Raw genomic sequence first — 57671 nt, forward strand, 5'->3', positions numbered from 1 at the left:
GTGCAAAAGCTAGGGTTCAACTGGGATGAGGTACACGAGGTAGCCGAAGAGATGGAGCACCTTCAGTCGCCACTACTCATTCGTCGCCTCGATGAGTTTCTGGAATTCCCCCAGTTCGACCCACATGGTGACCCTATTCCAAGTGAAGATGGCGCCATGCGCCGCCCCAAAAATCGCCTGCTCGCTGACCTCAATCCCGGTGACTGCGGAACGTTGGTAGCGGTTCGCAACACCTCCCAGCCTTTTCTTCAGTATCTCGATAAGGCCGGCCTGAACCTAGGTACTCGTATTGAAGTACTAGATAAAGCACTCTTCGATAATTCTTTGGAAATCAATGTTGATCAACAACGAAAAACATTGATTTCGGCGGAGGTTAGCCGGAATCTTTTCGTGGCTTAGCGCTTGCACTTCGTTGTCATCTTGAGCTTGCGAAGGACCTTATCACGCCAGAACATTTCGCGTCTGCAAACGTGACAGGGTTCTTTGCAAGCATAGGATGACAGCGCAACTATTTCGGTCAAGCGCTGCCCTGTTGTTCTCTTTTTCTGTTTAACAGTTAGTTCTGTGTCTCGCAGTTTTGCGGGTTAAATGCCAGGTACCGCTTGTGGCTGCTCTCTTACCTCCTGTTCTTTCCGATACCATCGTAGCACTCTCGACGCCGCCAGGCGCGGGTGCCATTGCGCTTGTGCGCCTCTCGGGTCCGAATGCCATTGCCCTTACCGACGAGGTATTTTCCGGTAAGCGTTTGCGCGACCAGCCCGGCAACACCTTGCACTACGGCACCATCCGCGACGGAGAGCGGATCTTGGATGAGGTAGTCGTTTCGCTTTTCCGAGCGCCGCACTCCTACACCCGTGAGGATGTAGTGGAAATCAGCTGCCACGGCTCCGACTACATTGTGCAGCAACTGCTGAGCTTGCTCATACGACGTGGCGCCCGCTTGGCCGAGGCTGGCGAGTTCACGAAGCGAGCCTTCCTACACGGCGCTTTCGACCTAGCCCAGGCCGAAGCCGTGGCCGATCTGATTGCCTCCAACTCAGCCTTATCGCACCAGGTGGCGATGCAGCAGATGCGCGGGGGCTTCTCGCAGGAACTACGCGCCTTGCGGGCCCAGATGGTGAAGTTTGCCGCCTTACTGGAGCTCGAGCTAGACTTCGGTGAGGAAGATGTGGAGTTTGCCGACCGCACGGGCCTCGTGGCGCTCCTGCAAGAAGTACAAGCCTTGGTTCGGCGGCTTCTGCGCTCCTTCGAGCTAGGCAACGTCATCAAGAACGGCGTGACTACTGTTATTGCGGGCAAGCCGAACGCGGGCAAATCGACTTTGCTCAATGCCCTGCTCCATGAAGAGCGCGCCATTGTATCGGCGGTTGCCGGCACCACCCGCGACCTGATTGAGGACGAAGTCAGCATCGACGGAATTCGCTTCCGGTTCGTCGATACTGCCGGCCTGCGCGAAACGACCGATGTGGTAGAATCCATCGGTGTAGAGCGTACCCGCAAGCGTGTTCAGCAGGCAGCTTTGCTGTTATATCTGGTTGATATCGCTACTAGTACACCCGAGGAGGTTAAAGCGGAGCTAGAAGCATTGAATCCGGATCAACAGATTCCAACCCTGATCGTTGGTAACAAACTCGACCTAGCTTCAGAAGCGCAAGTCGAGGCCTTCCGCCGTCTGCCTGACGTGGTGATGGTGGCAGCAGCCCGCGGAGAAGGCCTAGAGGATTTGCAGGAAGCGTTGCTAGCCCGTGTCCGCGGGGAAGGGCTAGACCAGACCGGCGCCACGACCATCGTCACCAACCTGCGCCACGTCCGCAGCCTGGAAGCGACGAACGCAGCGCTAGACGCTGTGCTCATAGGCTTGAACGCTGGCACTGGCACTGAGCTACTAGCCGCTGACCTGCGTCAAGCCCTCGCTTCGCTGGGTGAAATCACCGGCGAAATTTCCTCTGATGATCTGCTCACTAGCATCTTCACGCAATTCTGTATCGGGAAGTAAACATGCCGTTAGCTGGTGCAGCTTTCTAGACCCTAGGCCGCGCAAGCACAACAGTAAGCAGCAAGACGCGTAGAGCAGAGTAGATCGTTTTACTTCTACTCCCACCTACCTTATGAAAACCCTCCTACTGCTCCTCTGTGTTGCCGGAGCGACCCTAGCTTCCTGTTCGCAGGAGAAGTCTTCTACCCCTCTGGAGCAGGCGGCTGACCTGCCTGCTGGCACCACCGTAAAAGGTGCCGATGGCAGTAAGATCAAGAAGCAAGCCGACGGCGACATCAAGTACAAAGACGCTGACGGCAACGTCGTTAAGAAGGACGCTGACGATGGTACCGTGAAGGCCAAGTCGGCCGACTAAAGCTAGGCAACGCTAACAGCTAGCTTTCATACGTCAACGGTGCTGCTCATAGCGGTTGGGCAGCACCGTACTGCGTAGCTCCTCCACCTCTGATGCGGTCAGCGCTGGGGCTTTTGCCACCCAGATAGCTTCCTGCAACTGCTCATCGGTGCGAACACCGAGCACCCCCGAAGCCACTACCGGCGACGCCAGCACAAAGCGCACAGCTACTTCTGCTGCCGTCCGGCCGGCGCCTGCTACCTCCTTGATGGCAGTGGCTGCTTTGGCTACTTGTTCGGGCGTATGCCCTAGATACTCCTTAGCCGGCTTACCTAGCAAAAGCCCCTGCGCGTAGCTCCCGCGAGCTAACACGCTAATCTGGTGTTCCTGCAACAAACCTAGGCTGCTTTCCTCTGGTCGGCGGTCGAGCAGGCTGTATTGCATCATCACGCTCACAATGTTGGAGCGCTGCACGTACTCACGAATCACATTTGGCCGGATAGACGAAATGCCGTAGTAGCGAATTTTGCCTTCCTGCACCAGTTGCTCGAAGGCTTCAATCGTCTCGCCGATAGGATCATCGAGTGTGCCGCCGTGCAGCTGATACAGGTCTATGTAGTCGGTTTGCAGACGTTGCAGGCTTTTGTCGACGGCTTGCAGAATGTAGCGCTTGCTCGGGTTCCAATCCCAACCGCTACCATCGGGCCGCCCTTGATTCCCAACTTTGGTCGCTAGGATAACTTGGTCGCGCCGGTCACGGAATGCTTTACCTACCGTCTCCTCGTTCGCTCCTTGTTGGTACAGGTCAGCCGTGTCGAAGTAGTTGATGCCATTGTCTAACGCCTGGTGGAGCAGCCGAGCATTGGCAGAGTGGTCTTCACCCAACGACATGCAGCCGAAGCTGATTTCGCTAACGTGCAGATCGGACTTTCCGAGTTGGTTGTACTTCATTCGTTATTAGCTAACAAGTAATCCTCGGTGTACTCGCCCCATCCGCTATAGGTTGTGCTACCTAGGTAGTGCGGACGTTGTAGGCAGCTAGGTGAACGTCAGTCATTCTACTAGAAAGTTCGCACGGCAACCAGTCCGACGCTTAGGGCGCCGGACCGGCAGGCGTAAGTTGTGCTGAAACCCTCCGACCGTATTTTTTCTCTCCCAAGGCAGCCTACTTCAGCAGTAAGTGTCAATACTTGCGTAAGGGTGCTAAAACGTTTCCAAAAGTCTCACAGGCAGATGGAAGTTTCTCTTGTGCTCTGCTGCCTTCAGCGTTAAGATTACCCCTATCTTGCCGCTTAGCTAGCGTATATAGCTTAAACAACACACTTGCTCAGCTTGTAGTATAGTATTCAAATCGTCTTTGACTTTTGGCCTTGCGGCTAATTCTTTAGTTTCGCCTCATCACCACCTCCAACTATCCCCTATGGCAGAGTCTGCTGAAATTATCCTGGACGGAAAGACCTACTCCTTTCCGGTCACAGAAGGCACTGAGCACGAGAAGGCAATCGACATTGCCAAACTGCGTGACCAGTCCGGCTACGTAACCCTCGACTCGGGCTACAAGAACACGGGCGCTACGAAGAGTGCCATCACATTTCTCGATGGTGAGGAAGGGATTCTACGCTACCGGGGCTACCCCATCGAGCAACTAGCGGAGAAGTCAAGCTTCCTAGAAGTAGCGTACCTGCTGATCTACGGCGCTCTGCCCACCCAAACGGAGCTGGATACCTTCAGCCATAACATCACCATGCATAGCCTCGTGCACGAGGACATGCGCAAGATCTTCGACGGTTTCCCGAGCAGCACCCACCCCATGGCTATCCTCTCTAGCCTGGTTTGCGCGCTAACGGGCTTCTATCCTAAGAGCATCGACCCGGTTCAGAGCAAGGAAGAAATCGACCTGAACATCTACCGTCTGATGGCTAAAATCTCGACGATTGCCGCCTGGACGTACAAGAACCAAATGGGTCATCCGCTGAACTATCCGCGCAACGACCTCGACTACTGCTCGAACTTCCTGTACATGATGTTCAGCTTCCCCACGGAGCAATACAAAGTGAACCCGGTGGTGGCCCGTGCCCTGAACAAGCTGCTCATCCTGCACGCCGATCATGAGCAAAACTGCTCGACTTCGACGGTACGTTTGGTGGGCTCGTCGAATGCTAGCCTCTACGGCTCTGTATCGGCTGGTATCAATGCGCTGTGGGGCCCGCTGCACGGCGGTGCTAACCAAGAGGTGATTGAGATGCTAGAAGCCATTCAGCGCGACGGTGGCGACACCCAGAAATTCGTTGACAAAGCCAAAGACAAGAACGACCCGTTCCGCCTCATGGGCTTTGGTCACCGCGTGTACAAAAACTTTGACCCGCGCGCCAAGATCATTAAGGTAACGGCCGACGAAGTACTAAAGGAGCTCGGGGTAAACGACCCGCTGCTGACCATCGCGCAGGAGCTAGAGCAAGCTGCCCTCACCGACCCATATTTCGTTGAGCGCAAGCTGTATCCGAACGTTGACTTCTACTCGGGCATTATCTACAAAGCCCTAGGTATTCCGACGCAGATGTTTACCGTGCTCTTCGCCATGGGCCGCCTCCCCGGCTGGATTTCCCAGTGGAAAGAGATGCGTGAGAACAAAGAGCCTATCGGCCGTCCACGTCAGATCTACACCGGCGCCACCGAGCGCGACTACGTGGAAATTGGCAACCGCTAATCTCAGTATGGTACTACCACAAAAAAAGCCCGCTAGCAGCGGGCTTTTTTTGTGAACCTATCCTTCCCTAGCCTAGTGGATAGAAAGTGCCGTCATCGTGGATTTAGCCTGGTTATAGGCCGTCATCTGGTTAGGCCACAGGATAGCGGCCATATCCCATTCGTAGTGCATTTGAACCTCAGCCATACGCTCATCTAGTACGGCTGGGTCACTGGCGTACTGCGTTTTCAACTCCGCAACTGCCGTAAGCATTTGCAGGTTGAGCTTTCGCACTTTTACGTACTGTCCTTCGCTCAGCTTTACTTTGCTGGCAATTTGCCGGGTCATGGTTGTGGCACGGGAGGTCGGGTTGTCGTTGCCCTGTCCTGCTTGGGTAGCAAGCGGAGCACTCAGGCTCAATAGAAGCCCTAGGGCGCAGTAGCTTTTTTTCATGGTGGTGGAAGTTTTGAGTGGAGTTGAAAAAAAGTGGAGACAAGTTGTGCGGCGGTACTAGCGCCTCCGAAGATTTAGCTGCTCGGAAGGCAACCAGATTTGCATTGCACAGTTAAATATATAATAAGTTAAGTATAATTAAAAGCTTTATTACTATTTTTTCATGTCTGGATTTTATTCAATTGCTGAGCTTCCCTTCTGCCAACTAATTTCAGGGCGCTTTCACTAGGCATGTATTCTATAGTAAGTGGCCTTTTCGTTTTAACCTAACCAAGAAAACCAGCTTCCTTCTGGCTTCTCTAGGCAGAGGAAAGCTGGCCGGTAATAGGAGCTATTTTGTGGGATTGAACAGTGCCGTCATGCTGCTGCGCGCCTGCTGGTATAAGGCGAGTTGCGCGGGGTGCATTAGTTCTAGCAGGGCTGCATTGTAGCGGGTTTGTGCAGAAGCCAAATGATGATCCAGCATAGCTTGATCGGCAGCATACTCGTTTTTTATGCCTTCTACTTCATTTAGCATCTGTTCATTAAGCTGCTTTACTTTTACATACTGCCCTTCTTCCAAGTTTACCTTAGCGGCTAGTGCGCGGGCCATGCTTGTAGCACGGGCATGAATAGAAGGCGGATTGTCGGATGAAGAGCGGGCGAAGTTCCCTCCTGCATTTTGCAGGGTAAATACGGTGATAGCCAGGAGACAAAGTTTTAGCATAATTGTAAGCGTTCGAGTGAAAGGTTAGAATCAATGTAGCGAGTGAATATGAGTACTTACCTACCCTTAGGTTTAGCACACGTTCTTTGCTAAACGCTATTGACTAGGCACTGACAAATGTATGAATTCATATTAAACAATAATTTTATTTTTTATAACTATTCTAATGCAAAGCTTTTATCAAATTCATTGATCAGTCTCATTATCAGACTTGTCATAGTTCAATAAAAAAGGAATACTATAAATAAAAAAAGCCCCGACGATTTGTATCGTCAGGACTTTCAGAATCTAGAGTAACCAGATCGGCTACAGAATTCGCAATTCGATGCGCCTGTTTTGCTGACGGTGCAAGTCTGAATCGTTTGGGGTTAGCGGCTTAGTTTCGCCATAACCTTTGAAACGCAACCTAGCTTCGGGAATGCCCTGCTTCACGAGGTAAGTGTACACGGAACGGGCCCGGTTCTGCGACAACGCCATGTTGTCGGCGTCGGCCCCTATATCGTCGGTATGACCCGATATTTCCACCTGAATCTCCCGGTACTGCTGCATAAACTGAATCAGTCGGTTTAGCTCCGTCTGCGACTTCGGTTTCAACTCATACTGGTTCGTCTCAAAGAACAGGTTGTTCAGCACAATGCTGCGACCAGCACGCACGGGTTCTAGGTAGATGTCGAGCGTAAGCGGGTCAAAGTTCTTTTTGTCGGTATAGTCGAAGCTCAAACTCTTCATCAAGTACTTGTCCGCGGCGGCGTACATAGCGTACTGCCGGCCTTCATTGAGCACAACAGTGTAGTCACCTACTTCGGGGTCAGACGTCACGAACTGCGTCAGCTCATCGGTGTTCAGGTCGTAGAGCTGCACATCAGCCTTGATGGGCTTTTTTGTGATGGCATCGAATACGCGACCTTGCGTGTACGTGCTGGTTTCGCGCGCTTGCACAGGCTTGGGCACCTCAAAGCCAAACAGCTCCACCGGCCGGTCGCGGTCCGATTTAGTACCGGGCTCATTGGCCCGCGAGCGAGAGCAGAAACCGCGTTTGTTATCAGAAGTAATGAAGAGCGACGCTTCGTTTTCAAACGTGTTGAGCGGATACCCTAGGTTTAGTGGCACGCTCCACTTGTTGCCGCGTTCTAGCTCACACCGGTACACATCCAGTCCCCCCATTCCTACCAGACCATCTGTGACGTAATAGAGTGTAGTGCCACTAGCGTGGATAAAGGGTGCCATGTCTTTGCCCGGAGTATTTACGGGGGCGCCCAAATTGCGCGCCACACTCCAGGTACCGTCAGGCTGTAGCATCGTCATGTAAATGTCTTCCTGCCCTAGCCCGCCACGCCGGTCGGAGGTAAAGTACAACGTCCGGCCGTCGGCCGACAGCGTAGGCTGCGAGTCCCACGCCGGCGAGTTCACATTGCGCCCTAAGTTCTGGGGCTTACTCCAGTTATTGCCGGTTCGGCGCGAGATATACAGATCACAGGTACCAAGCGAACCAGGCCGGTCGCACGACACAAACACCAGCGTTTTACCATCCCCCGAGATGGTAGCGGCACCTTCGTTGTAAGCCGTGTTGATGATTGGTGAGATGGAAACCGGCGCCCCAAACCCTCCGTCCTTTTCCTGCCGGCTGATGTACAAGTCCTCGCCGTTGTCAACTTTCAGCCGGCCCGTAAACAGCAAGAAGCGGTTGTCCGCCGTCAGAGCCGGAAAGTACTGATAACGAAAGTTATTAAGTGGTTCACCTAAACGAGTAGGTGTAATACCTATTGGGTTAGCCATTGCCTTGATGGCAAACTCACAGTTCAGCAACTGCCGTTGGGCACGAGCCTGATTGCGCAACACCTTGGGCGCCACCTTGAGGTACTTCTTGTAGCTATCAGCGGCGGTCGAGTAGTCGCCAAACGACATAGCTAGCTCACCCAGCGTGTAGTAGTCCGTGGCGCGCGCCGGGTCGAGCGTTGCTTTCGCCAGCCCATCGCGGTACGCTTGGAAGGCCGCCTGGTTTTCGCCCATCGCCTTTAGCAAAGAACCCTTCTTGATGAACGGCTCCGGCAACGACGGAAATTTTTGATTGAGCTGCGTGAGCGTCTCAATGGCTTTCGGAAAGTCACGGGCAGTAGCTTGCTCTTGCGCTTTCTCCCACAAGTTGTTCGCCTTTGTATTTGTCGACGCGAGTTTGGCTTGCGACTGAGCTAACGTGGGTGAGAGAACCGCTAAGGACAACAGCAGGGAAGCAGAAAACAAACGGCGCATGAGGAAGCTAAAGACCTACGGAATGTCGAGAAATTTGTGCGTTTGCAAGGAAACTTGCCACTGGGGGTGCTCCTTCACATAATCGACAATGAGCGGCATCATGGCGGTGGCTTTGCTCCACTCGGGCTGCAAGTATAGGCGGGTATGCTCGCCTACCTGCGCCGCATGCTGTTCAGCCCAGGTAAAGTCGCTTTTGTTGAAGACGATGATCTTCAACTCGTTCGCCTGTCTGAGCACTTCGGGCAGGGGCGCCTTGAATTTCTTCGGCGATACGCAGATCCAATCCCACTGTCCTGAAAGCGGGTAGGCACCGGAGGTTTCGATCCACGTTTGGCAGCCGGCTTCTTTGAGCGCACCGGTCAATGCGGTAAGATCGTGCATGAGGGGTTCACCGCCGGTAATCACGACGTTACGGCCGGGGTGAGCGGTGACGGCGGCTACCATATCGGTAATAGCCACGCGCGGGTGCTGGTCAGCGTCCCACGACTCTTTCACGTCGCACCACACGCAGCCTACATCGCAGCCACCTAGGCGCAGAAAGTAGGCCGCCCGGCCGGTATTGTATCCCTCGCCCTGAATCGTGTAGAACTGCTCCATGAGGGGCAGGGCCACGGCCGTCGTGGGCTCAACTGACGGCGCAAGTATGGAAAGTGAGTGTAGCAAAGCAAAAAACTAATAGAGCCAACTATTCGAGATACAACAACCGGACCGCAAAAAAAGTCCGCCGTTAGCTGATAGTTAGACCTTAAAAGTACTAGAACGGCCGGAATCTTCGCTGTTTCCGGCCGTTCTATTCGCTTCTACTTCGGATAAACTTCCCCTTTGGCAGCCTTCAACGTGTTGCGCAGCAGCATGGCAATGGTCATGGGACCAACGCCACCGGGCACGGGCGTGATGTAGCTAGCCTTCGGCGCCACCTCCGCAAAGTTGACGTCGCCTTTCAGCACGAAGCCCGACTTGCGGTTGGCGTCTTCTACCCGCGTTGTGCCTACATCAATAACCACGGCACCGGGCCGTACCATATCAGCTGTCACGAACTCCGGCTTGCCGAGGGCAGCTACTACGATGTCCGCTTGCTGCACGATACTAGCTAGGTCCTTCGTGCGCGAGTGACATAAAGTAACGGTGCAGTTACCAGGTTCTAAGTTCTTCGCAAGCAGAATGCTAACAGGTGTACCCACAATGTTACTGCGACCAATTACCACGCAATGCTTGCCGCTCGTTTTGATGTTGTAGCGAGCCAGCAGCTCCACGATGCCCGAAGGCGTAGCCGGCAGCAATGCTGGCAAGCCCGCCACCATCCGACCTAGGTTCATCGGGTGGAAACCGTCGACGTCTTTCTCCGGCCGAATGGCTTCAATCACCTTGTCGGGGTTGATGTGCTTAGGCAAAGGCAGCTGCACGATGAAGCCATCTATTTCCGGATCTTGGTTCAGCTCCTCCACTTTCGCTAGCAGCTCTGCCTCCGTGATATCGTCTTCGTAGCGGAGCAACGTGGAGCCAAAGCCAACTCGCTCGCAGGCTAGCACTTTGTTGCGCACGTACGTTTCGGAGCCTCCATCGTGGCCCACGAGGATGGCTGCTAGGTGCGGCACTTTCTGGCCAGCGGCTTTCAGCGCCTCAACTTCAGCGGCAATTTCAATTTTGATATCCTCAGCAGTTTTCTTGCCGTCGATAAGCTGGTAAGTGGTTGTTTGCTCGGAGGCAGTGGTCATGCGTGTTCCTTTATGCGTGATCTGGTTCTTGTTTGTGCTTGTCTTCATAAGCAGCAATGGCGGTAGCACCTGCTGCCAGAATGGCTTTTTCCATGGCGGGCCAATCGTCCCTCCACCGGAATTTACGCTCTTGTCCTTTGCGGATCTTCTCTAGCTGTGCTTCGTTCGTACAGTTCTTGGTGAGGCTCTCAGACATGGTTTTGAAGTTATCATAGCACGCCGTGTCAAGAAGTGTATGAGGTGAAAAAAGAGGTTATAATGAGCGCAAAAAAAACGCGCCCGGCTAGGGCGCGTTTTGAGTTAATCGATTTTTAGTACGGCGAGGAAAGCTTCTTGCGGGATTTCCACGGAGCCCACTTGGCGCATCCGCTTCTTACCTTCTTTCTGCTTTTCGAGCAGTTTGCGCTTCCGCGAGATGTCGCCGCCGTAGCACTTGGCAATTACGTTTTTGCGTAGGGCCTTCACGGTTTCGCGGGCGATGATCTTTTGCCCGATACTGGCCTGAATGGCGATTTCAAACATCTGACGGGGTAGCAGCTCGCGCAGCTTTTCGCACAGGCGACGGCCCCAATCGTAGCTCTTAGAACGGTGTACGATGGCCGACAACGCATCGACCTTCTCACCATTCAGCATGATATCAAGCTTCACCATGTCCGACTGACGGAAGCCGATCAGCTCGTAGTCAAGGGAAGCGTAGCCGCGGCTGATGGTCTTCAGCTTATCAAAGAAGTCGAATACGATTTCTGACAGTGGCAGTTCAAAGTTCAGTTCCACCCGCTCAGAGGTCAGGTAGCTCTGGCCTTTGATGATGCCACGCTTATCCATACACAGCGTGATGATGGCGCCTACGTACTCGGAAGCCGTGATGATCTGGGCCTTGATGAAGGGCTCCTCGATGTATTTCATGTTGTTCGGCTCCGGCATTTCCGACGGGGCGTTTACAATCATGAGCTGATCTTTGGTGCCAACAGCGTGGAACTGCACAGACGGCACCGTAGTAATCACCGTCATGTTGAACTCCCGCTCAAGGCGCTCCTGCACGATTTCCATGTGCAGCATACCGAGGAAGCCACAACGGAAGCCAAAACCTAGGGCCGCCGAGGTCTCGGGTTCCCACACTAGGGCTGCGTCGTTGAGCTGAAGCTTTTCCATGCTGGCGCGCAGCTCTTCGTACTCGCTGGTTTCTACAGGGTAGATACCGGCGAATACCATTGGCTTCACGTCCTCGAAGCCGTGAATAGCTTCTTTCGTGGGATTGGCGACGTTCGTAATCGTGTCACCAACTTTTACCTCGCGAGCTTCCTTAATACCGGAAATAAGGTAGCCCACATTGCCAGCCAACATTTCGGGGCGGGGCTCCTGATTCAGACCTAGGATGCCGATTTCGTCGGCGCCGTACTCCTTACCGGTCGCCATGAAGCGGAGCTTATCGCCCTTGCGCATGGTGCCGTTTTTGATACGGAACAGTACCTCGATACCACGGTACGAGTTGAAAACGGAGTCGAAGATGAGGGCTTGCAGCGGCGCATTTGGGTCACCTACTGGCGCCGGAATTCGCTCACAGATAGCATTTAGAATGTTCTCAATCCCGATACCTGCTTTACCCGAAGCATGGATAATTTCCTCCCGGTCGCAGCCGATTAGGTCCACGATTTCGTCGGACACCTCCTCAGGCATGGAGTGCGGTAGGTCAATTTTGTTGAGAACCGGGATGATGGTCAGATCGGAGCCGATGGCTAGGTAGAGGTTCGATATCGTCTGAGCCTCAATACCTTGGGAAGAGTCTACGATGAGCAGGGCGCCTTCGCAAGCGGCGATGCTGCGGCTTACTTCGTAGCTAAAGTCGACGTGGCCGGGCGTATCAATCAGGTTGAGCGTGTACTGCTCGCCCTTGTACTGATACTGCATCTGGATGGCGTGGCTCTTGATGGTAATGCCCCGCTCCCGCTCCAGGTCCATGTTGTCGAGCAGTTGAGCTTGCATATCGCGCTTGGCCACGGTGCTGGTAAATTCCAGCAGACGGTCGGCCAGGGTGCTCTTGCCGTGGTCGATGTGTGCAATGATGCAGAAATTGCGGATGTTCTTCACTAGAGGCGGTTTTTTCCAACCGCGAAGTTAATCAAATCAGCCGGGAAAAGCTAGGTCGACAGGCTGTAGTATGTCGGAGCGCACTACAATTCGCATACACCGAAGCAAGGTTGCAGGTCTGCGGCACGTTGTCCGTCGGTCCGCCGTAGTAGCGTCCGACCAGTGTTGTTATGGCCGGGCAAATAGTAGTCGCTCTGTGGGCTTGTGCTGTCAACAACCGGTCGGACGCCTAATGTGTCGGACCGGCAGACGTCTGTTGTGCAACGCTAGGCGTGGCTGAGCTTGTGCTACTAGTCACTCATATTTTCCGGGGATTCTGTTCAATAGCTCGGCAGCGGGCTAGCATTTTCCGTTAAGCCTTCCAAACGGATTATTTTTATGAAGCAAGCTACCCCGCTGGAAGACTATGGCCTGATCGGCAACTTACATACTGTGGCACTGGTCTCGAAAGCCGGTTCGCTAGACTACTTGCCCTTCACTCGCTTCGACTCCCCCACTATTTTCGCGGCCCTGCTGGATGTCGATAAGGGCGGGTCGTGGAGCCTGCAGCCTGTGGGCGACGAAGTACGCAGCAAACAGCTCTACCTGCCTGATACCGGCGTACTGATCACCCGGTTTTTTACGGGTGATGGCATTGCTGAGCTTACGGACTTTATGCCCATTAAGCGCCACGAGCAGAACTGTGCCGTGGTACGTAGCCTCCGTATCGTGAAGGGCACCATGGAGTTTAAGATGCGGTGCGCTCCTCGCTTCGACTATGCGCGCACCAAGCATACCATTCAGGCGCAAGGAGATGGCAGCTTGCTCTTCCGCAGTTGCGGCCCCGACGGCTTTCAATTTCGATTGCTCGGCAATCAGCCCTTCGATACAACTGAGGCGGGTGATGCTACCGGCAGTTGGCAGCTCCAAGCAGGTGATACCGTTAGCTTTGTGATAGAAGCGACTCCCGTAGACGACCCTAGCTTCATTGCCCGCGAACTAGTTCACTACACAGAAGCTGCTTTTCACGACACGCTCAACTTTTGGCGCGATTGGGTGGAGAGCAGCACTTACACGGGACGCTGGCGCGAAATGATGCTGCGCTCGGCGATTACACTAAAACTGCTCACCTCGCTCGAATATGGCTCTACTGTAGCAGCGGCTACGTTTAGCTTACCTGAAAACATTGGCGGCGACCGGAACTGGGATTACCGCTTCACGTGGATTCGGGATGCGGCTTTTACCATGTATGCCTTTCTGCGCCTAGGTTTTACGCGGGAATCAAAAGACTTCTTGCGCTGGATTATGGATCGGTGTGAGCAGCTTACTGAAGCGGGCGATTTGCAGCTGATGTACGCCGTAGATGGCACCTCCGACTTGCCCGAACTGGAGCTAGGCCACCTCAGCGGCTACCGCAATTCGAAGCCGGTGCGCATCGGCAACGGAGCCGCACAGCAGTTCCAGTTGGATATCTACGGAGAGTTGCTCGATACGATTTACCTCTATAATAAGTACGGAGGCCGCATCACCTATGCGTTTTGGCAACATATCACGCGGCTAGTCGATTTTGTGGCGGAAAACTGGCAACGCCCCGACCACGGCATCTGGGAGGTGCGTGACCAGGAACGGCAGTTCCTGTCGGGTAAAATGATGTGCTGGGTGGCACTAGATCGGGCCATCAGCATTGCCCGCGACCGGTCGTTTCCCGCGCCGCTAGCGGAGTGGCACCGCGTGCGGGACGAGATTTATAAGGAAGTGTACGACAATTACTGGAGCGAAGAAAAGCAAGCTTTTGTGCAGTACAAAGGCAGTGATGTACTCGATGCCAGTGTGTTACTTCTGCCGCTCATTCGCATGTTCAGCCCCGTGGAGCCGCGCTGGCAAAGCACAATGCGCGCTATTGAAAAAGAGCTGCTGCTCGACTCCCTCCTTTTCCGTTACCACACGAATGGCGGCGCTACCGACGGCCTCACTGGCGAGGAAGGCACCTTCACCATGTGCTCGTTTTGGTACATCGAAAACCTGTCGCGGGGTGGTGATGTCGATAAAGCTAGGTTGCTCTTTGAGAAGCTACTTGGCTTTGCTAGTCCCCTAGGTCTGTACTCTGAGCAGATTGGACCACAAGGCGAACAGATCGGTAACTATCCGCAGGCCTTCACCCACCTAACGTTGATCAGCGCTGCCTTCCAGCTAAACCGTGACCTAGATGCTAGGCAAAATGGTCAACGCGGTGGGCACCAGTTTGTGTAGGCTAGGCTTCTTGGATAGCCTCCATTTGTCATGCTGCGCTGGCAGAAGCATCTCTCTATTGCTTCGTTGCTTAGCGTAGAGGCGCAACATTTTGCGTCTTGTCGTTACTGACGTTGTGTACCTAGGTAGTTCTAGCTAGGTCGTTCGACGAGTAGACGCAAAGTATTGCGTCTCTACATGGTTCCGGCAAATGCAATGAAACGGTAGAGATGCTTCGGCCAGCGCAGCAGGATGTTCTTAAATGTCGAGCAAATCAGGTAGGCTCAACCTTAACCGAACAACGGTTGAGGCGTAAACAATGGCTAGGCATCTGCCTTTCCCTCACCCAATCTCTCCTAATCATGAGCACCGAACTAAATCCTCAAGCTGTAAAATATGCCCGCAAGCTGATCGAAGAAGGCAAGATCAAAAACGACGAAGGCCAGTGGGGCGAGCACAACCCCGACTCCGACGAGGAAAACAAGTTCCTCGAAAAGCACGAAATCGAGGAGTACGGCAACTGGCACCTAGGTCTCGACAGCGACAAAGGCGAAGACACAAAAGGTCGCTACAAGTTTCCGTATGGCGACTTCAAAACCGTGCACCGCGACGGCCTGATCGCCGCTAAGGAGCGCGCCGCCCAACAAGGCTATGCTGACATTGAGAAAGCCGCTGACGAGCTCTTGCAAGCCTTGGAACAGCAGGCAGGCGCTTAGAAACCTAGTTGAGCGCTAGCTAAATAACTAAGCCCCGATTAGCTGAGTGCTGTTACGCAACTAGTCGGGGCTTCCTTTATGCAGTTATTAGAGTACTGCTACAGATTATTCCTAGCCTATGGTGCAGGTTCAATGCGCGCAGCAAAGCCGCCATCCGGCACCATCGTCAGCTTGATGGTCTCGCCGGCTTTGATGGGCTGCACAATCTTCTTGTAATCCATGGCTTGCACATCGGCATTCACACCGTCTTTGAGCAGCGTGATTTGGTAAGCCACACCTTTGGGCAGGAAATCGGTGGGCAGCACTACTTCATGGGCCTTCTCGGCGGTCATGCCGCCTACGTACCAGGTGGTGCCTTTCCGCTTGGCTGTCACGATGTAGTCTCCGACGGCGGCTTCCAGGACGCGGGTTTCGTCCCAGGTGACGGGCACGGAGGTGATGAATGAGGTGGTTTCGGGCTCGCGCAAGTAGTTGAAGGGGTTATCGGCGAGCATCTGCAAGCCGCTTTCGAACACGATGTACATGGCCAGCTGGTGCCCGCGTGTGCCGATGCTCATGGTGTTCACCCAGTTGGGGCGGTAGTCCTTGGGGTGGGCCGAGCGCATGGCGCCGGGCGTGTAATCCATCGGCCCCACGGCATTACGCAGGAATGGCAGGAAGAGGTTGTTCTTGGGCGTAGCTAGGCCCCCGCCGATGTTCTGCTCCATGCCAATCACGCCTTCGTAGGACAACACATTGGGGTACGCCACCTCTAGGCCAGCTGGTTTGAAGGCGCCATGAAAATCAACCAAGATGTGGTGCTTGGCGGCCTCTTTCGCTACGCGGGTGTAGTAGTTCACCATCCACTGGTCGCTGCGGTCCATGAAGTCGATCTTCATGCCGGCAATGCCCCACTTCTCCAGCGTTTCAAATACATTGAAGTTGTTCTGCACGGCTAGCCAAGTAAACCACAGGATGATCTTGACATTCTTGCTCTTGCCATAGGCAATGAGTTCTTGCAGGTTGATCGTAGGGTTGGGCTCGAAAGGGTTGAGCGTGGTTTTGGCCCACCCTTCGTCCATGATGATGTAAGGGATGCCGAACTTGGAGGCAAAGTCGATGTAGTACTTGTAGGTATCCTGGTTGTAGCCCGACTTAAAATCAACGCCGTACACGTAGGCATTGTGCCACCACTCCCAAGTCACTTGGCCGGGCTTGATCCACTTCGTATCCTTTAGCTGGTTGGGTGTACTGAGCTTATACACCATCTGGTTCGCAGCTATTTGCGCGTCTTGGTCGGTTATTACCAAGAACCGCCACGGGAAAGAACGCTTGCCGGCCGTCTTAGCTAGGTACGGCGCTTCCTTCTCGATCTTCAGGCTTCGGTCGCCATCGGGCCCGAACGCCAGTGGTGCTTTCGGGAAGGTGGCGTCGATGCTTTGGTCGCTGCTGGCTTTCACGAATAAGGCGGGGTAGTCGTACAAGTCGGCTTCGGAGAACAGCAGTTTGCCCTTCTTGGTATCAAAAAGAATAGGCAACACGCTCATCTTTTGCTTGTCCACCGCCCCTAGGTCTTTGCGCTTGTAGAGGATTTCGTAAGAGGTTTTGAAGCTGCCGGTTTCGAGGTAAGAAGTCTCCACTGGCTCGGCAAACTGGAGGTGCACGTCCTCGCTGTTCACCACCACCGAATCCTTCTTGTTGGTGATAAAGCGGTACGCAATGCCATCGTTATACGCCCGGAACTCGACGCTGAAGTCATTCTTGAAATCGAGCCGCAGCTGGTTGTAGTGGTTGGTTACGGTGCTGTTTTTAAGCGAAACCACGGGGCGCGACGTGGTGTTGACCGTCGTAAAGGACTTCTTGCGCAACTGGGCCTTCTCGCCGAGAGGCTGGTTAGCTAGGTTTAGCTGCAAATAACTCTTGCTTAGTAAGGTGCTGCCATTCAGCGCCACCGAGTAGCTTAAACGATTTTGCAAATCGACCGAAATTTTGATTCGTTTGTCGGGTGAGAGCAGGTCAATGGGCGCACTGAGCAGGCGGGCCGAGACGAGCAGGAACCCGCAGGCAAACAAGAGCTTTGCTTTCATTCGTTGGTGGGTGTTTTGGTGTAGCCCCCGCTCCCAGTAAAACTGAAACGGGCACCGTAAGATAGGTGCCCGTTCCGCTTAATACCACGAGTTTGTTGAGGAATTCGCCAAAAGTCACCGAGTCGTCATGCTGAGCTGGTCGAAGCATCTCTACCGCAATGGTAAACCCTAACGGTGGAGGTACTTTGGCGGTAGAGATGCTTCGACCAGCTCACCTTGACCGAAACTTAACTACTTACTCTGCACCAAATGTGCGCGCATGAACTCGGCAAACACATTATAGTCGGAAGGAATAATGCCGTGGCCGCCGTCGTGCATGTAGTAGCTCAACGTTTGGCCTACTAGCTTGCTAGGCGCGGGCATGGGCCCGGCGGGTACCCCCTGCTGCCCTAGCAAGTTGTACACCGGCGTAGCCGCCACAGCCGACAGAAACTCGCCTTTCGGGTCGCTCCAATAATCAGTGCTGCCGGTTTGCAGCAGCAAGGGACGTGGCGCTACCAAGGCTACCAGCATGTGCGAATCCATGGGCGCGTCGGTGCGGTTGGCGAGCTTCTGGTAGTTCTCGCAAAACTGGTACGGGTAGCGGGTCGGTGCGACGAGGTGGGCAATGGTTTCACCGTAGTTGCGCCGGGCCAGGGCCGCGCCGCCTTCGCCTGACACGCTGGCAATCGTGAGGGCAAACCTAGAGTCGTTGGCGCCGGTCCAGAGTACCGTTTTGCCTAGGCGCGAGGCACCTAGCAGGGCTACCCGCTTGCTATCCACGGCTTTGTCGGTTTCGAAGTAATCGAGGGCGCGGCTCAGGCCCCAGCTCCACGCCGCCACGGCGCCCCACTCATTGGGCGCGAATTTTTCCTGGCCGGACTTGAGGTAGAGGCTGCGCACGCCATACTTCACGCCGCCATCGAAGTCCGGCTCAATGTCGCCGTAGTACACGGAGGCGACGCCAATGCCTTTCTCCAGAAACGGCTCTACTGTGAGCTTCATGAAGCCATTCGGGTTGTAGGCTGGCGCTGGCACTTTCTGCTTATCCTTGTTCCAATACTGCCCCTGCCGCACGCCGGGGTCGTCGATCAGCATGGAGTTCGGCATGAAGTTGATGTTGAGCAGCAGCGGCACCGGCTTGGTGGTGTTGGCGGGCAAATACACCAGCAGATCCATCTTGGGCCCGTCGTTGCGCTCGGAGAAGTACACCGTTACCTGCTTGCGCGTAGCCTTGCCGTTGAGGGCAGGCGTGCCTTTATCGAACACCTCGAAGCGCAGGTTGCGGGGCTTGCCGGGCGCGCGGCCGTACACGTTTTGCTCAAACCACGTCCGGATTTCGGGGCGGCGCTGCTTGGTCCAGGTAGCGGCGTCCGTCACCTTTTTGCTGTTGGCAAGCACCAACGGATCGGGCAGCGTGTAGGTGCCTACTGAGTCTTCGCTGTAGTTTACCGGAATGCCGGCTACTATGCGTGCCGGCTTATTTGCCGCGGGCGCCTGGGGCGTAGCTGGCGGCTGCGCCTGAGCTATCAAGGCATGCGGTAACAAGCTGAAAGTAGCACAACCTAGGACCACTGAGAAGAAGAATGAAGGCTTCATTTGGTTTGCATGGTTAACGATTGAGGTTTTCCGCTTGGGCTCTCTGCTTTCTCCACGGCCATAATCCGCACCGGACCTAACAGCCCAGACCGACCTAGCTCGTATTGTCCGCCGAAGGGTGCCGTGTACGAATCCAACACTTTCTTGTCGGGGCCAGCTAGCTTATCGCCCATCAGGCGGTTGGTCCACTCGTTGATTACTTGGATTTCTACCTGGTTTTTGCCGGGCTTAAGTAGCCTGGTTACGTCGGCCTGGAATGGCGCCTGCCAGAGCAGCTCCAGCTTCTGCCCGTTCACCGTCACCTCAGCCATGTCGCCGACGCTACCTAGGTCAAGCACGATCCGGCGCCCGTTGTGAAACCACTTCTTACTGGCTTCAATGGTTTTGTGGTAGGTGGCCGCACCGGAGAAATACTTGATACCAGCATCCTGATTATCCGTCCAAGAAGCTAGCTGCGCGAAGGTTGCTTCGGCTGGGGCACCTAGCTTCGGGGCAAACGTCACCCGCCACGGCCCCTCTACCGTGAGCAGTGTAGACTCAGTCGGCACCGGCGCCGCAGCCCGAGCGGTGGCGGGCGCCGCGTGATTGAACACCACGAACACCGTTTCGCGCTCCTTTAAATGCAGCGGTACAGTAGTTTGCCCACCACTGATGGTGTAGCCGGCCGGCTCCATTTCGCCGGTAGCTGAGTGCCACAGCGCTACGTCTTTGCCACTCACGCGAAACTGCGCTTTCAGGTCTTGCGTGCTATCAGACCGGTTGACCACATAATACAAATCAGCATCACCCACGCGGCGGTGAATCCAAGGGACTTGGCTACCTAGGGGCCGGCTACACTCCACGTCGGGGGTGAGACCGGCCAGGGGCATCACCTGCGCCAGCGGCAAACCCCACACGATCTGGCCTTTGCCGTAGTGGCGCTTGGTCCGGCTGCGGCCGTCCAAGTCGCCCCAGACGTCACTGGCAATTTCCTGCAGCTCAGGATCGGAGCTAGGGTACGCCGTCAGGCCGGGCGCTTTCACGGGCTTGGGACCTACGATGGTGGCACCACCTTGCGCTAGCTCCCGCACTTTGCGCAGCACGGGCAAGGTCATTTGTTCGATTTCGGGCAATACGAGCACGCCGTAGCTCATGCCGTCGGGTAGCACAAGGCGACCTTTGTCGTTCACCGACATGCGGGTAATCAGCGCGTCGGCGTTGATGTAGTCGAAGGCGTAGCCCTCGGGCAAAGCGGGCTGCAAACCGGCACCCCAAAACGGCATAGTCGACGGAGCACCTTCGTTGAGCAGGTACGCCACATCGGCCACGTACTGGCCCTGCTGCAACATAAAGGTGTTGCGGGCTAGGTAGGTCATCAGCGGCTTAGCTTGCTCGGCCCAGGTGATGTTGCGGTTCAGGTGGGTGCCTACCATCGTATTGCCAGGCTTGGTATCGAGGGGCTGGTGGGCGGAGGTATGGAACACCAAGCGATTGATACCCTGCGTAAACCAGTAATCACTGATCTTCTTCAGCGTGTACGGCGACTCGTAGTTGCCGCCCGTGAATGACTCAGCCGCAATCAGGTTCTTGCCATACACGTGGCCCGACGAAGCCGCTCCGCGCACATCCTCGTAGTACATACTCGACGGATGCAGGTCCTTCACCCAAAACTCGCCCATCGGAATATCGACGTACTTTTTATAAAGGAGGGCGTCTTCAATCGTCTCCAAGGATACGCCGCCCGCTTCCCCATAAGTCTGGATGCCCTGCTTGTGCAGGAAATCGGTGACGGTGCCGTAGTGGTTTTCGGCGAACATATCCACGAGCGTGCGGCGGAAGTCCCACAGCACCCGGTCGCTGATTTCGGCGCTGCCCACTACCCTACCGGCTAGCACCGGCAAGTACGGCGTGAGGTCGTAGCCGCGGCGCTTCTGAAACTCGGGCAGCATCTCGTCGGTCCAGTTCTGAATGCCGGCTTCCCAGCTGTCCATCAACATGTAGCGCAAGGCCTTCCCGTAAAGCGGACCTAGAGCTTGCCGCAGCGGCTCGGTGTAGCCTTGCATGTACGCCTCGGTGTGCTTGCGGCTGAGCTTGTCAACTTCGAGCCCGTTGGCCGCGGGCACGGCTGGGCGGTTTCTAGCACCGGTGAGCGAGTAGCCTAGGCGCATAATCGTCCACTTGCCGGGCGGCACCTGCCAGGTGAGCGTGCCGTCGGGTTGCATTTTGGAAGTCAGCACCACCACGTTGGTCGGGCTGATGGTGGCGGGCGCGGCTACTGGTGGCGTGGCCGTTGATTCGTACTCAAACAGAAAGTTGAAGCCAGCTTTGTCTTCCCAGCGGTTTACCCTAGCTCCGGTGTGCAGTTGAAACTCGTTGAGGGCGTAGCTGCTATCGGGTTGGGCAGGCGCTTCGGAAATCACCTCGGCGGGCTTCATAGGCGCGCCACTCAGCTCCAGGCGGTAGTAGCGGGCGGTGGTCGTCGGAATAGAAAAGGTGCGGACGGTGCCGCCGCGGTAGCCTTGCTTGCCCGGCAGCGCCGTGAGCGTGGTAAATTGCTTTCCATCGGAGCTTGCTTGCAAGCGCCCAAACGGAATACCGCGGGTGCCTGCCACGGTAAACGCCTGCACCTTTGTGGGTTGCTTAAAGCTATATTGCACCCAAGCTGTGCCACGCTTTTCCGCAGGCTTTACGACCAAAGACGTATTTAGGTCATCATCCAGCAGCGCTTTGGCGTCGATGGTGCCGGCGTTGGTCATCACTGTTGGCTGTAGGTGCGCTTCTTCCGCTTCGGTCGTAGGAGTTCGGAAGGCAATAACGGCCGTTTCGCCGTAGAAGCCGGTTGCAGGGCTGTTTTTGCTGCGAGCTAGGTTGCGGATTGCACCTTCCACGGAAGGCGGTTGCGGTAGCTTTCCTTTGAACGTCTTACCGCCTTCCACCTGCAACTCGCTCCACACCAGCTTCTTCATGGCTTGTTCGGGCTTCACCCACGGGGCGCCGGTGAGACTCCAGCCGGGCGAAGTGAACATGGTCATTTCCAAACCTAGCCTGTCGGCTTCAGCGGCGGTGTGCTTCACAGCATCGAGCCAGGCGGGCGTACCGAACACTACTTTTTCATTCACCGTTTGTCCGCTACCAGCCCCTACGTCGGCTAGCTGAAAGCCTGCGATGCCTGAGCGCTTCATCCATTCCAAGTCCTTGGTGATGCCCTCTTTGGTGATGTTGCTGTTGGTCCAGTGCCACCAGGTGCGGGGCCTGGCTGCTTCGGGCGGATTTTTAAAACCCTGTTCCAGCGCAACGCTGGCATCCTGCGCCCTGGTCATGAACGGCAGCGCCGTAAGAGCTAGGCCAACCAAGACTTGCGGCTTGGGCCAGCGACGAAAAACAACCATAAGCTTTGTGTTGTGGGAATAATTTGGTGCGCGTGGTAAGTGTAGAAGAAAGGCCATAGCTGGCCTCCCTGGTCCGTCATGCTGAGCTTGCCTGAACGATGTAGAGACGCGACACTTCGCGTCTTGGCGTTGAACGATTCAACCTAGAACGACGCCGAGATATTAACAGCATCAGCAACACGGAGACGCGAAGTGTCGCGTCTCTACATCGTGCAATGAAGCAGTAGAGATGCTTTGGCCAGCCCAGCATAACGTTCAGACCTTATCCTTAATAACCAGGATTTTGCGTGATTTTATTTGGGTTCAGGTTCACCTGGTAACGTGGAATCGGAAACAGTTGCTCGTACGCCTGCACCGAGTTGCCGCTGCCGATTTCGTCATTGGATAAGCCACTGGCAAAGTGCGCGTTCATCACCGGGAGCAGGCGACCGGTGCGCAGCAAATCGAACCATCGGTGGCCTTCGTTGTAGAGTTCTAGGCGGCGCTCCTGCTCAAGAGCTAGGCGCATGGCGCTTTGGTTACCACGTAAGTTATCGGAGGTGGTGAGGCCGGCGCGGGTACGTACTTGCTGGAGGTAGGTGAAGGCCGCGGCCGTGTTGCCTAGCTCGTTTTGCACCTCAGCGTACATCAGCAGCATATCGGCGTAGCGCAGCTCAATCCAGTCGTTGCCGGAGTCCACGGTTGTAGTCATGCCTTTATCGAAGTACTTGGTAGTGAAGTTGTAGGCGCGGCGAGAGCCGGTCAGGCGACTAATCGTGGCCTTGCGCGTGTCGGTGGCGGTGAAGAGGTTATAAAGCTCGTCGGTGATGAGGAAGGTGCCCACGCCACGCCGCAGCGCGCCCGTGCCAATATCCTCATTCGCAAAGGCATACTGCACAAACGGGTTGCCCTGCACCGGATCAAAGCCGCGGGCGTACTGCACCGCAAAGATGACCTCGGCGTTGTTAGGCTGGGCCGCGTCGAATATGTCAGCGTAGTTGGGCAGCAGGCGGTAGGTGCCAGAGTTGATGACTTCCAGCAGCTTGGGGCTAGCATCGCCGTAGCGCTTTAATGTGAGGTACACCTTGGCTAGCAAAGCTTTCGCCGCCCCACGCGTGGCCCGACCGATATCGGCGTTTTGGGTGTACGTCAGGGGCAGCTGCTCGGCGTCCTTCAGATCAGCAATGATCTGCTCGTAGACTTGCGCCACCGGCGTACGGCCAAATTCATAGGCTTCCTGACTGGTTTTGATGTCCTTCAACACCAATGGTACGTCGCCGTAGATGCGGACCAGGTTGAAGTACATTAGGGCGCGTAAGAACTTGGCTTCGTTGATGTAGCGCAGCTTGGTGTCGTCGTTCATCGGGATGTTGCCGATATTATCGAGCACCAGGTTGCAGCGCGAGATGGTGGCGTACGAGCGGTTCCACATCTCGCTCACGATACCGTTATCGGCCACCACGTTCGACTCATTAATGGTGATGTGGTCGGTGGAGTTGTTGAACTTGCTGTTGTACGCGTCGTCGGCGGCTAGGTCACCGAAGGCAAACTTGTAGCGGTACGATTCGCGCAGAGTGAAGTAGGCGTCGTTCAGCACCTGCCGCACGCTGGTTTCGTCGGTGTAGAAGGTGCTCTCGGCGGGCTGGTCGAGCGGGGTACGATCGAAGTAGTCGTCCTTACAGGCACCTAGGCTCACGGCAAGGACGAGGGCAGAAAGAAATTTGGCCGTTTTCATTGCCTCAGAAAGTTAGGTTTAAGCCCATAGAGATGTTGCGCGAAATCGGGTAGGTGCCGTTGTCCACGCCGCTGTTGGTGGGGTTGTCGGTGGCGCCGTTGGTGGTAGCCCCGTTGGCCTGCGGGTTGCGGAAACCACCGGCTTTGGTGAAGGTGTAAATGTTCTGCCCCGTGGCGTAGAGGCGCAGACGCTGCACGTGGATCTTCTCGGAGAGCACCGTGGGCAGCGTGTAGCCGAGCGTGATGTTGCGGATGCGCAAAAAGCTAGCATCGTAGAGGTAGCGGGTGCTGGAGGCAATGTCGGAGGAGAGGTTGGTGGTACCAGCCCGGTGAAACTTGCCATTGCCGGGGTCCGACTCCGAGCGCCACCGGTCCAACGACTGCTTCGAGCCGTTTTCGAGCCACCGACCTAGGGCTAGCGGCAACTCCTGGCTGCGGTAGATTTCACCGCCCTGTGAGCCATCAAGCAAGATGTTCAGGTCGAAGTTGCTATAGGTAAAGGTGTTGCCGAACCCGTACACAAAGTCGGGCTGGTAGTTGCCGGCCCGCACTTGGTCGTCGGCGGTGATGCGGCCATCGGGCACGCCACCGGGGCCACTCACGTCGCGGTAGCGCAAATCGCCAATGCCCTGCGAGCCTAGCTTCGGGTAAGTGTCGACGTCGTTTTGGTTATTGAAGGTGCCGTCGACGATGTACAGGTAAAAGTCGCCCATGGGGCGGCCCACGTAGTTGCGCACCACACCTTGGTTAGCGAGCTGCGTTTGGCCGCTGGCCAGACTCATGATCTGGTTGCGGTTGAAGGAGATGTTGAAGTTGGTGTTCCACTTCAACTTCCCGTCGATGTTGAGCGTGTTCAGGGTCACTTCCAGGCCACGGTTGCGCACGTTGCCCACGTTCTGAATCACCGACGCCGCCTTGCCATTAATGCTCGGAATATCAGCCGACAAGATGATGTTGCTGTTGCGGTTGTACAGATCCACCGACAGGCCAATGCGGTCGTTCAGAAAACCTAGGTCCAGCCCGGCATCAAACTGCTTGTTCTTCTCCCAACCTAGGTCGAGGTTCGAGAAACCACTCGGCCGGAAGGCCACCACCTGTGCGTCGGTGGTGCCGAAGTTGTAGGCTTCGCGTTGCATGGTGGCAATCCAGGGGTAGTAGCCGGGCAGCTGGTCGTTGCCGGTTTCGCCGTAGCTCGCCCGGATTTTCAGCATCGACACCGCTTTGTTTTCTGCCAGGAAGCTTTCTTCACTCACGTTCCAGCCCGCTGACACGGATGGGAATATGCCAGCGCGGTTCGTCGGTCCGAAGCGGCTCGACCGGTCGCGGCGCAACGAGCCCGAGAGCAGGTAGCGTCCTTTATAGTTGTAGTTGAGGCGGCCAAACACGGCATCAAACACGTATTCGCGTCGCTCCGAAGCACCCTTGTTCAGCACCGCGCCCTGCACATTTTTCACGCTAGAGTTCACGAATGCCACCGGATTGTCGCGGTCGGTGCGGGGTTCCAGGGTTACGTAGAAGTCGTTTTGGCGCGACACGTCATAACCTAGGAGCGCCGTGAAGTTGTGGTCTTGGTGCAGGGAGAAGTCGTAGGTCGCCGTGTTCGACCAGTACCAGTTGATGTTGGTTGTGTTGTTGCGGCGAGCCCGGATCTGCGCTAGGTTCGGCGTGGAAATGTTACCCGTGTTGCCGTTGCCGCGGGCCAGGAAAGGCTCCACAAACCATTCTTCCCGCTCGGACACCAAGCCCACATTCATACGGGAGTTAAGCTTTAGTCCTTCAATGGGTTCGTACTCCAGGTAGGCGTTGCCGGTCTGTCGGAAGGAGTAGAAAAAGTCCTTATTAGCATCAAGCTTCACCAGCGGATTCGACAGCTCGTCGTTGAAGATGGTTTTCATCTCCGGGTCCTGCGTAATCACGAAGTAGTCGCCGTTGGGCCGCCACACCGGTAGGATCGGCGGCATCGTCAGTGCCTCGGCCAAGATGCCATCGACACCCGTTGAAGTGTTGCCGCCGGTGGTTTGCTGCACGCGGCGCTGGGTGTACGACGGTTGCAGGTTCACCCCTACCCGCACTTTGCTGGTCAGGTCGGCGTCGAGGCTAGCCCGCAGGTTGTAGCGCTTCAGGAAGGTGTTTTTCAGCGTGCCTTGCTGGTCGATGTATCCGCCCGACACCGAGAAACGAACTTTGTCGCTGCCGCCGGTGGCGCTGAGCTGATAATTCTGGAACGGTGCCTTGCGAAAAATCACGTCCTGCCAGTCGGTGTTGGCCCAACGCTCGGGCTGGTTCAGAAAGGCTGGAATGGGTCGGTTTTGGTAAGCTAGGCCTTCTTTGGCCATGTCAACGAATTCCTGCCCGTTCAGCAGATCGTAGCGGTGCATCACCGTCTCGACGCCGGCGGTGGCATTTAGCGAAAACGTCGTCTTGCCCGACTTGCCCCGCTTGGTCGTGACGATGATAACCCCGTTACCGGCCCGCGACCCGTAGATGGCCGCTGAAGCCGCATCTTTCAGAATGTCAATACTTTCAATATCCTGGGGCGAAATGGCGTTGAACAAGTTACCATCATTCGTCGGATAGCCATCTATAACGTAGAGCGGGCTGTTGCCGCTGGTAATGGAGCCCGCGCCCCGAATCCGGATGGCCGGTGGGTCGCCGGGAGCCCCGCTCGTTTGCTGCAACTGCACCCCCGACACCTGCCCCACCAGCGCCTGCGTGGGGTTCGTGACGGGTAGGTTGGCGACCTGGTCGCCTTTCACGCTGGATATGGCCGTCGTGACGGTGCGCTTGCTTTGAGTACCATAGCCTACTACTACTACTTCCTTCAGCGCCTGCGTGTCCTCGGAGAGCCGGATGCTCAAGGCCGTGCTAGCTTCCGTCACCGGCACTTCCTGCCTGATAAAGCCTACCGAGCTAATTACCAAAGTGCTACCGGGCGGCACGTTCAGCGTAAACCGGCCGTCGGCGTCGGTGCTGGTAACCGTGGTGGTGCCTTTTACCACCACGGTTACCCCCGGCAGCGGCTGGCCGTTGCTCTGCATGACGCGTCCCGACACGGGGAAATCGCGCTTGGCAGAAACGTTTGCAGTTGAAAGTAAATCAACGGAAACGTTTGCGGGTACAGCACTCGAAGACTTGGCGGGTAGCACGATATAATACTTCGCGCGTGTTTTCTCGAAGCGCAGCCCCACTTGCGACAACACCGCTTTGAGCTTGGCGTCCAGGCTGCCGTCGGTTTCTCGGGGCACCACTACTTTGTCGCCGATCAAATCGGTATCGTAGCCGATGGAAGCACCGTATTGGGTTTCCCATTGCGCCAGCAACTGCTTGAGCGAAATGGTGGTAGGTTGCCGTGCTACTTGTTGGGTGGAAGCCAGCAGCTGCGCGGACGCAGACGAGGCCAAGGGAGGTAGGCAGAGTACGCACACCGTCAGCGAAGCCGCGCGCGCCCAACTGCCACCAGAACAGCAGGTAAGGTTTCTTTTCATAGGGGTTAGTGGGAAGAATGATCAGAAAGAATAATTCGATTTTGCTCGCGGCTTACGGTCAGCTGAAAGCTTTTTTCTAGCAACTGAAGCAGCGCTTCTAAGTCGCCCACCGAAAAAGTACCCGAGATCTTGCGCTGGTTGAGCGCCGGGTTTTCGACTACCACGGCCACCCCGTAGGTGTCGCTCAGGCGGGTCGCGACTTCAGCCAACGTCGTGCCGTCGAACACCAGCTTGTCGTCCTTCCAGGCAGCGTACGGGGCAGTGTTTACCACTTTGTGCACTACTTGCCGGGGTTGCGCGTCCCAGGTTTCGACCAGCTCGCCCGGCTTGAGCACCACGTCGTTGCTGCGGGTCCTGTCTGTGAAGCCAACCTTCACCTTGCCCGAAAGCAGCACCACCCGCCCCTGCTGGTGGCGCCGGTACACGGTGAACTTGGTGCCGAGCACCTCCACCCGGAAGCCCGCCGTGGTGCGCACCACAAAGCGGCGGTGGTTGGGCAGGTGCTTCACGGCAAAATACGCTTCACCATCGAGCCACACCTCCCGCACGCTTGCCTGACCTAGGTCGGCAGCATAGCGCAGCGTTGAGTGGCTATTGAGCGTGACGGTGGAGCCATCCGGAAGCCGCACTACGCGAGTTTGGCCGTAAGGCGTGGTGAGCTGCGTAAGTGGTGGCGTAGCGTATTGAGTTTGCCAGAGCCACCCACCGCCCGCCGCAACGCCGACCAGTACCGCGGCGGCAGCGGCCCAACGTCGCCAAGGCAGGTTGCGCTTCTGCGCTTCCGCTTCGATCTGGTTGGGCACTAAACCTAGCTGCTGCAGGAGTGCGGCCTGCATGTGGTCAAAATCCGGCGTGTCCTGTGTCAGGCCCTGTTCGTGCTCCAGCAGCTGCGCGTATTTCTCCATCCAATGCTGCGCCACCAACGCATTGGTGGGCTGGGCTAACCAAGCCAGCACGGCACGGGTTTCCGCGGGTGAAGATTGGCGCCGCAGGTACCGCAGATACGCTTCGAAATCGACTGGAGTAGGCATAAGGCTAGGGTAGGTTTCCCTCTAGTACAAACGACACCCGAGCCAAGGCCAACCCCTATTCAGCTTTTGAAAAAAATTTTATTTATAGCAAAATACATCTTTCATTAACCTAGTAAATATGCTATCAATCAGCTAGTTATCACAGATATAACTATTGTTGTCAAGCCGAGTTTACAATCCGGTCCTTTAGAGCTGTTGCCGCTGAGCCGGGTTTGTAATCCGGTCTTTGGGAGCTGCGGATTTGCAATCCGCTACGTCTGCGCTGCCAGCAAGCCCATTCGAAAAAAGAGCCCGTCGTTGCGTGTGAGAATCCCTCTCCAAGTGACTAAGGAGCCCAGATTGCAGATCTGGCCAAGCATCCAACGCGTTCCAGAAAACTGCTCAAGCTAGGTACTCCCTAATCCCTTGGAGAACACCTAGCTAGCTCCTGCATAGGCTCGGCCAAAACTCATGAGAGTGCAGGAGAGTGCAGGTATTTTTTTAAAACTACCTTAGTGAAGCGTTGCCCAAGTAGTGGCCAACACCGCCGGATTGGCCGGCAGCGTGCTCTGGGTCTCCCTCAACTTATTCTCTCCCAGTGAAGCTTACGAAGAACTTTCCGGAAGAAGCAGAGGCCGCAGCGTCGGACGACGAGCGGCAGTGGTTTCAGACGCTCTTTAAGCAACATGCTACGGGCCTGTACCACCTAGCCTACAACCACCTCCGCTCGCGCGCCGAAGCGCAGGAGATTGTGCAAGATTGCTTTCTGAAGTTCTGGGAGAAGCGCCACGAAGTGGGCCCCGAGGCTACGGCGGCGAAAGGCTACCTCTACACCTCGGCCTACCACGCCATCCTGAACCAGGTGCGCCACCGCCACTACTGGGTGTACGAGGACTGCCCCGACGACTTGATGGTGGAGCAGGAGCCGCAGAGCAGCGGTCTGGAGTACGAGCAGCTCCAGGATTTATATAACAATGCCCTCGCGCAACTGCCCCTGAAGCGGCGCCAGATCTTCGCCATGAGCCGGCAGCAAGGCCTATCGAACGCCAAGATTGCCCAGGAGCTGAATATCTCCATCAAGACCGTGGAAAACCAGATGACCCAGGCGCTGAAGTTTCTGCGGCACTACTTCGTAGCGCACGGCGTGCTGCTGGAGTTCATGCTGCTGCTTTCCGTGTCAGCACTCGTCTAACGTCCCGGAGAAAGTGCGTCTACCCACCAGCCGGACGGCTACGCCACCTAGGCCACGTACCATAAAACCCTGACAGAGGCTTGAAGCCCTGTCAGGGTCAAAACGTCTTACGACTTACCGCTCTGGTAGCCATGCTTCGCCAAAACCAGCCGTTCTGTTTTTTAGAATACATTTACACTCATTGCTTACCAACCACAACCCTCCTATCCGAATGAGTATCACGTTAGAACAAGCTGAACAAGCTATCAAAGCCGCCAAGCAGAAATCAACCGAGCTAGGTGTCAAAATGAACATCGCCGTGGTAGATGCCGGTGCCAACCTCACGGCGTTCGCCCGCATGGACGACGCTTGGCTGGGCTCGGTCGACATTGCCATGCGTAAGGCCCGCACCGCCCGCTTCTTCGACATGCCCACCGGCAACCTAGGCCAAGCCTCCCAGCCCGGTGGCTCGCTCTACAACATCGAGCACTCCAACGGCGGCCTGATCACCTTCCCCGGCGGCTTACCCATCAAGGACGGCAGCGGTAAGATCATCGGCGCTATTGGGGTGTCGGGCGACACCGTGGAGAACGACCACACCGTAGCGCAGGCTGGTGTGGATGCGTTGCAATAGGCTCCCCAAAAGCTCTTCAAACAAAAAGCCGGACCTAGGTCCGGCTTTTTGTTTGAAGAGCTTTGTCAAAGTCCTTCCCCATTCGGACTGCTGAGCGTCGCCGGACCGGTTGCTGTGTGCATCGTTCGGGGGTTGTTCGCTTATTGCTATTTGAACCAATTTGTGCAATGACTACAGCCGATAACCGGTCGGGCACCTAGGACGTTGGATCGGCAGGCGGCGCTACAGGTACACCTTCCAACTAAGCTCCCTGCCCGAGTAGCCGCATGAAGGCGCCGTCCATGACATAGGTAGAGCCCGATACGTAGTCCGAATCGGCGGAGGCTAGGAACAGGGCTAGCTTAGCAATTTCCTCGGGGTGGCCGGCTCGCTTCATTGGAATCTTCTGCGCTTGCTCGTCACGAAACTTGGGGTCGTCGAGGGCCTTCTGGTTCATGGGTGTCAGGATCATGCCAGGGGCGATGTTGTTCACGTTGATGCCGTCTTCAGCAAGTTCCAGCGCCAGCGTGCGGGTCAGGTTGCGCAAACCACCTTTTGCCGCGCAGTAATCGGCCGTGTTCGGCGATACCACCTCTTCGTGGATAGACGTCACGTTGATGATCTTGCCTTTGCCACCTTGCTCCTTGCGGTGTCGTGCAAATAAGCGAGCTAGATAGAAAGGCCCGAACAAATCGGTACGGATGGTTTTCTCAAACTCTGCGGGTTCCATCTCCACCACTGGCTTGTGCGCCCCGCTCACCCCGGCATTGTTGACGAGAATATCGAGAGTGCCGAACCGTTCGAGGCTTTGGGTAAACAGCTGCTCAGCCTGCTGGGCTTCACTCACGTCGGTTTGCACTACCAAGGCTTGCTGCCCGGCTTCTTCTACAGCCTGGCGGGTGTGCTCGGCGCCTTCTTGGTCGGTGTGGTACACAATCACCACGTTGGCCCCTTCCCGAGCAAACTCAATAGCCGTAGCCTGGCCAATACCCGAATCCGAACCCGTCACAAGGGCTACTTTGCCTGCTAGCTTTTTCATCGAAACCTAAGGTTGAATTAGTTGAGAGGGCAGCAAGTCAGCGCCCATGCTAGGTGCTAACGTCTGACAGTTACTGCTTGAAATCAACCTTACCAAACGGTATGCGATGTGGAAGGTTAGGTGGCTAAGTTGCGCCAGTAATGGAGATAGTTTTCATGGTGCTGAACGTGTATGTTTGGGTGAAACAAAAAAGTTCATTCCCGTTAGAATGAACATTCCACTGTCATAGAGTGAATGTTCACTCCATAACCAAGCAAAAATCATTGCTTGATAGCATCCCAAGCAATGCGTGCCTGGCTGTCGAGGAAGGTTTGAGTGAGTGGTTTATCGTTGTTGAGTACCCACCGCACAACGCCCATCATTCCTCCATTGAGAAACTCCAACAACTCGTCAATCCCAATCTCCTTCACGATGCCCTGCTGCTGCCCCTTGGCGAGTAGGTCGGCAACGGGCGCAATGGTTTCCAGTCCTTGCTGCCTGGTAGTAGGCGTCAGCACCGGGGCGTTCTGGTAATGATCCATAAAGCGAAACTGCTCCGGATGTGCCACTAAATACTGTAATAGCGACGTGTAGTACCGATCGAAACGCCGCTTGATGGGCTCGTCGGTAGCTGGCTCGGCCACACTGTGAAGCTGGTTGCGCTTCACGTACAAGTAAATAGCGTTGATCAGTTCTTCTTTCGTAGCGAAGTAGTTGTAGATGGTACCCATGCCCGTATTGGCCGCCCGCGCAATAGCAGACATCGGTGTGCCTTGCGTGCCGTGCTCAATCAGCAGCTTCATGGCTGCCTCTAGTATCTGCGTTTCCTTATCCACGGAGTAAAGGAAAGTGTCTGGAATGTGTACTCCAAACCTAGGTAGGCAGAATTCTTTTACTACTGAGTTTCGACAACCAATACAAATTTGCAATTCGGCCTACTAGATGAGGAGCTTGTCCCTCTCCTCTCACTACAATAGCAACTAACTTATAAATGAAAAGGCACCCACTCCGGGTGCCTTTTTCTATTGTACGAGGCTATATTATGCACGCTTGCTTCTTGTTGCTGTCGACGCTCCTATCATCCTAGCTTCTGTACCTGCGCCTAGATGTAGGGCATTCCTCTTAAACAGTCGTCGTACTAACGGAATCGTTAACCGGACGCAGGTAGTTTTCTAGAGCAGCAATGGTAGCCACCGGCGCGTTCAAGTGCGGGTAGTGTCCACTCGTGTCGAGAATATTTAGGGCGCTACCCGCCAAGCGCTCGTGCATATACTCTCCCACGGCAGCTGGTGCCACTGAGTCGTCGGCGCACTGCACAACCAAAGTCGGCACGTGCAACTTAGGCAGATCAGAGCGGTGATCCGAGAGAAAAGTGGCCCGGGCAAATTGGCGGGCAATGGCGTGCTCCACACTGTTGAAGCTCGTCAGCAGCTCATCGAGCAGTTCTGGGCGCATGTCGCCGCCCACAATGCTAGGTACCAACATGCTAGACCACGCGCGATAATCACGATCTAGAAACCCGAGTAGTTCCTCTAAGTCACCCGGCTCGAAGCCCCCGGCGTAATTGTCATGGTTGACGTAGCAAGGCGACGCAGCTACCAACACCAGCCGCTCGAACAGCTCCGGTGCTCGAATGGCTGCCAGCAGGCCAATCATTCCGCCCACAGAGTGCCCCACGAAGATCACCTTGGGAAGTTGGAGCTCCCGCAAGAGCTCTATTAAGTCGCTGGCATAGCCTTCAAGGGAAGAATATCGGGTAAAGTCATAGGCTGACTTATCCGATTGCCCGGCCCCTACCCAATCGAAGAGAATCACTCGATACTGATTGGCGAAAGCGGGCGCTACGTGGCGCCACGTGTGCTGGTCTGTGCCGAAACCGTGCGCAAACACTATCGGCTGAGTCCCGGAACCATACGTTGTGACATGGTGGCGGAGAAGTATATCCATGCAGTGGACGAGCTACAAAAAGTTGTTCCTAGGCTATAAAGGGTGAGAGCAAATAGGTGAGCTTGGACAAAGAACTACAGAAAGTTTGAAACAGCAACATGACCCGTCCTGTTGAGCTCGCCCAATCGATGGACAGCTCAGCAGGACGGGTCATGTACCTTTTAAAAACTGCGCTCTAGCGCGTTTTGGAATCACACATTTTCCATGCCGTATTGCTTTAGCACGTCCGCTGGCACGCCCGTCCAGCGGTTTGGCGAGTTGCCAACGTACCCTAGGTCAGCAATGCCCATCTTGCTGGTAAAGAAGCCGGTCGCTGTCAGGTCGCGCATTCGGTTGAAAAACGTCACTCCTTGCTGCATTTCGGGCTTCGCTTTGAGCGGATAGGCAATGGCCGTCACCATTTCAAGCTGCTGGGCGCTGGTGCAGTCCACAAAGGCATGCTTGAAGCGTTTCGAGCACTGCACATCCAGCCAGCGCAAGCCCCCACGCAGCGGAACCTGATGATCGGGGATGTCTTTCACGATGAACTCGATAAACTCAGGCACTTTCGCATCAGAGGCGCTACCCGAGTGTTCATCTTTGGGAATAATAATGTCGGCCAGTACCGTAATGGTAGCCATTTCGTGCTTGGTGAAGAACGTCTCGGCGTGGAGTTTTTTGTCGCGCTCTATTTCAAACGCCTGGCGGCCGACGTTATCCGCTTCGGGCGTTTTAATGACGGCGGCCTGCTGGGTCTTACTCGCATCCTCTGTGCAAGAGTCGAGTAGCAAACCGGAGGCTAGGGCAGTTAAGCCGATAGCTTTTAGGGAATCACGTCTTTTCATTGGAGGGGGCTGTAATGGACCGTTAGACAGATAGTTTTTTGCGTTGCTCCAGAATGTACTCGCTGGTGCGCATCGATAGCGCCAAGATCGTCCAGGTAGCGTTCTTGTCGCCCTGCTGCACGAATGGGGCCGCATCCACTACGAACAAGTTTTTGCAGTCATGTGCCTGGCACCATTTGTTGAGAGCCGACTTCTTCGGGTCATCTCCCATCCGAACCGTGCCTACTTCGTGGATGATCCGGCCAGGCGCTTCCAGCCCATAGTTGGTATCAGCCCCGTGAATTTTTGACGTGATGATGCCGCCCATTTCGTGCATGATGGACTGGAACGTTTCCTGCATGTGCTTGGCCTGCTTGACTTCGGCGTCGGTCCACTTGTAGTGAAATTTGAGCACGGGGATGCCGTATTTATCCACCACTTCTTTGTCAATTTCGCAGTAGTTGTCGGCGCGGGCAATAGCGGTGCCCCGACCCGCCATACCGACCTGGCTACCGTAGAAGCGGCGGTAGTCGTCTTTCAGCGAAGCCCCAAAGCCACCGGCTTCTCTCGTGCTGCCGTCGCGGGCGGGTACCAGGCCGTTAATGCTTTCGATGCCGCTGCCGAACCCGTAGGAAGGCATGCGCATGCCGCCGCCGTACTCGATATGATAGCCGCGGGGAAAATCGAGCTTCTTATTATCGAGCCACCAGGGCGTGTAGATGTGTACGCTCCCGACGCCATCCTCATTGTAGCGTTTGCGGTCAAGAAGCTGAGGCAGGAAGCCGCCTAAGCTAGCCCCCGTCGAATCGTGCAGGTATTTGCCGACCACACCGCTGCTGTTAGCGAGACCATTAGGATGGTTGTTGGACACAGAGTTGAGCAACAGCCGGGCACTCTCACCAGCACTGGCTCCTAGAATGACCATCTTGCCCTTTACTTGGTATTCCTGCAAGCTGTTTCTATCCACGTACGACACCCCCGTTGCCAACCCGTTTGACCCGGTGAGCACCTCGCGTACCATCGCATTGGAGAGCACCTTCAGGTTGCCGGTTTTGATAGCCGGAATAACCAAGCAGGAGGAAGCCGAGAAGTCGCCGTACACTTTGCAGCTCCGCCCGCACTGCCCGCAAAAGAAGCAGGCACCCCGGTCCTTGTTGCCCGGCAGCGCTTCCGTCAGCACCGATCCGCGGCCGGGAATCACTTTCACCCCGGCTTTTTCGGCTCCCTTCTTGATGAATAACTCGTTGAGCCTAGGTTTGGGCGGCGGCAAATAAATGCCGTCAGGCTCATTTTCCAGGTTCTCCACGGTGCCATAGATGCCAATCAGGCGGTCTACTTTGTCGTAGAACGGCTTTACCTCTTCGTAGGTGATGGGCCAGTCATCGGTGAGGCCGTCGATGTCGTGGCTTTTAAAATCCTTCGGTCCCATGCGCAGGGAGATGCGCCCCCAGTGGTTGGTGCGCCCCCCGAGCATGCGAGCCCGGAACCAGTCGAACTTCGTTCCGTCCTTGGTAGTATAGGGCTCCCCTTCCAAATCCCAGCCGCCGAAGGCCGCGTCGAAGTCACCGAACGGCCGGGTAGTAGAAGCACCCCGGCGCGGCGATTCGTAGGAAAATTTCAGCTGCTGCGCATCCTTGGCCGGATCGAAAAAAGGCCCTGCTTCGAGCATTAAAACGTTTAAGCCAGCATGAGCTAGCACGTATCCAGCCATGCCACCCCCAGCCCCCGACCCTACAATAATGGCATCGTAAACAGTCGCTGATTCCTTTATTTCAAAAACGCTCATAAGTCTGTTACACTAGTGTTTGTGGAAGGAGCAAGCGAATACGATGGGCGCTTCTTGTTCACCCATTCGTCAATTGCCACCTATTCTTTCTGCAATCGTTTTCCTCCTCCTACTATCCTATCGATTCCAAATAGCTGACAAAGGCTACAGTTGCGTAATTTTTATGTTGCGGAACGCTACCTCGTGGCCATGATCTTGCAGCGCAATATGCCCTTTGGGATAAGCAGCGAAGTTTTTCCAGGTCTTGAATTTGCTGTTTTGAACCAGGGTATTCCACTCGCTACCACCCATTTGTGTATCCACTACTTCGGTACCATTGAGCCAAAAGGTTAGGTGGCCATTGAGTTTGCGCAGCTTGACCTGGTTCCACTGGCCGGCGGGCTTTACCACGTTTTTGGCCGGTGCTTTCATATCATATAAAGAGCCTGCTAGGTGGTTAGCTTTCTTGTTGTCTTCGGCCTTCTTATCATCTAAGATTTGCATTTCCACGCCCGTGTCGTAGGTAGCTTGAAAGGCGGGGTCTTCGTGCACCCCGAAAATGATTCCGCTGTTCCCCCCTTCAGTTATATTCCAATCGAGGGCTAGCTCGAAGTTTTCGTACTCCTTATCCGTCACCAAATCTCCCTGTCCCGTTGCCTTGGGGTCTAACTTCAAGGTGCCATTTACGGCCAACCAGGCGGGCTCTGCCTTGGGCTTCAGGTAAGTATGCCAGCCGTTGGTGGTTTTGCCATCAAACAGTGCTTGTGGGCTAGGCTTAGCTTTAACGGTAGTTCTTTGAGCAATAGCAACGGGGCTCAAGACGGCGCCTAGTGCTACGGCCGTGAAAAAGAAGGCTTTCATGCGGTAAGGGTTGGTGGTTTTAGGAAGACAAGGGCAAGTAGGTGAAGTGGGCTAGGTAGCAGGTTAGCAGAAAACTAGCCGAGTGCGACACGGTAGAGCAATGTAGTATTTTCTGCTTGTTCGGCGTGCCCGGCAAGCTCCGCTGTTGTACCTGAAAGCTAGCCGTTTGGTCGGGCAGTTAGTATTCCGCCTTAAGCGAAAAATCTGGTTGAGACGCAAAAGCTAAAACATTTTAGCGGAGAAGCCATATGGTAGCACCTGCGGATTTGAGAAGTTGTGTGTAGAAAGCCCCAAAAAACGGTCCTGCTGAGCGTAGTGATCTTACTGCACTTCAGCCACTTCATGAGCAATCTTTAAACAAGCCGCCCGGATTCAGACTAGCTTCCTCGCTTCGCGCAGAATGACAGCGCTTAACTAGCCGCTTCCTTCCGTCTTACCAGCTAGCCTAGTGCCTCCAAGGGCTGCAACTCTGCCCGGTTGAGATAATCCTGTGTATTTTGAGCGCACCTGGGCTTTGACAAAGCCCAGCATTTACATCACTCTTTATTAGCTGCGTATGGCTGCTTCCGGTACTTCGACGGTGACTGAAAATTTTAAAAATGTAGGCTTGGTAGTGCTCGGTATCCTGAGTGCGAGCACAGGCCTAAAAAGCTTTTTATTGTCGAGTCACTTTATTGACGGCGGCGTAACGGGCATTTCCATGCTCTTGGCTCAAATCTTAGGCGTACCTCTAGCGGTGCTACTGTTGGTCATCAATTTGCCGTTTCTGGTGCTAGGTTACCGGCAGATTGGGCGAGGTTTTGCGCTCAAGAGCGCTGCCGCCATTGCCGGCCTCTCACTCACGGTGGCGCTGGTACCGTTCCCCGACATTACACCCGATTTGCTGCTCACCGCCGTTTTTGGCGGTCTATTTATTGGGGCCGGTATTGGCCTGGCTATGCGCGGCGGCGCAGTCCTCGACGGTACCGAAATTGCCGCCTTGCTTATCAGCAAACACAGCCCACTGCTCAAAGTAAGCGACGTCATCCTGCTACTGAACGTATTCATCTTCGGCACGGCCGCTTTCTTCCTAGGTATTCAAACGGCCATGTATTCCATTTTGACCTACGTAGCAGCGTCTAAGGCCTTGGATTTTCTGCTCAATGGCATTGAGCAATATACGGGGGTCACGATTGTGTCGGAGCATAGTGAGGAAGTGCGCCAAACCATCACGGAGAAGCTAGGTCGTGGGGTTACGATTTATCAGGGCAAGCGCGGCTACGGCAAACGCGGCGATCAACATGAAGCCCGTGACATCGTCTTCACCGTGGTGACGCGGCTGGAGCTGCCGCAGCTGCGCAGTGAAGTACGCCGCATTGATCCGAAAGCCTTTCTCATTCAGCAGAGTATCGACGACACCGAGGGAGGAATGGTCAAGAAGCGGCCTTTGCACTAAGGGTGTGGAGGGGTGCGCGGTCCCTGGCCCGAATGGATTTCAGCAGCACATTCCGCAGAGGGTGCAAACCGTCATTTCGCCTACTATCCACACCAGCTAGCTCAAAACACGTACTGTCCTGTTAGTTATATCCCTCCTGCCCCACCCCTCACTGATATGCTTACCAAATACCTCCTTGTCCTTTGCCTGATGCTCGTCACAGCAGTTGGCGCTTCCGCTCAAAAGCCACCCGTGCGCGTGGGCATTGTGGGCCTCACTCACGCGCACGTACATGGCATCCTAGGTCGCAAAGGCCATGATGATCTTCAGATCGTCGGGATTGTGGAGTCTAATCGGGAGCTAGCCCAGCGCTACTCGAAGCAGTACGGCTACTCCATGAACATTGTGTACAAGACGACAGAGGAGATGATTGCGGCCACCAAGCCCGAGGTCGTTACGGCTTTCGGTAGCATCTACGAGCACCTAGCCGTCGTGCAAACGTGCGCCCCGAAGGGCATCCACGTCATGGTGGAGAAACCCTTGGCCGTGAGTCTAGACCACGCCCGCCAGATGGAAGCCTTGGCCAAGAAGCACCACATTAAACTGCTCACCAACTACGAAACGACTTGGTATCCGACCAACCACGAGGCCTACGACTTACTAAAGAAGGGCATGGTGGGCCCGCTAAGCCAAGTGGTTGTCCACGATGGGCACCGCGGCCCGAAGAACATCGGCGTCAATAAGGAATTCCTGGACTGGCTGACTGACCCCATACAGAACGGCGGCGGGGCCCTCATCGATTTCGGCTGCTACGGTGTGAACCTAATGACGTGGCTGCAAGACGGCAAAAAACCCACGACCGTGACCGCCGTAACCCAGCAGCTTCAGCCCGAAAACAACCCCAAAGTAGACGACGAATCAACCATTCTACTCACCTACGACAACGCCAAAGCCACCATTCAAGGCTCCTGGAACTGGCCCATCGGCCGGAAGGATATGGAGATCTACGGCAAAACGGGCGTCATTTACGCCGACAACAAGAACGACCTACGCGTGCGCCAAGCCGACGGCTACGATCAGTATAAGGAAGAAAAGCGCCACCTAGAAGACCGAAAGGCCCCGTACGACGACCCATTCACGTTTTTGGTGGGCGTGGTGCGCAATGAAATAACGCTCAAGCCCTACGACTTGTCCTCGCTGGAGAACAACATGATTGTAGTAGAAATCTTGGAAGCTGCCCGCAAGAGCGCCAAAACGCATCAGAGTGTGAAGCTGTAGAGACACAAGTATGCGGCTCTACAGCTTCGCAACTGCCCCATGTATTCCCCTTGCTAGACCCTGTTGTTACAGGAACCAGCGTAGGCTACCTAGTTGAGTGTCTTTAGCTTGAAGTTTTTGTACTCGATTTTCATCGGTGGGCCTACGTGTACCTGCACCCCGATCCAGCCGCTCATTTTGCGGTTGGCGGCGTCCTCATCAGTCACGTCGGCCATGAGCACATCGTTGATGTAGTGCTGGAGATGGTTGCCTTTCACAATTAAGTGCACCTGATTCCAATCGCCGGCTTTGATGTGGGTTTGCAGGGCCGCACGACCGCCACCTAGGCTGTCGAGCACTTGCGGCGGCTGGCCTTCGACGAGTCGCACGCGCTGCCCACGCAACGCCAAGAACTTGCGGCCTCGCTCCTCATAGTTCTGACCGGTGTAGCGGTTGCGGCCGTCGATATCGGCTTGGTAGCCTTGCAGCGCGTACGGCAGATCGGGCACTTCCTGGCTCCGGTAGTTGATGCCACTGTTACCTAGGGCCGAAATCCGATAGTCGACCAGCAGTTCAAAGTCGCGGGGCTGCCCGCCGCGCCAGATGATGAAGGTGTTGCGCTTCACAATAGTAGCGGGCGTGATTTCGCCCACCATCACGCCGTCGCGCACGTGCCAGTACGTGGTGTCGTACTCCCAGCCGCGCAGCGTTTTGCCGTCGAAAATGTTCTGCCATCCCTTGCCCGCCGTTGACGCGTTTTGCGACGAGCGGCAGCTCATGGTCAGCAATAAGCTACTCGCTAGAACCAGATACCCAGGAACTTTCATTTGGTAGGTGTGCAGTTATTAGTAGATGATCAATCAATTAGAGCTTAGCGTACCTAGCGCCTTTCCCATAGGGGCATTCCTCTCGCTGATCGAAACGACGTGCTCTTTGTTGTTACGTCCTAGTTGAATAGGCTAGTAGTACCCTGCCGCTTAGCTAGCAGCCCGTCAGACCAACTACTATCTATCGACTAAGTACCTAAGCTGCATCTAATATCTACTGCGCCGCGGGTCTAGCCCTTACGCACCTACCTGCTTTGGACCTAGGTAGAGTTTAGAACACCGGCTAGGTATTCCAAGGCTTGCTCTCATGCCTCCTAGCTTTTGCTTAATTAACGGTACACAAAATCCGGTAGTCGGTCGGCGTCATGCCTTCCATCTGGCGGAACATGCGGGTGAAGTAGTTCAGGTTGTTGAAGCCCGCTTTAAAGCAGATTTCGGTGATGCTGAGCGCCGGGTTTTTCAGGCATTTCTTCGCTAAGCGCATGCGTTCCTTGATGATGTAGTCGATGGGCGACAGGCCAAACTCCTGCTTGAAGGCACGGTAGAAGTTGGGCTTGCTCATGTACACCTTTGCGCTCAGGTCGTCGACGCTGATCTTTTCGGCAATGTTTTCCTTGATGTAGTGCAAGATGTGCGCGAACCGATTGGAGGTTGCCAGCACTGCCACGTTGTGCTCCTTCTCGTGCAGACTCTGCACCTGCATAATGCGCAGCAACAGCTCCTTCACCGTGAAATCGGCTAGGATGTCTTTGTTCTGCGCGTCGCCAAAGCCGATACGCACCAACTTGTAAATCAGCGCCGTTACTTCTTCATCATTATAGAAATAGTGCTGATTGAAGCCGAAGGCCCACTTCTCATCTTCCGTTTTGGGGTAGTGTTCATTCAGGTAGTTTACCGTGTCGATGATCTGGAGCCGGTCGATAGCGAGGGCCACGCACTGGGTCGGGTTTTCATTGGAGGCCTCCGGGAAATCAATCACCATCTTGAGGTTAGGCGGCACCACCATGGTGTTGCCAGGCAGGTAGTTGAACTCCTCTTGGTTGAAGAGGTGCATCACCTTCTTACCGCGCAGCATGTTGGTGAGCACCAAGTCGCTGTACGACTGCTCGATCTGGGCACTTTGCAGGTGCGTTTCGAGGAGGCTGAGCTCATACTTTTCGAGGGTTTGCACCCGGCGATTATCAATCAGCGTGGCGAGGTCCTGCGCTTTGGTGAGCGGGATGCTAGGAAGCAAATCAGTTACGGTCATTACGAAAGAGGCAACAAGCAATCCGCGAGGATTGGGGTGGCAAGTACAGCATGGAATACGAGCAAAAACAGGCTAGTACCACCCGGCTAGGCTTGTTTGATAGGATAGTGCCACCGATTGATATCATTCTGCAAAGGCTCCCTTTTAGGCTGCCCTAGCTTTGCAGCGCATTCGTCGGAAAGCCTCTCAGCGCCCCGACAGGCCGTCCAACTACCGGGCACTTTCGCCTGGTCACGCAACCCACCTACTTGATGAGCACCCTAACGTCCGATAAGCTGAGCCTTGCCTTACAAGACAATTTGCAGGTCATTCTTCAGGAAAACCAACGGCTAGCCCAGCAGCTCGACCTAGGTGCGGCGGTGGCCATAATCCCGCTTATTCAACACGCCGAGCGGATTTTTGTTGTCGGCGCGGGCCGCACGGGGCTAATCCTAAAGGCCGCCGCCATGCGCCTGATGCACCTAGGCCTGACGGTGTTTGTGGTTGGCGAAACCACCACGCCCGCCATCAAGGCCGGCGACTTGCTGCTGGCCGGCTCGGGCTCCGGCACCACTAGCACTATCGTGAAAGCAGCCGAAAAGGCCGTTGTAGCGGGCGCTCAAGTTGTGGTCATCTCCACAACCGCTACGTCGCCGCTGGCAGCCCTCGCCACGCAAGTAGTGGTGCTGCCCGCTGCCCAGAAGCAAGACCACGGTGGCGAAATCTCGAAGCAATACGCCGGCAGCTTATTCGAGCAGGGCGTGTTGCTGCTGCTCGATGCCATTTTCCAGACGCTGTGGGGTCTCGATGGTACTCCTGCCCCCGAGCTCTGGAAACGTCACGCCAACCTGGAATAACGCTGGCTGGCAATCCTTTACCTATTTACTCTCCCCTCATAACCCAACCCATAACATGGCTAAATTACAAGTTGCAATCGACCTTCTGACCACCAAAGACGCCTTGGCCCTCGCCGAGAAAGTAGCGCCCTACGTGGATATTATTGAGCTAGGTACGCCCCTCATCAAGAGCGAAGGCCTAGCTGTCATTACGGCAATGAAGCAAGCTCACCCCGACAAGCTGGTATTTGCCGACTTCAAAACCGCTGACACCGGCGAGCTAGAAGCCGGCATGGCCTTCGAAGCCGGCGCGGATCTGGTTACCATCCTAGGTGCCGTCGACAATGCCACCGTGGTTGGCGCCGTGAAAGCTGCCAAAGCCCACAACAAAGGCGTGGTAGTAGATACTATCGGCGTAACGGACCGCGTGAAGCGTGCCCAGGAGGTTTCGGCCCTAGGTGTCGAGTTCGTGGAGCTGCACGCTGGCCTCGACGAGCAAGCCCAGGCTGGCTACTCGATCCAAGTTCTGATTGATGAGGCCACGCGCGCTGGTGTTCCGGTTTCCATCGCGGGCGGTGTTAATCTGAGCAACATTGCCGCCGTGAAGCAAGCGGGCGTGGCTGTAGCCGTAGCCGGTGGTGCCATTTACGGCGCCGCTGACCCAGCCGCCGCCGCCAAAGAACTGCGCGAGGCATTCGACGCCGCGTAAGGCTGCCGGTGCCTAAAGGGCACCTAGGCTTTTCTGCTTGATAGCAAAGCTCCGGCCGTTGGCCGGAGCTTTTTTGTTGGCCTTGTAGCTCGATGCAACGCCTGAGTGGGTCGCAAGCCTCCTAGGGGAGTTCACCCATCTAGTATCTGCGTATGCTCTATCTCCGGTGCAGGCTCGCTTGCCTGCTTGTATCCTCCCTGTTTATCTCCCCTCCTGCCCGTGCGCAGTCTTTCCCAACGGGCAAGATCACAACCCCAACCGGTACCCCAGTAGCCTATACGTCAGCAGGGGTCAAAGGCAAACCTTTCGGAACAGTAGCGGCTGCAGACGGCACCTTTTCCCTTTCCGCTTTTGCGCCCGCTGCCGCTACAGATACCGTCGTTGTATCATGCGTAGGTTATCAGTCGCGTAAGCTATTGGTTAGTCAGTTACGGCAGCAACCAGCGGTGCAGCTCTATCCGACAGCAACGCAACTTCAGGAAGTAATGGTGCATAGCAAGCGCCCTAAGCGTACAATCCTAGGTCATAACGGTTCGAGTATTTTCACCAGCCTTAATTTCTACACGGCCAAGGACACCGTACCGCACGACCGCCTCGGCCGGGAAGTGGGCCTACTTATGAAGGTCAAGCAACCTGTCCGCCTAGAGAGCTTTCATCTGTTTGTGTTCAACAGTGATTTCTCTTTCGTAACATTTCGCCTCACAATTTACGCCGTGGCGAACGGTCAGCCCCAAGCTCCTTTGTTGCAGAAGGACGTCATTTTTGAGGTGGCAGGTCGGAAGCATGGGTGGCGGGAAGTTGATCTGCGACCTTATGCTATCGAGTTAGCCGGACACCAGGACGTGGTAGCATCCGTGCAGTGGCTACAAAGCAAAAACGACCAGCCCACCAGCAAGTACTTCGGCATAGCCGCTCACTTGTCGCCTTTCCACAGTACTTTCTTGCGGGATAAAAGCCAGGAAAGCTGGCAGAAGATGGGAGCAAATACGAGTCTATATTTCACAGCTTTGGCTTACCCGGGGTAAGTGCTAATGTGGGTTATAAATCCGCTAGCTCCTAACAGCCAGATCACAAGCTTGACTGAGCACGGACGCTTACCGATTCCTTCAACCACAATGCGCCACCCAAACGCTGAATGAACGTCTAGCGTTTAGGCATTACAGCCAAACTAGTATCTTTCTGCTATGCGTCCTTCCTTCTCCGAACACAGTCTGGTATTGCGCGGTCCGTATCTGGGAAAGATGACAGATGACGAGTTCTTCGACTTTTGCCAGCAACACCCTGAGTTGCGCATCGAGCGCACCGCTAACCACGAAATCCTAATTATGTCGCCCACCGGCAGCCGCTCCGGCAAACGCAACTTCGAGTTACTAGTAGAGCTAGGTATTTGGCACAAAGCCAATCCGCTTGGTGAAGCTTTCGACTCAAGTACTGGCTTCACCTTGCCCGATGGTTCCGTTAAGTCGCCGGATGCATCGTGGGTGGCGGCCGAAAAATGGAGCAGTCTGACGCTAGAGCAGCAAAGTCGCTACGCCCCGCTTTGCCCAGATTTCATCGTGGAGCTAGCTTCCGAATCGGATGAGGTGTCGAGCTTACAGCAGAAGATGCTCGACTGGCAGCGCAACGGTGCCCGCTTGGCTTGGCTCATCGTGCCCAAAACTGAAACCGCCTATATCTACCGCGCGGGGCAGTTGGAACCAGAAGTCGTGCAGGGGTTTGACCAGGAGCTTTCCGGAGAAGAGGTGCTGCAGGTGTTTCGGCTGCGGCTGGCGGAGTTGCGGTAGCTACTGCTCAGCTAGGATCTGGAACAGGTAAGTTTATCGCAATTACTAGCAGCGCAATCAATAAAATCAGTATCCACCCATTAGTAATCTCGTCACCTAGGTAGTCTCCGTAAGAACGGTTTTTACGTTGCAGTAAGCCTCGGAAGAAAGCCCAACGTATGGTGCCGCCAATCCATTGTAATAGAATTTCGCCAATCAATTCGCCTAGGAACTCTGTCATTTTCGCAACATAAATAATAGCTGCATCTAATATACATCTATTTTATGTAGCTCTTCTGAAAAGCCCCGCGTCTACCTGGCCGGGGCTTTTCGTACCTTAGAGTCCCTCGAACAATGTAGAGACGCGACACTTCGCGTCTTGTCGTTGCTGATGTTGTTTACCTAAACGGCGCGACCTAGGTCGTTCAACGACGAGACGCGAAGTGTTGTGTCTCTACATTGTTCTAATACCACCCAAAATCACCCACCCACTATGCAACCCACCCAAGTTGCCCCTTACAAACCCCAGAACCATATCCGCATCGTGACGGCGGCCGCTTTGTTCGACGGCCACGACGCGGCTATCAATGTGATGCGCCGCATCATCCAGAGCAGCGGCGCTGAAGTAATTCACCTAGGCCACAACCGCGCCGTGCAGGAGATTGTGGACTGCGCCGTGCAGGAGGACGCCCAGGCCATTGCCATTACCAGCTACCAAGGCGGCCACAACGAGTACTTCAAGTACATGCACGACCTGCTGAAGGAGCGCGGCGCCGGCCACGTGAAGATCTTCGGCGGCGGTGGCGGCGTGATTCTGCCAACGGAAATTGCGGAACTGCACGCTTACGGTATCGAGCGCCTCTACTCCCCCGACGACGGCCGCGCCCTAGGTCTGCAAGGCATGATCAACGACTTGCTCCAGCGCTGCGACTTCCCGACCGGCCAGAACCTGAACGGTGAAGTGACGCACGTAAAGGAGAAAGACGCTCGCAGCATTGGCCGCCTCATTTCGGCCGCCGAGAACTTCCCCGAGGAGTTTGAGCGGGTGAAAGGTCAGCTGATTGCCGATTTCCAGCAGTCGGAAAGCGCGGCCGATCAGCGGATCAACTCCGACGACCAGAAGAAAGCGCCCATCTTAGGTATCACCGGCACAGGTGGCGCGGGCAAATCGTCGCTGGTGGATGAGCTGGTGCGGCGCTTCCTCATGGACTTTCCCGACAAGACCATTGCCATCATCTCCGTCGACCCGAGCAAGCGCAAGACCGGCGGCGCCCTGCTCGGCGACCGGATTCGGATGAACGCCATCAACTCGCCGCGGGTGTACATGCGCAGCCTCGCCACGCGCCAGAGCAATCTAGCTTTGAGCCGCTACGTGCAAGACGCCGTAGACGTGGTACGCGCCGCCGAGTTCGACCTCATCATTCTGGAAACCAGCGGCATTGGGCAGTCTGACACCGAAATCATCGAGCACTCCGATGCGAGCCTCTACGTGATGACGCCCGAGTACGGCGCGGCCACGCAGCTGGAAAAGATCGACATGCTCGATTTCGCCGACGTAATTGCCCTCAATAAATTCGACAAGCGCGGCGCCCTTGATGCCCTGCGCGACGTACGCAAGCAGTACCAGCGCAACCACCAGCTCTGGGACCAGCCCCTGGACGAGATGCCGGTGTTCGGCACCATCGCCTCGCAATTCAACGACCCTGGCATGAACCGGCTCTACCGTGCTATCCTCAGCATGCTGGAGCAGAAAACCGGGCTAGCTTTCGCCTCCCATCTCGAAACCAGTAAAGAGGACTCGGAGAAGATCTACATCATTCCGCCGCACCGCACGCGGTATCTATCTGAAATCGCCGAAACCAACCGTACCTATGATCTTTGGGTTCAGAAACAATCCGAGGTTGCCCAGCATCTTTTCGGGCTCTCCCAATCAATTGACGCCGTCCGAAGCCTCCAAACCGGAGGACATGGCAGCGGGAACAGCAGCGACGGACCCCAGGCCGGAGAACTCATCACCGGTTTGGAGAAAGCCTACGCGGAAATCAAGCTCCGGCTGGACGGCCAGAACTGGAAACTCCTGGAAACCTGGCCGCAGAAAGTAAAAGCCTACCGCGACCCGGAGTTCATTTTTAAGGTGCGAGACAAGGAAATCCGCATCAAGACGCACACCGAGAGCCTGTCGCACCTGCAAATTCCGAAGGTGAGCCTGCCCCGCTACACGGCCTGGGGCGACTTGCTGAAGTGGCAGCTCCAGGAAAACGTGCCGGGCGAATTTCCCTACACGGCCGGCGTGTTCCCCTTTAAGCGCGAGGGCGAAGACCCCACCCGCATGTTTGCCGGCGAAGGCGGCCCCGAACGCACCAACCGCCGCTTCCACTACGTGTCGGCCGGCTTGCCCGCCAAACGCCTAAGCACAGCCTTCGACTCGGTGACGCTCTACGGCGAAGACCCCGACCTACGCCCCGACATCTACGGCAAAATCGGCAACTCTGGCGTGAGCATCGCCTGCCTCGACGACGCCAAGAAGCTCTACTCCGGCTTCAACCTCGCCGACCCCGCTACGTCGGTTAGCATGACCATCAACGGGCCAGCCGCGACCCTAGCTGCCTTCTTCATGAACGCCGCCATCGACCAGCAGTGCGAGCTGTATATCAAGGAGCACGGTCTGGAAGATGAAGTAAACCAGAAGATTGAGGCCATTTACCAAGGCTACGGCCAGCCCCGCCCCCGCTACCAGGGCGAGCTGCCCCAGGGCAACGACGGCCTAGGTCTGCTCCTGCTCGGCGTGACCGGCGACCAGGTGCTGCCCACCGAGGTGTACCAGCCCATCAAAGCGCGCACGCTCAGCCAAGTGCGCGGCACTGTGCAGGCCGACATCCTGAAGGAAGACCAGGCCCAAAACACCTGCATCTTTAGCACCGAGTTTGCCCTGCGCCTCATGGGCGACGTGCAGGAGTACTTCATCACGGAGAAGGTACGCAACTTCTACTCGGTGAGTATCAGCGGCTACCACATTGCCGAGGCGGGCGCCAACCCCATCACGCAGCTAGCCCTCACGCTCTCCAACGGCTTCACCTTCGTGGAATACTACGTGAGCCGCGGCATGGACGTGAACGACTTCGCGCCCAACCTCTCCTTCTTCTTCTCCAACGGCATCGACCCCGAGTACGCCGTCATTGGGCGGGTGGCACGGCGCATCTGGGCCAAGGCTATGAAGCTGAAGTACGGCGCCAACGCCCGTTCGCAGATGCTGAAGTACCACATCCAGACCAGCGGCCGCAGCCTGCACGCCCAGGAAATCGACTTCAACGACATCCGCACCACGTTGCAGGCCCTCTACGCCATCTACGATAACTGCAACTCCCTGCATACCAACGCCTACGATGAGGCCATCACCACGCCCACCGAAGAATCAGTGCGCCGGGCCATGGCCATTCAGCTCATCATCAACCGCGAGCTAGGTTTGGCCAAAAACGAAAACCCGCTCCAAGGCTCCTTCATTATCGAGGAGCTAACCGACCTAGTGGAAGAAGCGGTATTGCTGGAGTTCGACCGCATCACCGACCGCGGCGGCGTGCTGGGCGCCATGGAAACCATGTACCAGCGCGGCAAGATTCAGGAGGAAAGCTTGTACTACGAGACGCTGAAGCACACGGGCGAGTACCCCATCATCGGCGTAAACACCTTCCTCTCCTCCAAAGGCTCGCCCACCATCATCCCCGCCGAGGTCATCCGCGCCACGGAAGCCGAAAAGCAGTACCAGATCGACATGCTAGGTCTGCTCCACGCTCGCCACGCCTCCGAAGCCCCACAGCGCCTGAAGCAGTTGCAACAGGTAGCGGTGCAGAACGGCAACCTGTTTGAAGAACTGATGGAAACGGTTAAGTTCTGCTCGCTCGGGCAGATTACGAATGCGTTGTTTGAAGTTGGGGGGCAGTATCGACGGAATATGTAAAATGGGGGCTATTAGTTAAAAAATTAGAGAAGTATGCTACCTTGTCGAGGTAGCATACTTCTCTAATTGAAAACATTGCTCATCTTTAATAACTATTTACAACTGACATGCACGACAAAGTATTTATCAGTTATGCAAAGGAGGATTATAGATTCGCAGAATCTCTATATAATTTTTTAAATTCCAACAATTTCCAGCCTTGGATTGATAAAAAAGGAATTCTACCAGGGCAAGACTGGAATTTTATCATAAGAAAAGCGCTAAGAGAAGCTAATTACATCATCCTATTACTTTCTGATACTTCTGTTCAAAAGCGAGGATATGTACAAAGAGAGTTTAAGTTAGCTCTTGAATATTATGAGGAAAAACTAGAAGATGATATCTATCTAATCCCTTTAAAGATCAATGATTGCCAAGTTCCAGATAGATTATCTAAGTTTCAATGAATATAATATAACAGCAGTGAGTGCTTCGAATTAATACTAAAATCTCTAAGCACTCAAAGACAAAAGTATGTAGATATTGAAAGAAAGCAAATTGCTGCTAGGGAGCTATTTGCATATTCAGAAAAAAGTCATACATACGAATATAACCAAGAAATATCTTTCCATATTAGTACTCACTATTTTCAATTTGATGACGAAAGTTATCAATCTCTGGTGGAGTTAAATTCGTTAATAAAGGGTAAAGTGACAGGTCATGTTGTTAATAGCAGAAAAGATTTTCTTGACCTGAACGGCAGCATTATTAATCTTGATTATATTGGGCCTGATTGGTATCATGATATATCCTACTCGCCTAACCTGATATCCAAATCAGTTATCAGTATTAACGCCAATAATTACAACTTTACTGGTGGCGCTCACGGAAATAGCCATATCACAGGATTAAACTATCATCTTGATCCTTTATTCATAATAAATATAGAAGAACTATTTTCGTATAAAGACCATGACAATGTACTAGCATTCTTGTCATCATACTGCCATGAAGAGTTGAAGAAGATATACATTGATTGGCTAGACATTGACACTACAAGCGAAGAGTTTAATCCAGATACTATTTTCTGGGAAGGAAGCCTCACACCAGAGTGGAAAAATTTTTCTAACTATTTTATCTCAAAAAATGGTTTAGAAATAATATTCAATACTTACTCAGTAAGTAGCTATGCCTTCGGACTGCATATAATTCCTATTCACTATGAACAGTTTATAAAAGTTATAGAAGATACCGAGCAAATACAGTCTTTGATTGAAAAGTTAAAGTAAATCTTCAACTGGCGCGAGTTTATAACTCGTGCCTAGCTTTGGGTGGAGGTTGTACCTCTACTGTCGCATCAGTGGTGAGCTAGCATTACACTATAGTGACATAACCTAAAATGCCGAATAGGCTCTAGGCATTAACATGAAATTAAGATTTTCAAGATACTCTTCCCTTATTTTATCACTATTACTATTTAGCTACTCTCATGCAAAAGCTCAGATAGTAGGCGACTGGCAAGAGGGAAGTAAGATTGTTTCATCAAGCTATAGAAACAAATATACGTTCCGGTCTAATGGCACCTTTGCATATAACACTGATGAAGAAGATGGCTTAAGGAGTATTATTTCATTAGAAGGTCTATACAAACTAAAGAAGGATAGCTTATTTCTGAAGCCCCTGTACTATGTCGAAAACCGCGGTACACATCTTGACAGGAGTATGATAACTACAGGCAATAATTCATGGGAGATGAGCGGAGGCAAGAATGTTAAGAAAAAGGTTCTCAATCCTGTTTGGTATTCCCTCATCTTCAAGCAGAACTCGGTTAAATCGTTGATCGAAATAGATTATGTACCCTATTATAAGATACATAGGTAATTCCCAAAGCTAGGTGCGAGTTATAGACTCGCACCTAGCTTTGGGTGGAGGTTATACCTCCACTGCCGCGTCGCTGGGAGGCATTCGGGCGGCGCGGGTTGTATGCTGCGGTTACTCAGCCGCCAGCAGCGCCGTTACTTCCTGCTTCAGTTGTGGCAGGTGGCGCACCACGATGCTCCACACTATCTCATCCGACACGGAATCGTAGCCGTGAATGATGCAGTTGCGAGGAGCTATAAGGCAATTCGTTTTGGAAGCCTTGCCGCGCTAGTAGCAAATTGATAGCAACCCCTTAGCGACAAAACGAGTTACCTGGAGCATGAAAGTTCCAGAAAAGCCACCCGTCGCTGCTCCCATAACGCTTGTTCGAGCCTTTGGCGTAGTTAGTGGCACGTTGCTGGTGGCGGGCATCGTGATTGGGTCCGGCGTCTTTAAGAAGATTGTGCCGCTGACCCAGAGTGGCTTGAGCGCGGAGTGGATTCTGGCCGCCTGGATGGTGGCGGGCCTGATTACCATCTGCGGTGCGCTGAACCTGTCGGGCATGGCCTCGCTCACCGAAGAATCGGGTGGCATCTACGAGTACCTGCGGCTGTCGTTTGGCAATCTCGCATCGTTCCTGTTCGGGTGGACGGATTTTGCCATCATCGGTTCTGCTTCGGTGGCGGCGTTGGCCTTCATTTTCGCCCAATCCATCAACGCGTTGGTACCCCTACCTAACCCGGCCCAGGCCTGGGCGCACCTCTCCATCGGCCAACTGGTTTATCCCTTCGCCGACTCCGGCATCAAGCTCCTAGCCATCGGCACCACGGCAGCACTCACCTGGGTGAATTACCGCGGGGTGAGCGGCAGCGGACGGCTCAGCAACATCTTCACGGCGGCCAAAATCGCGGGTATTCTGCTGCTCATCTTCGCGGGCGTGTTTCTGGCTTCGCCAAACTCTGGCGACACGTCGGCGGCGGTAGTGCCCACGCGAAACGTGTCGCTGGCCAGTGCCTTTTTTGGCGCCCTGCTCAGCGTGTTCTGGGCCTACGACGGCTGGGTAGACCTCTCCTTTGTCACGGGCGAAATCAAAAACCCGCGGCGCAATGTGCCCCGCGCCATCGTTGGCGGGGTCAGCATAGCCATTGTGCTGTACGTGCTGATCAACTACGTGTACCTGCACACGTTGCCTCTGGCCCAGCTGGCGGCGATAGGTCCAAACGAAATTGGGGCGTCCGTGGTGGCGGAGGCCTTGCTGGGCAAGTGGGGCAAAACCGGCGTCACGGTCTTAATTCTGGTGAGTGTGTTCGGCACCCTTAACGCGGTGCTGCTCTCGCACACCCGCGTGCACTTCCGCATGGCGCAGGAAGGCTTTTTCTTCCGGTCGGCCGCGACGGTGCACTCCCACTACCGCACGCCCTACCGCGCCCTTGCTTACACCCTAACGTGGAGCAGCCTGCTCATTATCTCCGGCACCTTCGAGCGCCTAACTGACCTGGTTATTTTTGCTACTTTCCTCTTTTATGGCTTGCTGGCCGTGGCCGTGGTGAAAATGAAATGGCAAGGCCGTATTCCAGGCCCAGTGCCTGGCTTTCCGTTCGTGCAAATCGTGCTCATCCTGTTTGCCCTCACCTTCACTGGCCATACACTGATTACGCAGCCTACCCAGTCGCTTTTGGGCCTAGGACTGATTCTGACGGGACTTCCGTTTTTCGTGTACTTCCGTCGGCAGCAAACGCGCGCCTAGCAAACGAATGGCCTACCTCCAACTGGCGCGAGTTTAGCGCAGCGTAACTCGTGCCTAGCATTGAGTGGAGGTTGTACCTCCACTGCCACGTTAGCGGCAAGTCGGTACTGCGCCGCTTGTTCAACTGGCCACAACGATTTCGTTCTGACGTGGAAGGCGCAGCCTCCCGTCAAGATTGGCGTACAACCTCCACCCAAAGCTAGGTGCAAATTAATTACTACTTATATACCACGCTAAAATACACCAGTTGAAAATACAAAATAACATTTTACTATTACGATGAAACTTCTCTTTACTCTCATATTATATCTTGCATACATAAACGCATCAGCCCAAAAAATGCACACAACTACGGGAGCACATGATTCAATAGATTTATCTATTGCTACTCAGTATTTAAATAAAAAACTTGGAGCTGATTATGTTCAAGCTCACCTAAAATACGTAGGTCATTACCAAAGCGTATTGCATATGATTACATTTGAAATTATGCCAAACCTAAATAATAAAAATTTAATAATAATCTCTATTAACGACGAGGAAGTAGAAAGCAAACACAATAGCAAAATAGAACTAAATGATATTAATCTATACAAACAAGGTAGACCGTCCCCTAATATATTTTACAATAAATGCTATGCATTTGAGCAGGCTAAAAAAGCTAATCTCAGCAAAGGAATTAAGGAGTGGGGAATTGAAATAGATGGTGTAGCAGACAAAGTTTCTTGGGTTGTAAGTTCGTATACAGAGGAACAGTATGATCCGATATGGTCAGCACATGGAAAGTGCGTGGATATTGATATCAGGACAGGTAAAGCTAATCTCAGGTCTTGGCGTGGGATAGAATAAACCCATTCAACTAGCGCGAGTTTAGACGAAGCAATCCTCGCTAGCTACATCTAGCAATCTTTCTATCGGTCACATATTTATGTGATTGATAGTATCCTGCTAGTAGCCGTTCTTTACCTTGAGCTGGCACGTACTTCCCTCTGATAGAGTCCAAGTTTTCAGGGCGCTAAATCGCAAAGCATGGCAGCTTTAGCGCCTTACCCTTGAACAAGAAGGTTTCTCCTTTAGGAATGCAGCCAACGGTTTTCCTCCCAAACCATTACGCCTCCTCTACATGAAACTTCTTGCATTGACCGCGCTTTCAAGCCTATGCTTAGCCCATGGTGCGCTGGGCCAACAATCGCTCGCCGCGACCAAAGCCAAAGCATCGGCCCCTGTACCTTCCGTAACCCATGAGCACTCTAGCGCGGCTGACGAATTCCATAAGATGCTGGCGCGGTCGAATGGCAGTTGGACTGGTCAGGCCACGATAACGTTTTCCCCGGATGCTCCCCCCATGACCAGTACCTCTACCCTGACCAATCACATGGCGATGGGCGGGCTCTACCAAGTCTCGGAAATCACCTATGTAATTACGGGCAAGCCGACTACCGGAATTCGGGTAACTGGCTACGATGCCAACAAAAAGATATTCACCCGCGCCATGATTCAGGATGGCGGCAACGGAGTAGCCATGGAAGGCCCGTGGGATGCATCCGCAAAGACCATGACGTTTCGCTACCAACAGATGAACAACGCCACGGGCAAAGCAGCGGATATGAAGGAAGTCTACACCATTGTGGATGCAAATACCGAGGTGCTCGAACTCTACCGGCTAGATCCACAAACCAGCCAGGAATCGAAGATCCTGCATGTGAAGTGGACCCGAAACCAATAGCGCCAAAGAGCATTCTTTAATATTTCGCGCGTTGAGCAACATAACTCGTGTCTAGCTTACCACCTTTCAGTCAAGCATCGCAAGGTTGCGAAACTTTCGCTGGCCACTACCCACCACAATGGCGACGCGCCTTTTGGTAGTATTCCCCATCATCTTACAGCCCATTCCGGCCGCCCCTACAATCTGGCCGGATCGGACAACGGATGCATCTAGGCCGCTGTTGAGCAAGAGCTGTTCGGCCTGCCAGCGCCCACGTACCCATGCATGCACTCGTGGCGTCGGGCGCGGCACCTAGGAAGAGAACGTAAATTAGGCGACGCACGCCGCAGGTTCGGCACGCTGTCACGATGGTTCTGCAAACCACTCCTCTTCGCATTTACAAGGCCTTGCGCCGCCTCAGGGCATGTTGAGGGCTTAGCGTGTAAACAGCCTTTACAGCTTTCAAGACCTGCTGCATCGAGACGGGATCATATCTCTTTGAATAATCTCGCACCCGGCAGCAGCCAAATCTTAGATTTTAGCAGCATCACAGGCTAAACAGCAGACTACATAGCCGTTCACAAGCAAGACTTAGGCAGCATGCCTCCAGACATATCCTGATGCTCTAACGATCAGAATTCTTTTTATGTGGCTATGTCTTTGGCGCTTGTTTTATAAGCCAAAGGTATCAATTAGAGCAGGCGCAGCTGTAGCCAAATCCTAGGTTATTGTAGTCAAAGAGAGCGTTGTTAGCTTAACTATTGGGTTGCTTAGTTTGCGTTTATGCTTGTGCAACAAACCGTCGCTCTCTGCTGCTCCCCGAATTGAATGGCATAAATAATGGTAAAAAGTCCTATAGAACTGAGGAAAGCACAAATCGTGCACTCAGCTTATTATGAGTTGAACTATTCTTTATAAATACATGAAACCAACCCTTACCATACCACGTCGAGCAAGCGACCCATCTTGTTATCGCAAAAAATTTTACCAAGCAGGAACATTTTTAGGATTACTCCTGCTGTCGCTGCCTGCTTTCGCTCAGTTTCCCCGCGTTGAGTCGTTTAAAAGCAACTCAGCTTCCGGCTTCACGCTTGGCGGCTCCGCCGTCTTAACGGGTAATGGCACTACCGATGCTACGGGCGCAGGTTACCTCCGCCTGACCAGCAACACCAACAACCAGGCTGGTTTCGCCATCGATAACACAGCTTTTCCAGCTCCTCAGGGTTTCCGGATTTCGTTCGAGTTCTTTTCGTATGGGACAACGACCACAACAGGCGCCGATGGATTCAGTGTATTCCTGATTGATGGTTCAACGACTACCTTTCGCATTGGAGCTACCGGTGGCTCTTTAGGTTACGCGCAAAAAACAGTTGCTCCTGCTGCGGCAGGTGTTTCTAATGGCTACATCGGTATTGGCATTGACGAGTTTGGCAACTTTTCGAACTCGACGGAAGGTCGCAACGGTGGCCCTGGTCAAGTAGCCAACTCTGTTGCTATTCGAGGGGCGGGGAATGGCTCCAGTACAACAGATTATCCTTACTTGGTTGGTACCACAAGCAGCTTACCATTCAAACTCGCTGTGCCTACCACCCGGGCGCAGAGCGGTAGTGGCGATTACCGCCGGGCCTTTATTGACGTAACCCCAGTTACGACCAACGGTACTGTCTCTTACCGCATAACTGTTCGCATCCAGTATGGGAATGCTGTTGCGACGGCGATAAATAGCTATACGGTTCAATCTCCACCTAATACGTTGCGCATTGGCTTTGCCGGTTCCACAGGTAGCTTCAACAACTATCACGAAATCCGCAACTTGTCTATCGTACAGGTACCCTACGCTAACGACGACCGGTTTGGCACTGTCTACAACCAAGCGGGCTCTACCAATGTTCTCGCCAATGACGCGGCCCCTGGGAGTAGCCTAGATGTTGCCTCCGTTGATTTGGACCCAAACACGGCTGGCCCGCAAGCTAGCTATACCGTTACCGATAAGGGAACGTTCACGGTGGATAACCAAGGAGTGGTGACATTTACGCCAGTGGGTACATTTGCCGGCATCGTAATGATTCCGTACACGGTGAAGAATATTCTGGGTGATGAATCATTACCAGCTAATATCACGGTAGTGGTAGCTGGTTCTGACATCGCGACTAGCGTGAGTGGTCCAACCTCCACCAACCCGGGCACGCGTGTTACCTACACCGTAGGTACCACTAACCTCGGCACGGAAACAGGAGTCAACATAGTTCCCACCTTCACTATTCCGAAGGGCTTAACAAACGTTCTGATTAATGGCGTCGCGGCAGGGTCGGCCTACAACAGCACCACCGGCGTAGTAACGCTGCCAACTATCGCTTCCCTAGCTAGTGGCGCCTCCGGGGATGATAATACTATTACGTTCACGGCGCCCGCTACTGGCTCTTACCCTTTAGCCACTAACTACACAGCCTCCTCTGCCGATCCAGTAGCGAGCAATAACTCTGCGCAACTAACGCTGGTGGTGAGCGGCTTAAGCTCTGTGTCTACCATTTGCGGGACTCCTGGAAAAGATGGTGTGGGCACTTTGTCTGGCGGCACCGCTGGCCCAAACACGTACTATCCCGGCAATAGCACGGGCTCCACTAGCACAGCAAGCACCATTACGCTCGGTCCCGCCCGCACTGGAGCAGGTACTAGCACTACCGCACTTAGCGCCGGCGACTTGGTGCTGGTCATGCAGATGCAAGGGGCTACGATGGACGTGACGACTAATGCGGGTACATACGGCAGCATAACTGATGTAAAAGCTGGCCAATACGAATACGCCCAGGTATCTAGCGTATCGGGCAGTACCATCACGCTTACCCGGACGCTGAACAACACATACGTTAGTAATGCTAGCACCAGTCAATACTTCCAGGTAGTACGCATACCGCAATACTCTAGCCTCGCACTTTCGGGCACCACAACCGGCGCGGCCTGGAATGGCACGACGGGTGGCGTATTGGCAGTAGACGTAGCTGGTGTAGTTTCTCTTTCCAACAATGCTATCTTCGATATGAACGGCAAGGGCTACCGCGGCGGCGGCGGCCGGAGCTACACGGGTGGCGCTGGCCGCACCAACACGGATGTACGCTCCGCGCCTAGCTTAGCTCACGGCCTAAAGGGCGAAGGACTAGCTGGCACGCCCGACTACGTGTATGATGGTTCGACTGTTGCTGCTACTTCCAGATCTTACACCAATGGTAGTACTGCCTTAGGTGCTCCTGCCAACGGCGGCGGTGGGGGTACAGATTACAATCCTGCCACCAACAACGGCAATGCCGGCGGTGGTGGCGGCGGCAACGCAGGAGCAGGTGGAACAGGCGGCTACGGCTACAACGCAACTACTGCTCCCGTTGCCGGTCAGGTTCGGGCCCAAGGCGCTAAGGCTTCTGGCGGCACGACGACCCAGTTCTTCATGGGTGGCGGTGGCGGCGCTGGCTCTACCAACGACGGAGCGACAGTAGCTCCCAACGCCAGCGGCGCTCCAGGCGGCGGCATTATCCTGCTGCGCTCTGGTAATATCGTCCGTCAGAGTGGTAATACGACGGCTACGCTAACCTTGACCGCCAACGGCGATGACGCACCATTTGCATACAGCACGCCCGCTGGAGCAACAACTGCTGACCGTTTTGGCGGCGGTGGTGGCGGTGGCGGCGGCACAGTTGCCGTTGTTGCGACCTTACCCAACGGCTCGGCAGCAAATTTATCATCCCTAGTAACTGCTAGCGCGGTAGGAGGCACAGGCAGCAACGCAGGGTATTTTGCCCCCTCAGGCAGTGAAACACGTGGCTTCGGACCAGGTGGTGGCGGCGGCGGC

At 54.6% G+C, this 57671-nt stretch carries 44 protein-coding genes (2 of these 44 cut by a window edge); 21 read left to right on the forward strand and 23 right to left on the reverse strand.

Translation table 11 applies throughout. The features are described from left to right. The 3 genes from SD425_RS14815 to SD425_RS14825 all read left to right on the forward strand — a co-directional run. On the forward strand, positions 1 to 399 hold the 3' portion of the coding sequence (locus tag SD425_RS14815) for a metal-dependent transcriptional regulator (protein WP_324670719.1). The gene continues 258 nt to the left of window position 1, outside the view; 399 of the gene's 657 nt are visible here — the last part of the coding sequence; its start codon lies off the left edge, out of view; the stop codon is at positions 397 to 399. 205 nt (positions 400 to 604) lie between these two features. Then, complete coding sequence (gene mnmE, locus SD425_RS14820) at positions 605 to 1996, forward strand: tRNA uridine-5-carboxymethylaminomethyl(34) synthesis GTPase MnmE (protein WP_324670720.1); 1392 nt, start codon at positions 605 to 607, stop codon at positions 1994 to 1996. Between the two features lie 112 nt (positions 1997 to 2108). Continuing rightward, positions 2109 to 2351 (forward strand): hypothetical protein, encoded by a 243-nt coding sequence (locus SD425_RS14825; protein WP_324670721.1) that lies wholly within the window; start codon positions 2109 to 2111, stop codon positions 2349 to 2351. Between the two features lie 33 nt (positions 2352 to 2384). Here SD425_RS14825 and SD425_RS14830 read toward each other — a convergent pair whose 3' ends face one another. Beyond that, the gene (locus SD425_RS14830; protein WP_324670722.1) at positions 2385 to 3281 is read right to left on the reverse strand and encodes an aldo/keto reductase; all 897 of its coding nucleotides are present in this window, start codon (positions 3279 to 3281) and stop codon (positions 2385 to 2387) included. A gap of 469 nt (positions 3282 to 3750) precedes the next feature. Here SD425_RS14830 and SD425_RS14835 point away from each other — a divergent pair, with 469 nt between their 5' ends. Beyond that, positions 3751 to 5037: a citrate synthase gene (locus tag SD425_RS14835; protein WP_324670723.1), complete on the forward strand. Its 1287-nt coding sequence runs from the start codon at positions 3751 to 3753 to the stop codon at positions 5035 to 5037. A 72-nt stretch (positions 5038 to 5109) separates the two neighbouring features. On the opposite strand, the gene SD425_RS14840 is transcribed toward SD425_RS14835, so the two are convergent. The 7 genes from SD425_RS14840 to lepA form a co-directional block, all read right to left on the reverse strand. Then, positions 5110 to 5469, reverse strand: coding sequence for a hypothetical protein (locus SD425_RS14840; protein ID WP_324670724.1), 360 nt, complete (start codon positions 5467 to 5469; stop codon positions 5110 to 5112). A gap of 331 nt (positions 5470 to 5800) precedes the next feature. Then, positions 5801 to 6175, reverse strand: coding sequence for a hypothetical protein (locus tag SD425_RS14845; RefSeq protein WP_324670725.1), 375 nt, complete (start codon positions 6173 to 6175; stop codon positions 5801 to 5803). Between the two features lie 306 nt (positions 6176 to 6481). Further along, positions 6482 to 8425, reverse strand: coding sequence for an OmpA family protein (locus SD425_RS14850; RefSeq protein ID WP_324670726.1), 1944 nt, complete (start codon positions 8423 to 8425; stop codon positions 6482 to 6484). 15 nt (positions 8426 to 8440) lie between these two features. Further along, positions 8441 to 9022 (reverse strand): 7-carboxy-7-deazaguanine synthase QueE, encoded by a 582-nt coding sequence (locus tag SD425_RS14855; RefSeq protein ID WP_324679549.1) that lies wholly within the window; start codon positions 9020 to 9022, stop codon positions 8441 to 8443. A gap of 203 nt (positions 9023 to 9225) precedes the next feature. After that, entirely contained in the window at positions 9226 to 10140 is a 915-nt protein-coding gene (locus tag SD425_RS14860; protein ID WP_324679551.1) for a bifunctional 5,10-methylenetetrahydrofolate dehydrogenase/5,10-methenyltetrahydrofolate cyclohydrolase, read from the reverse strand. 10 nt (positions 10141 to 10150) lie between these two features. Next, the gene (locus SD425_RS14865; RefSeq protein ID WP_324670727.1) at positions 10151 to 10336 is read right to left on the reverse strand and encodes a hypothetical protein; all 186 of its coding nucleotides are present in this window, start codon (positions 10334 to 10336) and stop codon (positions 10151 to 10153) included. Between the two features lie 104 nt (positions 10337 to 10440). Beyond that, a complete protein-coding gene (gene lepA, locus SD425_RS14870; RefSeq protein ID WP_324670728.1) occupies positions 10441 to 12228 on the reverse strand; it encodes a translation elongation factor 4 in 1788 nt (595 codons plus the stop codon). Positions 12229 to 12606: 378 nt separating this feature from the next. Here lepA and SD425_RS14875 point away from each other — a divergent pair, with 378 nt between their 5' ends. Together SD425_RS14875 and SD425_RS14880 are read left to right on the forward strand one after the other, a co-directional pair. Beyond that, complete coding sequence (locus SD425_RS14875) at positions 12607 to 14457, forward strand: glycoside hydrolase family 15 protein (protein WP_324670729.1); 1851 nt, start codon at positions 12607 to 12609, stop codon at positions 14455 to 14457. Positions 14458 to 14798: 341 nt separating this feature from the next. Continuing rightward, positions 14799 to 15152 carry a hypothetical protein gene (locus SD425_RS14880; RefSeq protein WP_324670730.1) on the forward strand — a complete coding sequence of 118 codons (354 nt, stop codon included), beginning with the start codon at positions 14799 to 14801 and terminating at the stop codon, positions 15150 to 15152. A 116-nt stretch (positions 15153 to 15268) separates the two neighbouring features. Here the strand turns inward: SD425_RS14880 and SD425_RS14885 are convergent, their stop codons facing one another. From SD425_RS14885 to SD425_RS14910, 6 genes are all read right to left on the reverse strand, one after another. Next, positions 15269 to 17218 carry a glycoside hydrolase family 97 protein gene (locus SD425_RS14885; RefSeq protein ID WP_324670731.1) on the reverse strand — a complete coding sequence of 650 codons (1950 nt, stop codon included), beginning with the start codon at positions 17216 to 17218 and terminating at the stop codon, positions 15269 to 15271. 231 nt (positions 17219 to 17449) lie between these two features. Beyond that, the gene (locus tag SD425_RS14890) at positions 17450 to 18796 is read right to left on the reverse strand and encodes an acetylxylan esterase (protein ID WP_324670732.1); all 1347 of its coding nucleotides are present in this window, start codon (positions 18794 to 18796) and stop codon (positions 17450 to 17452) included. Beyond that, on the reverse strand, positions 18793 to 22164 hold the full coding sequence (locus SD425_RS14895; RefSeq protein ID WP_324670733.1) for a glycosyl hydrolase: 3372 nt from the start codon (positions 22162 to 22164) through the stop codon (positions 18793 to 18795). The genes SD425_RS14890 and SD425_RS14895 overlap by 4 nt, the downstream gene beginning before the upstream one ends. Positions 22165 to 22432: 268 nt before the next feature. Then, positions 22433 to 23878: a RagB/SusD family nutrient uptake outer membrane protein gene (locus tag SD425_RS14900; protein WP_324670734.1), complete on the reverse strand. Its 1446-nt coding sequence runs from the start codon at positions 23876 to 23878 to the stop codon at positions 22433 to 22435. Between the two features lie 4 nt (positions 23879 to 23882). After that, positions 23883 to 27362, reverse strand: coding sequence for a TonB-dependent receptor (locus SD425_RS14905; RefSeq protein WP_324670735.1), 3480 nt, complete (start codon positions 27360 to 27362; stop codon positions 23883 to 23885). A 5-nt stretch (positions 27363 to 27367) separates the two neighbouring features. Beyond that, positions 27368 to 28393: a FecR family protein gene (locus SD425_RS14910; RefSeq protein WP_324670736.1), complete on the reverse strand. Its 1026-nt coding sequence runs from the start codon at positions 28391 to 28393 to the stop codon at positions 27368 to 27370. A gap of 577 nt (positions 28394 to 28970) precedes the next feature. Between SD425_RS14910 and SD425_RS14915 the strand changes: the two genes are divergently transcribed. Then, a complete protein-coding gene (locus SD425_RS14915) occupies positions 28971 to 29564 on the forward strand; it encodes an RNA polymerase sigma-70 factor (protein WP_324670737.1) in 594 nt (197 codons plus the stop codon). Between the two features lie 211 nt (positions 29565 to 29775). Beyond that, on the forward strand, positions 29776 to 30177 hold the full coding sequence (locus SD425_RS14920; RefSeq protein ID WP_324670738.1) for a heme-binding protein: 402 nt from the start codon (positions 29776 to 29778) through the stop codon (positions 30175 to 30177). Positions 30178 to 30418: 241 nt separating this feature from the next. Here SD425_RS14920 and SD425_RS14925 read toward each other — a convergent pair whose 3' ends face one another. From SD425_RS14925 to SD425_RS14950, 6 genes are all read right to left on the reverse strand, one after another. Continuing rightward, a complete protein-coding gene (locus tag SD425_RS14925; RefSeq protein ID WP_324670739.1) occupies positions 30419 to 31195 on the reverse strand; it encodes a glucose 1-dehydrogenase in 777 nt (258 codons plus the stop codon). Between the two features lie 260 nt (positions 31196 to 31455). Next, complete coding sequence (locus SD425_RS14930; RefSeq protein WP_324670740.1) at positions 31456 to 32010, reverse strand: TetR/AcrR family transcriptional regulator; 555 nt, start codon at positions 32008 to 32010, stop codon at positions 31456 to 31458. 286 nt (positions 32011 to 32296) lie between these two features. Next, positions 32297 to 33121 (reverse strand): alpha/beta hydrolase, encoded by an 825-nt coding sequence (locus SD425_RS14935; protein WP_324670741.1) that lies wholly within the window; start codon positions 33119 to 33121, stop codon positions 32297 to 32299. A 191-nt stretch (positions 33122 to 33312) separates the two neighbouring features. After that, the gene (locus SD425_RS14940; protein ID WP_324670742.1) at positions 33313 to 33945 is read right to left on the reverse strand and encodes a gluconate 2-dehydrogenase subunit 3 family protein; all 633 of its coding nucleotides are present in this window, start codon (positions 33943 to 33945) and stop codon (positions 33313 to 33315) included. A gap of 22 nt (positions 33946 to 33967) precedes the next feature. Continuing rightward, complete coding sequence (locus SD425_RS14945) at positions 33968 to 35710, reverse strand: GMC family oxidoreductase (RefSeq protein WP_324670743.1); 1743 nt, start codon at positions 35708 to 35710, stop codon at positions 33968 to 33970. A gap of 144 nt (positions 35711 to 35854) precedes the next feature. After that, a complete protein-coding gene (locus SD425_RS14950) occupies positions 35855 to 36550 on the reverse strand; it encodes a DUF1080 domain-containing protein (protein ID WP_324670744.1) in 696 nt (231 codons plus the stop codon). Positions 36551 to 37106: 556 nt separating this feature from the next. Here SD425_RS14950 and SD425_RS14955 point away from each other — a divergent pair. Together SD425_RS14955 and SD425_RS14960 are read left to right on the forward strand one after the other, a co-directional pair. After that, positions 37107 to 37985 carry a YitT family protein gene (locus SD425_RS14955; protein WP_324670745.1) on the forward strand — a complete coding sequence of 293 codons (879 nt, stop codon included), beginning with the start codon at positions 37107 to 37109 and terminating at the stop codon, positions 37983 to 37985. Between the two features lie 156 nt (positions 37986 to 38141). Continuing rightward, the gene (locus SD425_RS14960) at positions 38142 to 39242 is read left to right on the forward strand and encodes a Gfo/Idh/MocA family oxidoreductase (RefSeq protein WP_324670746.1); all 1101 of its coding nucleotides are present in this window, start codon (positions 38142 to 38144) and stop codon (positions 39240 to 39242) included. A gap of 89 nt (positions 39243 to 39331) precedes the next feature. Here SD425_RS14960 and SD425_RS14965 read toward each other — a convergent pair whose 3' ends face one another. Together SD425_RS14965 and SD425_RS14970 are read right to left on the reverse strand one after the other, a co-directional pair. Next, positions 39332 to 40000 carry a DUF1080 domain-containing protein gene (locus tag SD425_RS14965; protein ID WP_324670747.1) on the reverse strand — a complete coding sequence of 223 codons (669 nt, stop codon included), beginning with the start codon at positions 39998 to 40000 and terminating at the stop codon, positions 39332 to 39334. A gap of 373 nt (positions 40001 to 40373) precedes the next feature. Then, the gene (locus tag SD425_RS14970; RefSeq protein WP_324670748.1) at positions 40374 to 41297 is read right to left on the reverse strand and encodes an AraC family transcriptional regulator; all 924 of its coding nucleotides are present in this window, start codon (positions 41295 to 41297) and stop codon (positions 40374 to 40376) included. 251 nt (positions 41298 to 41548) lie between these two features. Here SD425_RS14970 and hxlB point away from each other — a divergent pair, with 251 nt between their 5' ends. From hxlB to SD425_RS15005, 7 genes are all read left to right on the forward strand, one after another. Further along, positions 41549 to 42133 (forward strand): 6-phospho-3-hexuloisomerase, encoded by a 585-nt coding sequence (gene hxlB / locus SD425_RS14975; protein ID WP_324670749.1) that lies wholly within the window; start codon positions 41549 to 41551, stop codon positions 42131 to 42133. A gap of 55 nt (positions 42134 to 42188) precedes the next feature. Then, entirely contained in the window at positions 42189 to 42821 is a 633-nt protein-coding gene (gene hxlA / locus SD425_RS14980) for a 3-hexulose-6-phosphate synthase (RefSeq protein WP_324670750.1), read from the forward strand. Positions 42822 to 42973: 152 nt separating this feature from the next. Next, entirely contained in the window at positions 42974 to 43846 is an 873-nt protein-coding gene (locus tag SD425_RS14985; RefSeq protein ID WP_324670751.1) for a carboxypeptidase-like regulatory domain-containing protein, read from the forward strand. Between the two features lie 159 nt (positions 43847 to 44005). Next, on the forward strand, positions 44006 to 44605 hold the full coding sequence (locus SD425_RS14990; RefSeq protein ID WP_324670752.1) for a Uma2 family endonuclease: 600 nt from the start codon (positions 44006 to 44008) through the stop codon (positions 44603 to 44605). A gap of 472 nt (positions 44606 to 45077) precedes the next feature. Further along, entirely contained in the window at positions 45078 to 48539 is a 3462-nt protein-coding gene (locus tag SD425_RS14995; protein ID WP_324670753.1) for a methylmalonyl-CoA mutase family protein, read from the forward strand. 107 nt (positions 48540 to 48646) lie between these two features. After that, positions 48647 to 48985, forward strand: coding sequence for a toll/interleukin-1 receptor domain-containing protein (locus SD425_RS15000; RefSeq protein WP_324670754.1), 339 nt, complete (start codon positions 48647 to 48649; stop codon positions 48983 to 48985). A gap of 213 nt (positions 48986 to 49198) precedes the next feature. Continuing rightward, a complete protein-coding gene (locus SD425_RS15005) occupies positions 49199 to 49807 on the forward strand; it encodes a DUF3298 and DUF4163 domain-containing protein (RefSeq protein WP_324670755.1) in 609 nt (202 codons plus the stop codon). A 703-nt stretch (positions 49808 to 50510) separates the two neighbouring features. Here SD425_RS15005 and SD425_RS30030 read toward each other — a convergent pair. Then, on the reverse strand, positions 50511 to 50597 hold the full coding sequence (locus SD425_RS30030; protein WP_416381040.1) for a hypothetical protein: 87 nt from the start codon (positions 50595 to 50597) through the stop codon (positions 50511 to 50513). 121 nt (positions 50598 to 50718) lie between these two features. Between SD425_RS30030 and SD425_RS15010 the strand changes: the two genes are divergently transcribed. From SD425_RS15010 to SD425_RS15025, 4 genes are all read left to right on the forward strand, one after another. Then, a complete protein-coding gene (locus SD425_RS15010) occupies positions 50719 to 52125 on the forward strand; it encodes an APC family permease (RefSeq protein WP_324670756.1) in 1407 nt (468 codons plus the stop codon). Between the two features lie 279 nt (positions 52126 to 52404). After that, on the forward strand, positions 52405 to 52974 hold the full coding sequence (locus SD425_RS15015) for a hypothetical protein (RefSeq protein WP_324670757.1): 570 nt from the start codon (positions 52405 to 52407) through the stop codon (positions 52972 to 52974). 274 nt (positions 52975 to 53248) lie between these two features. Then, the gene (locus SD425_RS15020; RefSeq protein ID WP_324670758.1) at positions 53249 to 53851 is read left to right on the forward strand and encodes a DUF1579 family protein; all 603 of its coding nucleotides are present in this window, start codon (positions 53249 to 53251) and stop codon (positions 53849 to 53851) included. A gap of 901 nt (positions 53852 to 54752) precedes the next feature. Then, a protein-coding gene (locus SD425_RS15025; protein ID WP_324670759.1) for a T9SS type A sorting domain-containing protein crosses the window boundary here: on the forward strand, positions 54753 to 57671 show its 5' portion. Its footprint extends 1269 nt past the window's final position; only the first 2919 of its 4188 coding nucleotides appear in the window; its start codon is at positions 54753 to 54755; its stop codon lies beyond the right edge, outside the window.

Source organism: Hymenobacter sp. GOD-10R, assembly GCF_035609205.1.
Classification (GTDB): domain Bacteria; phylum Bacteroidota; class Bacteroidia; order Cytophagales; family Hymenobacteraceae; genus Hymenobacter.

What these genes read in the sequence shown, in the direction of transcription:
- SD425_RS14880 (WP_324670730.1), top strand. Translation starts at nt 14,799, where the DNA reads ATGAGCACCGAACTAAATCCTCAAGCTGTAAAATATGCCCGCAAGCTG.
- SD425_RS14900 (WP_324670734.1), bottom strand. Translation starts at nt 23,878, where the DNA reads ATGAAAACGGCCAAATTTCTTTCTGCCCTCGTCCTTGCCGTGAGCCTA.
- SD425_RS14850 (WP_324670726.1), bottom strand. Translation starts at nt 8,425, where the DNA reads ATGCGCCGTTTGTTTTCTGCTTCCCTGCTGTTGTCCTTAGCGGTTCTC.
- hxlB (WP_324670749.1), top strand. Translation starts at nt 41,549, where the DNA reads ATGAGCACCCTAACGTCCGATAAGCTGAGCCTTGCCTTACAAGACAAT.
- SD425_RS14845 (WP_324670725.1), bottom strand. Translation starts at nt 6,175, where the DNA reads ATGCTAAAACTTTGTCTCCTGGCTATCACCGTATTTACCCTGCAAAAT.
- SD425_RS14960 (WP_324670746.1), top strand. Translation starts at nt 38,142, where the DNA reads ATGCTTACCAAATACCTCCTTGTCCTTTGCCTGATGCTCGTCACAGCA.
- SD425_RS14920 (WP_324670738.1), top strand. Translation starts at nt 29,776, where the DNA reads ATGAGTATCACGTTAGAACAAGCTGAACAAGCTATCAAAGCCGCCAAG.
- SD425_RS14970 (WP_324670748.1), bottom strand. Translation starts at nt 41,297, where the DNA reads ATGACCGTAACTGATTTGCTTCCTAGCATCCCGCTCACCAAAGCGCAG.
- SD425_RS14860 (WP_324679551.1), bottom strand. Translation starts at nt 10,140, where the DNA reads ATGACCACTGCCTCCGAGCAAACAACCACTTACCAGCTTATCGACGGC.
- SD425_RS14840 (WP_324670724.1), bottom strand. Translation starts at nt 5,469, where the DNA reads ATGAAAAAAAGCTACTGCGCCCTAGGGCTTCTATTGAGCCTGAGTGCT.
- SD425_RS14965 (WP_324670747.1), bottom strand. Translation starts at nt 40,000, where the DNA reads ATGAGCTGCCGCTCGTCGCAAAACGCGTCAACGGCGGGCAAGGGATGG.
- SD425_RS14895 (WP_324670733.1), bottom strand. Translation starts at nt 22,164, where the DNA reads ATGGTTGTTTTTCGTCGCTGGCCCAAGCCGCAAGTCTTGGTTGGCCTA.
- SD425_RS15000 (WP_324670754.1), top strand. Translation starts at nt 48,647, where the DNA reads ATGCACGACAAAGTATTTATCAGTTATGCAAAGGAGGATTATAGATTC.
- SD425_RS14830 (WP_324670722.1), bottom strand. Translation starts at nt 3,281, where the DNA reads ATGAAGTACAACCAACTCGGAAAGTCCGATCTGCACGTTAGCGAAATC.
- SD425_RS14835 (WP_324670723.1), top strand. Translation starts at nt 3,751, where the DNA reads ATGGCAGAGTCTGCTGAAATTATCCTGGACGGAAAGACCTACTCCTTT.
- SD425_RS14945 (WP_324670743.1), bottom strand. Translation starts at nt 35,710, where the DNA reads ATGAGCGTTTTTGAAATAAAGGAATCAGCGACTGTTTACGATGCCATT.
- SD425_RS14925 (WP_324670739.1), bottom strand. Translation starts at nt 31,195, where the DNA reads ATGAAAAAGCTAGCAGGCAAAGTAGCCCTTGTGACGGGTTCGGATTCG.
- SD425_RS14940 (WP_324670742.1), bottom strand. Translation starts at nt 33,945, where the DNA reads ATGAAAAGACGTGATTCCCTAAAAGCTATCGGCTTAACTGCCCTAGCC.
- SD425_RS15010 (WP_324670756.1), top strand. Translation starts at nt 50,719, where the DNA reads ATGAAAGTTCCAGAAAAGCCACCCGTCGCTGCTCCCATAACGCTTGTT.
- SD425_RS14955 (WP_324670745.1), top strand. Translation starts at nt 37,107, where the DNA reads ATGGCTGCTTCCGGTACTTCGACGGTGACTGAAAATTTTAAAAATGTA.
- SD425_RS14885 (WP_324670731.1), bottom strand. Translation starts at nt 17,218, where the DNA reads ATGAAAGCAAAGCTCTTGTTTGCCTGCGGGTTCCTGCTCGTCTCGGCC.
- SD425_RS14985 (WP_324670751.1), top strand. Translation starts at nt 42,974, where the DNA reads ATGCTCTATCTCCGGTGCAGGCTCGCTTGCCTGCTTGTATCCTCCCTG.
- SD425_RS14910 (WP_324670736.1), bottom strand. Translation starts at nt 28,393, where the DNA reads ATGCCTACTCCAGTCGATTTCGAAGCGTATCTGCGGTACCTGCGGCGC.
- SD425_RS15015 (WP_324670757.1), top strand. Translation starts at nt 52,405, where the DNA reads ATGAAACTTCTCTTTACTCTCATATTATATCTTGCATACATAAACGCA.
- SD425_RS14825 (WP_324670721.1), top strand. Translation starts at nt 2,109, where the DNA reads ATGAAAACCCTCCTACTGCTCCTCTGTGTTGCCGGAGCGACCCTAGCT.
- SD425_RS14935 (WP_324670741.1), bottom strand. Translation starts at nt 33,121, where the DNA reads ATGGATATACTTCTCCGCCACCATGTCACAACGTATGGTTCCGGGACT.
- SD425_RS14905 (WP_324670735.1), bottom strand. Translation starts at nt 27,362, where the DNA reads ATGAAAAGAAACCTTACCTGCTGTTCTGGTGGCAGTTGGGCGCGCGCG.
- SD425_RS14950 (WP_324670744.1), bottom strand. Translation starts at nt 36,550, where the DNA reads ATGAAAGCCTTCTTTTTCACGGCCGTAGCACTAGGCGCCGTCTTGAGC.
- SD425_RS15020 (WP_324670758.1), top strand. Translation starts at nt 53,249, where the DNA reads ATGAAACTTCTTGCATTGACCGCGCTTTCAAGCCTATGCTTAGCCCAT.
- hxlA (WP_324670750.1), top strand. Translation starts at nt 42,189, where the DNA reads ATGGCTAAATTACAAGTTGCAATCGACCTTCTGACCACCAAAGACGCC.
- SD425_RS14995 (WP_324670753.1), top strand. Translation starts at nt 45,078, where the DNA reads ATGCAACCCACCCAAGTTGCCCCTTACAAACCCCAGAACCATATCCGC.
- SD425_RS14875 (WP_324670729.1), top strand. Translation starts at nt 12,607, where the DNA reads ATGAAGCAAGCTACCCCGCTGGAAGACTATGGCCTGATCGGCAACTTA.
- SD425_RS14855 (WP_324679549.1), bottom strand. Translation starts at nt 9,022, where the DNA reads ATGGAGCAGTTCTACACGATTCAGGGCGAGGGATACAATACCGGCCGG.
- SD425_RS14990 (WP_324670752.1), top strand. Translation starts at nt 44,006, where the DNA reads ATGCGTCCTTCCTTCTCCGAACACAGTCTGGTATTGCGCGGTCCGTAT.
- SD425_RS14865 (WP_324670727.1), bottom strand. Translation starts at nt 10,336, where the DNA reads ATGTCTGAGAGCCTCACCAAGAACTGTACGAACGAAGCACAGCTAGAG.
- SD425_RS14890 (WP_324670732.1), bottom strand. Translation starts at nt 18,796, where the DNA reads ATGAAGCCTTCATTCTTCTTCTCAGTGGTCCTAGGTTGTGCTACTTTC.